The 57,257-nt window shown below is 67.7% G+C and carries 50 protein-coding genes (1 of these 50 running past the window's edge); 32 read left to right on the forward strand and 18 right to left on the reverse strand.

Annotated elements, in window-relative coordinates:
* Positions 1–332: 332 nt before the first annotated feature.
* Positions 333–2,099 carry a sodium:solute symporter family protein gene (locus DN824_RS02190; protein ID WP_138406763.1) on the reverse strand — a complete coding sequence of 589 codons (1,767 nt, stop codon included), beginning with the start codon at positions 2,097–2,099 and terminating at the stop codon, positions 333–335.
* Positions 2,100–2,109: 10 nt separating this feature from the next.
* Positions 2,110–2,376, reverse strand: a complete 267-nt coding sequence (locus DN824_RS02195; protein WP_138406764.1) for a DUF4212 domain-containing protein — start codon at positions 2,374–2,376, stop codon at positions 2,110–2,112.
* A gap of 309 nt (positions 2,377–2,685) precedes the next feature.
* On the opposite strand from DN824_RS02195, the gene pulA reads away from it, so the two are divergent.
* Positions 2,686–5,802 (forward strand): pullulanase-type alpha-1,6-glucosidase, encoded by a 3,117-nt coding sequence (gene pulA / locus DN824_RS02200; protein WP_138406765.1) that lies wholly within the window; start codon positions 2,686–2,688, stop codon positions 5,800–5,802.
* Positions 5,803–5,817: 15 nt separating this feature from the next.
* Here pulA and rloA2 read toward each other — a convergent pair whose 3' ends face one another.
* Positions 5,818–6,345, reverse strand: a complete 528-nt coding sequence (rloA2, locus tag DN824_RS02205; protein WP_241663888.1) for a retropepsin-like aspartic peptidase RloA2 — start codon at positions 6,343–6,345, stop codon at positions 5,818–5,820.
* 367 nt (positions 6,346–6,712) lie between these two features.
* On the opposite strand from rloA2, the gene DN824_RS02210 reads away from it, so the two are divergent.
* The 3 genes from DN824_RS02210 to yccS all read left to right on the forward strand — a co-directional run bounded on the left by DN824_RS02210 (position 6,713) and on the right by yccS (position 11,446).
* The gene (locus DN824_RS02210) at positions 6,713–7,609 is read left to right on the forward strand and encodes an acyltransferase (RefSeq protein ID WP_138406766.1); all 897 of its coding nucleotides are present in this window, start codon (positions 6,713–6,715) and stop codon (positions 7,607–7,609) included.
* Positions 7,610–7,689: 80 nt separating this feature from the next.
* Positions 7,690–9,069, forward strand: a complete 1,380-nt coding sequence (gene dbpA / locus DN824_RS02215; RefSeq protein WP_138406767.1) for an ATP-dependent RNA helicase DbpA — start codon at positions 7,690–7,692, stop codon at positions 9,067–9,069.
* Positions 9,070–9,256: 187 nt separating this feature from the next.
* Complete coding sequence (gene yccS / locus DN824_RS02220; RefSeq protein WP_138406768.1) at positions 9,257–11,446, forward strand: YccS family putative transporter; 2,190 nt, start codon at positions 9,257–9,259, stop codon at positions 11,444–11,446.
* On the opposite strand, the gene DN824_RS02225 is transcribed toward yccS, so the two are convergent.
* Entirely contained in the window at positions 11,447–12,184 is a 738-nt protein-coding gene (locus tag DN824_RS02225) for a substrate-binding periplasmic protein (RefSeq protein WP_138406769.1), read from the reverse strand.
* A 169-nt stretch (positions 12,185–12,353) separates the two neighbouring features.
* Here DN824_RS02225 and DN824_RS02230 point away from each other — a divergent pair, with 169 nt between their 5' ends.
* Positions 12,354–13,538 (forward strand): BaiN/RdsA family NAD(P)/FAD-dependent oxidoreductase, encoded by a 1,185-nt coding sequence (locus tag DN824_RS02230; protein ID WP_138406770.1) that lies wholly within the window; start codon positions 12,354–12,356, stop codon positions 13,536–13,538.
* A gap of 28 nt (positions 13,539–13,566) precedes the next feature.
* Here DN824_RS02230 and DN824_RS02235 read toward each other — a convergent pair whose 3' ends face one another.
* The 5 genes from DN824_RS02235 to DN824_RS02255 all read right to left on the reverse strand — a co-directional run bounded on the left by DN824_RS02235 (position 13,567) and on the right by DN824_RS02255 (position 16,201).
* Positions 13,567–13,752, reverse strand: coding sequence for a hypothetical protein (locus DN824_RS02235; protein WP_138406771.1), 186 nt, complete (start codon positions 13,750–13,752; stop codon positions 13,567–13,569).
* A gap of 60 nt (positions 13,753–13,812) precedes the next feature.
* Complete coding sequence (locus DN824_RS02240) at positions 13,813–14,136, reverse strand: hypothetical protein (RefSeq protein ID WP_138406772.1); 324 nt, start codon at positions 14,134–14,136, stop codon at positions 13,813–13,815.
* A gap of 341 nt (positions 14,137–14,477) precedes the next feature.
* Positions 14,478–14,951 (reverse strand): hemerythrin domain-containing protein, encoded by a 474-nt coding sequence (locus DN824_RS02245; RefSeq protein ID WP_138406773.1) that lies wholly within the window; start codon positions 14,949–14,951, stop codon positions 14,478–14,480.
* Between the two features lie 139 nt (positions 14,952–15,090).
* Positions 15,091–15,369, reverse strand: a complete 279-nt coding sequence (locus DN824_RS02250; protein ID WP_138406774.1) for a DUF3509 domain-containing protein — start codon at positions 15,367–15,369, stop codon at positions 15,091–15,093.
* Between the two features lie 211 nt (positions 15,370–15,580).
* Complete coding sequence (locus DN824_RS02255; protein WP_138406775.1) at positions 15,581–16,201, reverse strand: class I SAM-dependent methyltransferase; 621 nt, start codon at positions 16,199–16,201, stop codon at positions 15,581–15,583.
* Positions 16,202–16,419: 218 nt separating this feature from the next.
* On the opposite strand from DN824_RS02255, the gene DN824_RS02260 reads away from it, so the two are divergent.
* Entirely contained in the window at positions 16,420–16,797 is a 378-nt protein-coding gene (locus tag DN824_RS02260) for a response regulator (RefSeq protein WP_138406776.1), read from the forward strand.
* A 27-nt stretch (positions 16,798–16,824) separates the two neighbouring features.
* Complete coding sequence (locus DN824_RS02265) at positions 16,825–17,493, forward strand: HAD family hydrolase (RefSeq protein ID WP_138406777.1); 669 nt, start codon at positions 16,825–16,827, stop codon at positions 17,491–17,493.
* A gap of 30 nt (positions 17,494–17,523) precedes the next feature.
* Here DN824_RS02265 and gbcA read toward each other — a convergent pair whose 3' ends face one another.
* Positions 17,524–18,813, reverse strand: a complete 1,290-nt coding sequence (gbcA, locus tag DN824_RS02270) for a glycine-betaine demethylase subunit GbcA (RefSeq protein ID WP_138406778.1) — start codon at positions 18,811–18,813, stop codon at positions 17,524–17,526.
* A gap of 386 nt (positions 18,814–19,199) precedes the next feature.
* Between gbcA and gbcB the strand changes: the two genes are divergently transcribed.
* The 9 genes from gbcB (at position 19,200) to fdhA (ending at position 30,134) form a co-directional block, all read left to right on the forward strand.
* A complete protein-coding gene (gbcB, locus tag DN824_RS02275) occupies positions 19,200–20,300 on the forward strand; it encodes a glycine-betaine demethylase subunit GbcB (protein ID WP_138406779.1) in 1,101 nt (366 codons plus the stop codon).
* Positions 20,301–20,399: 99 nt separating this feature from the next.
* Positions 20,400–20,663 (forward strand): hypothetical protein, encoded by a 264-nt coding sequence (locus tag DN824_RS02280; RefSeq protein WP_138406780.1) that lies wholly within the window; start codon positions 20,400–20,402, stop codon positions 20,661–20,663.
* 415 nt (positions 20,664–21,078) lie between these two features.
* Positions 21,079–22,332, forward strand: a complete 1,254-nt coding sequence (gene glyA, locus DN824_RS02285; RefSeq protein ID WP_138406781.1) for a serine hydroxymethyltransferase — start codon at positions 21,079–21,081, stop codon at positions 22,330–22,332.
* A 146-nt stretch (positions 22,333–22,478) separates the two neighbouring features.
* Positions 22,479–23,729, forward strand: coding sequence for a sarcosine oxidase subunit beta family protein (locus DN824_RS02290; protein ID WP_138406782.1), 1,251 nt, complete (start codon positions 22,479–22,481; stop codon positions 23,727–23,729).
* 49 nt (positions 23,730–23,778) lie between these two features.
* Positions 23,779–24,108 carry a sarcosine oxidase subunit delta gene (locus DN824_RS02295; protein WP_138406783.1) on the forward strand — a complete coding sequence of 110 codons (330 nt, stop codon included), beginning with the start codon at positions 23,779–23,781 and terminating at the stop codon, positions 24,106–24,108.
* Complete coding sequence (locus tag DN824_RS02300) at positions 24,105–27,137, forward strand: sarcosine oxidase subunit alpha (RefSeq protein ID WP_138406784.1); 3,033 nt, start codon at positions 24,105–24,107, stop codon at positions 27,135–27,137. The genes DN824_RS02295 and DN824_RS02300 overlap by 4 nt, the downstream gene beginning before the upstream one ends.
* A 113-nt stretch (positions 27,138–27,250) precedes the next feature.
* Positions 27,251–27,883 (forward strand): sarcosine oxidase subunit gamma, encoded by a 633-nt coding sequence (locus DN824_RS02305; RefSeq protein WP_138406785.1) that lies wholly within the window; start codon positions 27,251–27,253, stop codon positions 27,881–27,883.
* Positions 27,884–27,913: 30 nt separating this feature from the next.
* Positions 27,914–28,771: a formyltetrahydrofolate deformylase gene (purU, locus tag DN824_RS02310; RefSeq protein ID WP_138406786.1), complete on the forward strand. Its 858-nt coding sequence runs from the start codon at positions 27,914–27,916 to the stop codon at positions 28,769–28,771.
* Positions 28,772–28,934: 163 nt separating this feature from the next.
* The gene (gene fdhA, locus DN824_RS02315; RefSeq protein ID WP_138406787.1) at positions 28,935–30,134 is read left to right on the forward strand and encodes a formaldehyde dehydrogenase, glutathione-independent; all 1,200 of its coding nucleotides are present in this window, start codon (positions 28,935–28,937) and stop codon (positions 30,132–30,134) included.
* Positions 30,135–30,188: 54 nt separating this feature from the next.
* Here the strand turns inward: fdhA and DN824_RS02320 are convergent, their stop codons facing one another.
* The 4 genes from DN824_RS02320 to choX (DN824_RS02335) all read right to left on the reverse strand — a co-directional run bounded on the left by DN824_RS02320 (position 30,189) and on the right by choX (DN824_RS02335) (position 33,649).
* Positions 30,189–30,659 carry a thioesterase family protein gene (locus DN824_RS02320; RefSeq protein WP_138406788.1) on the reverse strand — a complete coding sequence of 157 codons (471 nt, stop codon included), beginning with the start codon at positions 30,657–30,659 and terminating at the stop codon, positions 30,189–30,191.
* Between the two features lie 27 nt (positions 30,660–30,686).
* Positions 30,687–31,652: an L-carnitine dehydrogenase gene (locus tag DN824_RS02325; RefSeq protein WP_138406789.1), complete on the reverse strand. Its 966-nt coding sequence runs from the start codon at positions 31,650–31,652 to the stop codon at positions 30,687–30,689.
* A gap of 100 nt (positions 31,653–31,752) precedes the next feature.
* Positions 31,753–32,640 (reverse strand): 3-dehydrocarnitine:acetyl-CoA trimethylamine transferase CdhC, encoded by an 888-nt coding sequence (gene cdhC, locus DN824_RS02330; protein WP_138406790.1) that lies wholly within the window; start codon positions 32,638–32,640, stop codon positions 31,753–31,755.
* Between the two features lie 70 nt (positions 32,641–32,710).
* Positions 32,711–33,649, reverse strand: coding sequence for a choline ABC transporter substrate-binding protein (gene choX, locus DN824_RS02335; RefSeq protein WP_138406791.1), 939 nt, complete (start codon positions 33,647–33,649; stop codon positions 32,711–32,713).
* Between the two features lie 192 nt (positions 33,650–33,841).
* On the opposite strand from choX (DN824_RS02335), the gene DN824_RS02340 reads away from it, so the two are divergent.
* The 8 genes from DN824_RS02340 to DN824_RS02375 all read left to right on the forward strand — a co-directional run bounded on the left by DN824_RS02340 (position 33,842) and on the right by DN824_RS02375 (position 43,345).
* Positions 33,842–34,789, forward strand: a complete 948-nt coding sequence (locus DN824_RS02340; RefSeq protein WP_138406792.1) for a GlxA family transcriptional regulator — start codon at positions 33,842–33,844, stop codon at positions 34,787–34,789.
* Positions 34,790–34,936: 147 nt separating this feature from the next.
* Positions 34,937–35,914 (forward strand): dipeptidase, encoded by a 978-nt coding sequence (locus DN824_RS02345; protein ID WP_138406793.1) that lies wholly within the window; start codon positions 34,937–34,939, stop codon positions 35,912–35,914.
* A 136-nt stretch (positions 35,915–36,050) separates the two neighbouring features.
* The gene (locus DN824_RS02350) at positions 36,051–36,581 is read left to right on the forward strand and encodes a DUF5943 domain-containing protein (RefSeq protein ID WP_138406794.1); all 531 of its coding nucleotides are present in this window, start codon (positions 36,051–36,053) and stop codon (positions 36,579–36,581) included.
* Positions 36,582–36,730: 149 nt separating this feature from the next.
* Positions 36,731–38,803 (forward strand): dimethylglycine demethylation protein DgcA, encoded by a 2,073-nt coding sequence (gene dgcA / locus DN824_RS02355; RefSeq protein WP_138406795.1) that lies wholly within the window; start codon positions 36,731–36,733, stop codon positions 38,801–38,803.
* 100 nt (positions 38,804–38,903) lie between these two features.
* The gene (gene dgcB, locus DN824_RS02360) at positions 38,904–40,883 is read left to right on the forward strand and encodes a dimethylglycine demethylation protein DgcB (RefSeq protein WP_138406796.1); all 1,980 of its coding nucleotides are present in this window, start codon (positions 38,904–38,906) and stop codon (positions 40,881–40,883) included.
* 109 nt (positions 40,884–40,992) lie between these two features.
* The gene (gene etfA / locus DN824_RS02365; protein ID WP_138406797.1) at positions 40,993–42,222 is read left to right on the forward strand and encodes an electron transfer flavoprotein subunit alpha; all 1,230 of its coding nucleotides are present in this window, start codon (positions 40,993–40,995) and stop codon (positions 42,220–42,222) included.
* A gap of 81 nt (positions 42,223–42,303) precedes the next feature.
* On the forward strand, positions 42,304–43,077 hold the full coding sequence (gene etfB, locus DN824_RS02370) for an electron transfer flavoprotein subunit beta (protein WP_138406798.1): 774 nt from the start codon (positions 42,304–42,306) through the stop codon (positions 43,075–43,077).
* 22 nt (positions 43,078–43,099) lie between these two features.
* Positions 43,100–43,345 (forward strand): hypothetical protein, encoded by a 246-nt coding sequence (locus DN824_RS02375; protein ID WP_138406799.1) that lies wholly within the window; start codon positions 43,100–43,102, stop codon positions 43,343–43,345.
* A gap of 339 nt (positions 43,346–43,684) precedes the next feature.
* On the opposite strand, the gene choX (DN824_RS02380) is transcribed toward DN824_RS02375, so the two are convergent.
* A complete protein-coding gene (choX, locus tag DN824_RS02380) occupies positions 43,685–44,611 on the reverse strand; it encodes a choline ABC transporter substrate-binding protein (protein WP_138406800.1) in 927 nt (308 codons plus the stop codon).
* Positions 44,612–44,651: 40 nt separating this feature from the next.
* Positions 44,652–46,160, reverse strand: coding sequence for a choline-sulfatase (betC, locus tag DN824_RS02385; protein ID WP_138406801.1), 1,509 nt, complete (start codon positions 46,158–46,160; stop codon positions 44,652–44,654).
* A gap of 112 nt (positions 46,161–46,272) precedes the next feature.
* On the opposite strand from betC, the gene DN824_RS02390 reads away from it, so the two are divergent.
* Positions 46,273–47,196: a choline sulfate utilization transcriptional regulator gene (locus DN824_RS02390; RefSeq protein ID WP_138406802.1), complete on the forward strand. Its 924-nt coding sequence runs from the start codon at positions 46,273–46,275 to the stop codon at positions 47,194–47,196.
* A 2-nt stretch (positions 47,197–47,198) separates the two neighbouring features.
* Here DN824_RS02390 and gbdR read toward each other — a convergent pair whose 3' ends face one another.
* Together gbdR and DN824_RS02400 are read right to left on the reverse strand one after the other, a co-directional pair.
* Positions 47,199–48,299 carry a choline metabolism transcriptional regulator GbdR gene (gbdR, locus tag DN824_RS02395; protein ID WP_138406803.1) on the reverse strand — a complete coding sequence of 367 codons (1,101 nt, stop codon included), beginning with the start codon at positions 48,297–48,299 and terminating at the stop codon, positions 47,199–47,201.
* A gap of 343 nt (positions 48,300–48,642) precedes the next feature.
* Positions 48,643–50,019: an L-serine ammonia-lyase gene (locus DN824_RS02400; protein ID WP_138406804.1), complete on the reverse strand. Its 1,377-nt coding sequence runs from the start codon at positions 50,017–50,019 to the stop codon at positions 48,643–48,645.
* Positions 50,020–50,947: 928 nt separating this feature from the next.
* Here DN824_RS02400 and DN824_RS02405 point away from each other — a divergent pair.
* The 7 genes from DN824_RS02405 to betA form a co-directional block, all read left to right on the forward strand.
* Positions 50,948–52,144 carry a quaternary amine ABC transporter ATP-binding protein gene (locus DN824_RS02405; protein ID WP_138406805.1) on the forward strand — a complete coding sequence of 399 codons (1,197 nt, stop codon included), beginning with the start codon at positions 50,948–50,950 and terminating at the stop codon, positions 52,142–52,144.
* A 2-nt stretch (positions 52,145–52,146) separates the two neighbouring features.
* Positions 52,147–53,037: an ABC transporter permease gene (locus DN824_RS02410; protein ID WP_138406806.1), complete on the forward strand. Its 891-nt coding sequence runs from the start codon at positions 52,147–52,149 to the stop codon at positions 53,035–53,037.
* Between the two features lie 33 nt (positions 53,038–53,070).
* Positions 53,071–54,015 (forward strand): choline ABC transporter substrate-binding protein, encoded by a 945-nt coding sequence (locus tag DN824_RS02415; RefSeq protein WP_138406807.1) that lies wholly within the window; start codon positions 53,071–53,073, stop codon positions 54,013–54,015.
* A gap of 79 nt (positions 54,016–54,094) precedes the next feature.
* On the forward strand, positions 54,095–54,949 hold the full coding sequence (locus DN824_RS02420) for a glycine betaine ABC transporter substrate-binding protein (protein WP_138406808.1): 855 nt from the start codon (positions 54,095–54,097) through the stop codon (positions 54,947–54,949).
* Positions 54,950–55,093: 144 nt separating this feature from the next.
* Positions 55,094–55,687 carry a transcriptional regulator BetI gene (gene betI / locus DN824_RS02425; protein WP_138406809.1) on the forward strand — a complete coding sequence of 198 codons (594 nt, stop codon included), beginning with the start codon at positions 55,094–55,096 and terminating at the stop codon, positions 55,685–55,687.
* A gap of 63 nt (positions 55,688–55,750) precedes the next feature.
* Positions 55,751–57,223 (forward strand): betaine-aldehyde dehydrogenase, encoded by a 1,473-nt coding sequence (gene betB, locus DN824_RS02430; RefSeq protein ID WP_138406810.1) that lies wholly within the window; start codon positions 55,751–55,753, stop codon positions 57,221–57,223.
* A 30-nt stretch (positions 57,224–57,253) separates the two neighbouring features.
* Positions 57,254–57,257 carry the beginning of a choline dehydrogenase gene (gene betA, locus DN824_RS02435; RefSeq protein WP_138406938.1) on the forward strand. It continues 1,712 nt past the right edge of the window, so only the first 4 of its 1,716 coding nucleotides appear in the window; it begins with the start codon at positions 57,254–57,256; its stop codon lies beyond the right edge, outside the window.

Consider the following 57,257-nt stretch of genomic DNA (forward strand, 5'->3'; position numbering starts at 1 on the left):
CCTGCACCAGCATCTGGTCGAGCAGCGTGAGCCGTAGCCGGCCTGGAAACGCTGATCGTACCGAGGGCGGTGGGCGCCGCCGCCCTGTCCGGTGATCGCCATGCCGGCACCATCCGAACCACGGGCGCTCTCAGCTGTACCTGATGCGCCGAGCCTGGCTCGCCGGCGCCGGCGCTCATCGCCCGCTTGTCTTAACCGCCAAGCCTAAAGGCACAGGCTGCGGTGGCAGCACGAGGCGATGCCTCGACGGGCGGGATATCGAGGACGCGCCCGGCAGCACAAAAAAAGGCGCCGGATTTCTCCGGCGCCTTTTTCATTTCACGGGGGCTCGATCAATGATCGATGGCCGCCCCGGCTCCACGCGGTACGCGGATGTCTTCGATCAGCGTCTGGATTTCAGCTGGCGGCGGCGCGGTGAACTTGGCGACGACCACGGCAGCGACGAAGTTGAAGATCATGCCCAGGGTACCGATACCTTCCGGCGAAATGCCGAACCACCACTCGTTCGGGCCCGCGGTCGGGTTGATGAACTTGTAGTAGACGATGTAGCAGAAGGTGAACGACAGCCCGACGATCATGCCGGCGATGGCGCCTTCCTTGTTCATCTTCTTGGAGAAGATCCCCATGACGATGACCGGGAAGAACGAGGCCGCCGCAAGACCGAAGGCGAACGCCACCACCTGCGCCACGAAGGCGGGCGGGTAGATGCCGAACAGGCCGGCGATGACCACCGCGACACCTGCCGCGATACGTGCGGCCAGCAGTTCTCCCTTCTCGCTGATGTCCGGCTTGATGTTGCTCTTGAGCAGGTCGTGGGAGATCGACGTCGAGATCACCAGCAGCAGACCGGCCGCCGTCGACAGTGCAGCCGCCAGGCCGCCCGCGGCGATCAGCGCGATCACCCAGCCCGGCAGGCCGGCGATTTCAGGGTTGGCCAGAACCATGATGTCGTTGTCGACGTAGAGCTCGGACGCAGCCGGCGTAGGCGCGTTGGTCAGCAGGCGCTCGCCCGACGCCCCGCGATCGGCGGCGTAGGTCGGCTTGCCGGCGAAGGCAGCGCCCGGGCCGTACTGGATGACGCCGTCGTTGTTCTTGTCCATCCAGGCGATCAGGCCCGCGTTTTCCCAGGTCTTGAACCAGTCCGGCACTTCGGCGTAGCTGGTGTTGGGGACCGAGGTCAGCAGGTTGGTCCGCGCGAAGGCGGCGACTGCCGGAGCGGTGGTGTAGAGGATGGCGATGAACAGCAGGGCGTAACCGGCCGACTTGCGCGCGTCACGCACGGTCGGGGTGGTGAAGAAGCGAACGATCACGTGGGGCAGGCCCGCGGTACCGACCATCAGCGCCATGGTGATGAAGAAGATGTCGGTGGTGGACTTGCTGCCATCGGTATACGGCGTGAAGCCCAGTTCCGCGCCCAGGCCGTTGAGGCGGTCCAGCACGGACTCGCCGGTGCCGGTGACTTCGCTGCCGAAGCCCAGCTGCGGGATCGGGTTGCCGGTGACCATCATCGAGATGAAGATCGCCGGCACCATGTAGGCGAAGATCATCACGCAGTACTGCGCCACCTGGGTGTAGGTGATGCCCTTCATGCCGCCGAGCACGGAGTAGAAGAACACGATCGCCATGCCGATCATCACGCCGGTGTTGATGTCGACTTCCAGGTAACGCGAGAAGACGATACCGACGCCGCGCATCTGCCCGGCCACGTAGGTGAAGGAGATGAAGATCACGCAGATCACGGCCACGACGCGCGCGGTTTGCGAGTAGTAGCGCGTACCGACGAACTCGGGGACGGTGAACTTGCCGAACTTGCGCAGGTAGGGCGCCAGGCACATGGCCAGGAGCACGTAGCCGCCGGTCCAGCCCATCAGGTACACCGAGCCGTCGTAGCCGGCGAAGGCGATGATGCCCGCCATGGAGATGAACGAGGCCGCCGACATCCAGTCAGCGCCGGTCGCCATGCCGTTGAGTACCGGGTGCACGCCCTTGCTCGCGACGTAGTACTCGCTGGTCGAACCCGCGCGGGTCCAGATGGCGATGCCGATATAAAGCGCGAAGGTCGCGCCGACGAAGAGGTAAATCAGGGTTTGGGTATCCATGCTCAGCGCCTCACTCTTCGTGCAAATCGTATTTGCGATCGAGTTTGTTCATCATCAGCACGTAGACGAAGATCTCGATGACGAACACATAGATCGATCCCTGCTGAGCGAACCAGAAGCCCAGGGGGAAACCGAAGAATTGAATGGCGTTGAGTTGGTCGACCAGGAGAATCCCGAAGCCGAATGACACGATGAACCAGATCGCAAGGAGCCAGAGCATCAACCGCAAGTTCTCTTTCCAATAAGCCGTTGCGGCCTCTTGTTTGGTACTGGACATAAGCCCTCCAGATTTTGTTGTTGTTATGCAGGGGTCAAGTTAACAGGCATTGCCGACCACGCCGCTAAGACTTTCGTCGCAATCGCCCGTCCTTGAGCGCAACAGAGGGCCAAGCCCCCGTGCCACGCGGCTTCGCACGAAGCCTGAACCTGGCCAAAGGCTATCGCTTCCCCGACCTACGCCCCCTTTTCTCGCGCGCCGGAGGATGTTGCGCAGCCGCGCATTGCCGATCATCGCGCAGCGGTGACAACAACAAAGGGGGCTCCGGCGCACGCGCGGTCGGCAGCCCGCACCAATCCGGTGAATGCCATGTCCAGACCCTCCCTGCTCCATGCCTGCCTTCCCGTTCTGCTCTCCGGCCTGCTGGCCTCCCAGGTGGCGCTCGCCGCCCCCCTCGATCCGGCACCGGACGAAGCCCTGCTCTACTACCAGCGAGGCGATGGCGATTACGCCGGCTGGGGCCTGCACCTGTGGAACACGCCCCAGTGCAGCGGCGTGCGCGAGGAAACCGGCTGGGACCGTCCCCTGGCCGCCTCGGGCATCGACCCGCAGCTCGGCGCCTACTACCGCATCCCGCTGACGGCGCAGGCGAGCTGCCTGAACCTGATCGTGCACAAGGGCGACACCAAGGACCTCGGCGGACTGGACCACACCTGGCGCCTGGACGAACTCGGCCGCCGGGTGTTCAGCCGCAGCGGTGATCCCCGGCTGTCCGCCACCCCGCTTTCCGCACCGGGCGTCGCCATCGACGGCGCCCGCGCCCATTGGCTCGATGCCTACACACTGGTGATCCATGAAGGCGAACAGACCGCGTCACGGTTCGAGTTGCGCTACTCGCCGACGGCTGATATCCGCATCGACGGCGAGCAGCGCAGCGTCCAGGGTGGCCAGGCCCTTGCCCTGCGCCCGGCTACGCTGCGCAAGGCGCTCAAGGAACAATTCCCGCATCTGGCCGAACAGCCGGCCTATGCCTTCCAGGCCAGAGCCTCACAACTGCGTGAAGCGTTCAAGAGCCAGCTGGTGGTGGTCGGCTATGACGGCCAGGGCCGGGTCAGCAGCGCAACCCAGGTACAGATGCCGGCCGCGCTGGACCTCTTGTTCAGCCACGAAGGCGAGCTGGGCGCGCGAATAGACGCCGCGGGCGTCGAGTTCGCGCTCTGGGCGCCGACCGCGCAGCGCGTCAGGCTGCACGTGTTCGACGAGGCCAGGCGCCTGCTGCCCGGCTTCCCCAGGCCAATGCAGGAACGCCGCGGCGTCTGGCGCTATCACGGCGACCGGCGGCTGGACCGGCACTACTACCAGTACGAGGTCACGGCCTACCACCCGGCGACCGGGCGGATCGAGACCAGCCTGGTGTCCGACCCCTACGCCCTGAGCCTGTCGGCCAATGGCCAATACGCCCAGGTGGTGAACCTGGACGACCCCGATCTCAAGCCCGCCGGCTGGGATTCGCTCGAGCGCCCCGGCGTCTCCCACCCCGAAGCGGCCGTCATCTACGAGACCCATGTGCGCGACTTCAGCGCCAGCGACCGCGAGCTACCGCCCGCGCTGCGCGGCAAGTACCTCGCCTTCGCCCAGCCGCAGAGCCGTGGCGTGCGCCACCTGCAGACACTGCGCGAGGCGGGCCTGACCCACGTGCAGCTGCTGCCGGTGTTCGACATCGCCACGGTCGACGAGGATCCCGCGCAGCGGGTGGACATCGACGACCCCTTCGCCAGGCTCTGCGAGCGCTCGGCCAGCGCGCGGGAAACCTGGGCCGGGTATTGCGGCGGGCAGAGCATCCGCTCGGTGCTCGAAGGCTTCGATCCGGCCAGCGGCCAGGCGCAGGCGCTCCACGACGCGCTACGCGGGCTGGACAGCTTCAACTGGGGCTACGACCCGTTCCACTTCAGCGTGCCGGAAGGCAGCTACGCCAGCGAGGCGGAAGGTCCCCGGCGCATCCTCGAGTTCCGCCAGATGGTGCAGGCGCTGGCCCAGCGCGACCTCGCGGCGGTGATGGACGTGGTCTACAACCACACCCACGCCTCGGGCCTGGGCGAACAATCGGTGCTCGACCGGATCGTTCCGGGCTACTACCACCGCCGCGACCCGGTCAGCGGCGCGGTGGAGCAGTCGAGCTGCTGCGAGAACACCGCCAGCGAACACCGCATGATGGAAAAGCTGATGGTCGACTCGCTGCGGGTCTGGGCGCGCGACTACAAGATCGCCGGCTTTCGCTTCGACCTGATGGGCCACCACATGCGCAGCAACCTGCAGGCCGCCTACCGCGCCGTGCGGCAGATCGATCCGGACACCTACTTCTACGGCGAAGGCTGGGATTTCGGCGAAGTGGCCGGCAACGCACGGGGCATCAACGCGACCCAGCTCAACATGGCCGGCACCGGCATCGGCACCTTCAACGATCGCCAGCGCGACGCCGTACGCGGCGGCAGCCCGTTCGACGGCGGGCTGGACATCCGCCGCAACCAGGGCTTCGCCAACGGCCTGTTCGTGATGCCCAACGAGCTGAACGCGGGCAGCGCCGAAGAGCGGGCGAGGCTGCTGCACCTGACCGACCTGATCCGCGTGGGGGTGGCCGGCGGTCTGCGTGACTACCGCTTCGTCAGTGCCGACGGAAGCCTGCGGCGCGGCGCGGAGATCGACTACAACGGCCAGCCGGCCGGCTATACCCTCGACCCGCAGGAGACCATCAACTACGTCTCCAAGCACGACAACCAGACGCTCTGGGACAACAACCAGTACAAGCTGCCCGCCTCGCTCCCCACCGCCGAGCGGGTGCGCGCGCAGCTGGTCGCCCTGGCGGTGCCGCTGCTCAGCCAGGGCATCCCGTTCATTCACATGGGCTCGGACATCCTGCGCTCCAAGTCGATGGAACGTGACAGCTACGATTCGGGCGACTGGTTCAATGCGGTGGACTTCAGCTATGCCGACAACAACTGGAACAAGGGCCTGCCGCGGCAGGACAAGGATGGCGACAACTGGCCGCTGATCCGCCAGATCATCGCCGACCCGAACGCGGCCCCGGCGCCGACCCATATCGAAGCCGCGCGCCAGGGCTTTCTCGAACTGCTGAAGATCCGCAGCGGCAGCCGCCTGTTCCAGCTCGACAGCGCGCGGGAGGTGCAGCGCCGGTTGCAGTTCCACAACACAGGTCCGCAGCAGTTGCCGGGCGTGCTGGCGTTCAGCCTGGACGACGGCCCGGGCATGGGCCGTGACCTGGACCCCAACCACCTGGCGCTGATGGTGGTGGTCAACGCCAGCACCCGCACCGCACGCCTGCCCGGCGCGGCGGGCTACCAGCTGCATCCGGTACTGCGCACCGCGCATGACCACCGCAGCCGCGAGTCGGCCACGGTCAATGGCGAATTCAGCGTGCCGCCATTGACCACGGCGGTCTTCGTCAAACCCCAGCAGCGCCTGCGCTGAGGGGATACCCCCCGCTCAGCAGTTGGGCTGGCCGGCGGTGTACTTGCGTGACGGGTCGATGGCGGCGTCGAGTTCGCGAATCGCGGAGGTGCCGATCAGCAGCGGGTAGGTGAAGCGCGAACGGTCGGTGAGGTTGACCTCGATGGTGCGACGCTCGTTGCCCAGGCAGATTTCCATCTCGGCCACCGGACGTTCGGCGACGTTGGGCGTGGCTTCCTCATCGCCGTCGTCATCGGGGTCGCGGCGTTCCTCGCTGCGCACCTTGATCTCGCTGATACGCACCAGGCGATGCTCGTAGAGGGTGTCGTCGGCGCCCTCGATGGCCAGGCGAAAGCGCACCCACTCTTCGTCGTCGCGCTCGAAACGCTCGATGTCCTTGGCCGACAGCGAGGCGGTCATGGCACCGGTGTCCATCTTCGCCTTGAGCGTCTTGCCGATGTCGTCGACGCGGATGTATTCGTAGCGGCCATAGAGCACCGGGTCGTCGGCGAGAGCCGGGCCAGCCAGCGCGCAGGCCAGCAACAGGGGTAGGCAACGGCGCAAAAGCGTTCTCCTTCGAAGCAAATGTCAGGGTGAGACAGGGCCCATTGTGCATTCGTTCGCCCCTCGGTGCAGGCCGGGCCGGCGCCTGGCCGGACGCATTGCCGTCTCGCGCCACCCGGCGCTCAGCCGGTCGGTGCCGTAATGATGGGGCCTGGGGACGGGTCGGGCGGAACCGATCCCGCCCCCGAAAAAATCTTTACTTCGGGTGTCGGCGCCCCCTCGGATGCGCAACGCTGGCCGATCATCGGGCCATGCCAGGGCGGTGCCCAGGCGCACCGACGACGCCGGCATTAGACGAACGGCGGTCGAATGTGGCTAATTCACCCGTCTGCAATGCTTGCCAACCTGTTCTGCCATGAGGAATCGCATGGGTCGTGTGTTCACCGGCGTGCTCGTCATCGCCCTTCTGTTGCTCAATACCCTGGTGCTGATCGGACCGATGATGGTGCTGGCCGTCATCCGGCTGGTGCCTGTCCAGGCCGTCCGCGACGCCTGCTCCAGGGGCGTGATGTGGATCGCCGAAAGCTGGGCCGAGATCGACAAGCTGATCTTCGCCTGGCTCACTCCGACCGTGTGGGACATTCGCGGCGGCGAAGGGCTGCGCCGCGACACTTCGTACCTGGTGATCAGCAACCACCAGTCGTGGGTCGACATCCCGGCGCTGGTGCAGGTGTTCAACCGCAAGGCGCCCTACTTCAAGTTCTTCCTGAAAAAGGAACTGATCTGGATCCCCTTCCTCGGCGCGGCCTTCTGGGCGCTCGACTATCCGTTCATGAAACGCTACTCCAAGGCCTATCTCGCGCGGCACCCGGAGATGAAGGGCAAGGACCTGGAGATCACCCGGCGCGCCTGCGAGAAGTTCAAGCGCCTGCCGGTGACCATCGTCAACTACCTGGAAGGGACGCGCTTCACCTCCGTCAAGCAGGCGCAGCAGGCCTCGCCCTACCAGTACCTGCTCAAGCCCAAGGCCGGCGGCGTGGCTTTCGTGCTGGCGAGCCTGGGCGAGCAGCTCGACGCGATCCTCGATGTCACGGTGATCTACCCGGGCACCCGCATCCCCGGCTTCTGGGAGCTGATCAGCGGGCAGGTGCCGCGGGTGATCGTCGACATCCGCACCCTGCCGCTGGAGCCGGCGCTGTGGCAGGGCGACTACGAGAACGACCCGGTGTTTCGCCAGTTCCTGCAGGGCTGGGTCAGCGACCTGTGGGCCGAGAAGGACGCCCGTATCGCCGAACTGCGCCAGGAGCGGCACCTCGACCGTTGACCCGGCGCGGCACGGGCGGCCCGGTTTATCGCCGGGCGCCCTGCTAAACTGCCTGCCGTTTCCCTTCTGAAGATACCGCCGTGTCCAGCTCCGCCTTTTCCAGCCTCCCCCTGTCGGCCGCCATGCTGGCCAACCTCGAATCCCTCGGCTACGCGCAGATGACACCGATCCAGGCGCAAAGCCTGCCGGTGATGCTCAAGGGCAAGGACCTCATCGCCCAGGCAAAGACCGGCAGCGGCAAGACCGCGGCCTTCGGCATCGCCCTGCTCGACCCGCTCAACCCGCGCTACTTCGGCTGCCAGGCGCTGGTGCTCTGCCCGACCCGCGAACTGGCCGACCAGGTGGCCAAGGAGATTCGCCGGCTGGCGCGCAGCGCCGACAACATCAAGGTGCTCACCCTCTGCGGCGGCGTGCCGTTCGGCCCGCAGATCGGCTCGCTGGAGCACGGCGCGCACGTCATCGTCGGCACCCCGGGACGCATCCAGGAGCACCTGAAGAAAGGCACGCTCGTGCTCGACGGGCTCAACACCCTGGTGCTCGACGAAGCCGACCGCATGCTCGACATGGGCTTCTACGACGCCATCGCCGAGATCATCGGCCAGACCCCGGCCAAGCGGCAGACGCTGCTGTTCTCGGCCACCTACCCGGCCGGCATCAAGCAGCTGTCGGCGACCTTCATGCGCGACCCGCAGCAGGTCAAGGTCGAGGCCTTGCACGACGACCAGCAGATCGAGCAGCGCTTCTACGAGATCGACCCGCAGCAGCGGATGGACGCGGTGGTGCGGCTGCTCGACAGCTTCCGCCCCGAATCCTGCGTGGCGTTCTGCTTCACCAAGCAGCAGTGCCAGGACCTGGTCGAGCACCTCACCGCCGAGGGCATTTCGGCGGCGGCGCTGCACGGCGACCTGGAGCAGCGCGACCGCGACCAGGTGCTGGCGATGTTCGCCAACCGCAGCCTCTCGGTGCTGGTGGCCACCGACGTCGCCGCGCGCGGGCTGGATATCGAGACGCTGGACATGGTCATCAACGTCGAGCTCGCGCGCGATGCCGAGATCCACGTCCACCGGGTCGGCCGTACCGGTCGCGCCGGGCACAAGGGCCTGGCCGTGAGCCTGGTGGCGCCGGCCGAAGCACAGCGCGCCCGGGCGATCGAGGAACTGCAGCGCGCGCCGCTGAACTGGCACCCGCTCTCGAGCCTCAAGCCCAGGGCCGGCGAGCCGCTGCAACCGCCGATGAAAACCCTCTGCATCGCTGCCGGACGCAAGGAAAAGCTGCGCCCCGGCGACATCCTCGGCGCCCTGACCGGCGAGGCCGGCATCGCCGGCGCGCAGGTCGGCAAGATCGCGCTGTTCGACTACCAGGCCTTCGTCGCGGTGGAGCGCAGCGTCGCCCGCCAGGCGCTCAAGCGGCTCAACGAGGGCAAGATCAAGGGCCGCTCGCTGAAGGTGCGCGTCCTCTGAGCGCTGCCCGATAACGCGGCGTCTGCCCTTCGCCCGCCGTCGCCCGATCACCGGGTGACGGACGGACGCCGCCGCGGCCGTTTCGGTACAGGCCTTGCTTTGCTGAAGATTCTTCCGCCCTTCCTGTGACAGGCTGTCATGAACAGCGTCCAAGATCGGCATTCGCTTCGAGACAGGGCCGTTCTGCATGGTTTCACCCTCCCTTCGCCATTCCTTGCGCCGCCTCTGGGCGCTGGAGAAATTCGGCTACAGCCTGCGCGTGTTCATCGCCCTGGCGAGCACCATGGGCCTGGCCTGGTACCTGGATCACCCGGCACTGGTGATCCCGCTGTTCCTCGGCATCATCGCCAGCGCCCTGGCCGAGACCGACGACAGCTGGCTCGGCCGGCTCACCGCCCTGCTGGTCACCCTGTTCTGCTTCAGCATCGCCGCCATCGCGGTGGAGCTGCTATTCCCCTATCCGCTGCTGTTCGCCGCGGGGCTCGCGGCCTCGGCCTTCGCCCTGGTCATGCTCGGCGCCCTCGGCGAGCGCTACGCGACCATCGCCTCGGCCACGCTGATCCTCTCGATCTACAGCATGATCTCGGCCGACCAGCGCGGCGGGGAGAGTCCGGATTTCTGGCGCGACCCGCTGCTGCTGGTCGGCGGCGCGGCCTGGTACGGGCTGCTTTCGGTGCTGTGGAACGCGCTGTTCGCCCACCAGCCCGTGCAACAGAGCCTGGCGCGGGTGTACCGGGAGCTGGCGCACTACATCAAGCTCAAGGCCGCACTGCTCGAGCCGGTGCGGCAGATGGACGTCGAGGCCGGCCGCCTGGAGCTGGCCCGGCAGAACGGCCGGGTGGTCGCCGCGCTCAACACCGCCAAGGAAACCCTGCTCAACCGCCTCGGCCACGGTCGTCCCGGCGCCACCATCAGCCGTTACCTGCGCCTGTACTTCCTCGCCCAGGACCTGCACGAGCGGGTCAGCTCGTCCCACTATCCCTATCAGGAGCTGGCCGAAGCCTTCTTCCACAGCGACGTGCTGTTTCGCTGCCAGCGCCTGCTGCGCCTGCAGGCCAGCGCCTGCCTGGAGCTGGGCGAAGCCATCCGCCTGCGCCAGCCGTTCCAGTACAGCGAGGTCAACGCCCAGGCGATGGCCGACCTCGACGCCTCCCTCGAACACCTGCGCCAGCAGAACAACCCCGCCTGGCGCGGGCTGCTGCGCTCGCTGCGGGCGCTCTCGGGCAACCTCGGCACGATGCAGCGCCAGCTCGCCGGGGCCAGCAACCCGGACACCGTGGAAGGCCAGCAGGACAGCAGCCTGCTCAACCGCCACCCGCAATCGCTGCGCGACGCCTTCGCCCGCATCCGCCTGCAGCTGACGCCCACTTCGCTGCTGTTCCGCCATGCGTTGCGCATGTCGGTGGCGCTGGTGTGCGGCTACGCGGTGCTCCACGCGATCCACCCCGAGCAGGGCTATTGGGTGCTGCTGACCACCGTATTCGTCTGCCAGCCCAACTACGGCGCGACCCGGGTCAAGCTGGTCCAGCGGGTGACCGGCACGGTGCTCGGCCTGCTGGTCGGCTGGGCGCTGTTCGACCTGTTCCCCAACCAGCAGGTGCAGGCGCTGTTCGCCGTGGTGGCCGGGGTGGTGTTCTTCGTCACCCGCACCTCGCGCTACACCCTGGCCACGGCCGCCATCACGCTGCTGGTGCTGTTCTGCTTCAACCAGGTGGGCGACGGCTACGGGCTGATCTGGCCGCGACTGTTCGATACCCTGCTCGGCAGCCTGATCGCCGCCGCGGCGGTGTTCCTGATCCTGCCGGACTGGCAGGGGCGCCGGCTGAATCAGGTGCTCGCCAACACGCTCAGCTGCAACAGTGACTACCTGCGCCAGATCATGTCGCAGTACGACACCGGCAAGCGCGACGACCTGGCCTACCGGCTGGCGCGGCGCAACGCCCACAACGCCGACGCCGCGCTCTCCACCACGCTGTCGAACATGCTTCTGGAGCCCGGCCGCTTTCGCAAGGAAGCCGAGACCGGTTTTCGCTTCCTGATCGTCTCCCACACCCTGCTCAACTACATCTCGGGCCTGGGCGCGCACCGCGAAAGCCTGCCGGACGATGCCAGCGACGAGTTGCTCGACAGCGCCGCCGAGCGCCTGGCCGCGACCCTCGACGAGCTGGCGCTGGCGCTGCGGGAAAACCGCCCCGTGGAGATCTACAGCGAAGAGGAACAGGCGCTGGCGCAGCGCCTGGAACAGGCGCCCGAGGACATGGACGACGCCCACCGCCTGGTGCAGACCCAGCTCGGGCTGATCTGCCGCCAGCTGGCGCCGCTGCGCAGCATGGCCGTGCACGTCATGAAGCACAGCGCCAGGCCCGAGGCCGGCTGATCAGGGCACCGGCACGCCGAACTGGTTGAAGATCGCCCGGTAGCTGCCGTCGGCCTGCATCCGGGCGATTTCCCGGTCGAACGCCTGGACGATCTCGTCGCAGCGCGGATGCCCACGACGTACCAGCAGCGACAGCCCGTTCTCGCTGTACGGGGTGGGCAGCATCTCGTACGCCTCGCGCACCAGGCGCAACTCGTTGCGCAGGTGATGGCGCACCACCTGTTCGTCTTCCAGGGTCAGGTCGATGCGCCCGGCGCTGAGCATGCGCGCGGCGCTGACGAAATCGGCGACCTCTACCCGTTCCAGCGCGGCGTCCTGCTCGAGTTCCGGCGAATAGGCGTAGCCACGCGACAACCCGATCCGATAGGGATGCAGGCTGTGCAGCCCGTCGTAATCGATGGCGCTGCCACGGCGCACCACCCAGCGCAGGCGGTTGTTCAGGTAGGGCCGCGAAAAGGCGGCGAAGCCCAGCCGTTTGGGGCTGTACCAGGCGCTGGTCAGGTCGTAGTCGCCGCGCACCAGGCCATGCATCACCCGGCTCCAGGGCACCTCGACGTACTCGACCTCGTAGCCGGCGCGCCGCAGCGCGGTGGTCACCAGCTCCACGGCCAGCCCGTTGCCGGGCAGGCGCTGGTCGGTATACGGAGGCCAGGGACTGGCCGCCAGCCGCAGGGGCTGCGCGGACGCGGGGCCTGCCACGAGCAGTATGAGAAGCAGCAACCAGGACGACGCGCGCATCGACTCCCCACCGGTGCATGACGTTGAGTTCCTTTGACAGCCTAGCGGTCCGCTTCGTCGATGCCAGACGTCGCGCCAGCGGGCCGATCTCCGGCGAGCCGCCCGGCGGCGAGGTCACAGCGGGCGAACGATCCATTACCATGCGCGCCTTCGATGCGAGGGCGAACGGGTGCAGACAAGCGATGTGGTGATCATTGGTGCGGGCGCGGCAGGCCTGATGTGTGCGTTCGTCGCCGCCGGGCGCGGCCGCCGCGTGCTGCTGCTGGACCATGCCAACAAGGCGGGCAAGAAGATCCTGATGTCGGGCGGTGGCCGCTGCAACTTCACCAACCTGTACACCGAGCCGGCCAATTTTCTGTCCGGCAACCCGCATTTCTGCAAGTCGGCGCTGGCGCGCTACACCCAGTGGGACTTCATCGCGCTGGTCGCCAAGCACGGCGTGCCCTATCACGAGAAGAAGCTCGGCCAGCTGTTCTGCGACAACAAGTCCAGCGACATCCTCGGGATGTTGCTCGACGAATGCCGCGAAGCGGGCGTGGAGCTGCGCCTGGAGACCCGTATCGAGCAGATCGAGCGGAGCGAATCGGGCTACCGGCTGCACACCAGCGCCGGCGCGGTCGCCTGCCAGTCACTGGTGATCGCCACCGGCGGTCTGTCGATCCCCACGCTGGGCGCCACCGGCTTCGGCTACCAGATCGCGCGCCAGTTCGGCCACAGCGTGCTGCCGACCCGCGCGGGCCTGGTGCCCTTCACCCTCACCGATCCGCAGCTCAAGGCCCTGTGCGGCGAGCTGTCCGGAACCTCGGTGGAAGACTGCCTGGTGAGCTGCAATGGCCAGCGCTTCCGGGAGAACATCCTGTTCACCCACCGCGGCCTTTCAGGCCCGGCGATCCTGCAGATTTCCTCGTTCTGGCAACCGGGCGATACGGTCGAGATCAACCTGCTGCCGCACCTGGACCTGCTCGAATGGCTGACCGCCCAGCAGCGCGAACGCCCCAACAGCGAGCTCAAGACCCTGCTCGCCGAGCTGTTCACTAAGAAGATGGCCGGCCTGCTGGCCGAGCACTGGTTCGTCTCCAAGCCGCTCAAGCAGTACGTGCCCGCCGAGCTGGAGGCCATCGCCGAGCGGCTTTCGTGCTGGTCGCTGGTGCCGTCGGGCACCGAGGGCTATCGCACGGCTGAGGTCACCCTGGGCGGGGTGGACACCCAGGAGGTCTCGTCCAAGACGATGGAGTCGCGCAAATCGCCGGGGCTGTATTTCATTGGTGAGGTGCTGGACGTGACCGGGCACCTGGGGGGCTTCAACTTCCAGTGGGCCTGGGCTTCGGGCTTCGCCGCCGCCCAGTACGTCTAGCCGGCCGGCAAGGCGGCCAGCCGGAGGGTCATTCGTTGGGCATGTCCGATGGCGGGGAGATTTCCCGTGGGCCGGCCGGATCGGTGGCGGTGTTCTGGAATTCCTGCTGGTTGTTGTCGTGGTTGTCCATCGACGACTGTTCCTGCTCGTCCGGCGAGCAGCCGACCAACAGCAGTCCCAGCGATGCACAGAGCGCAAGGTTGCTCAACTTCATGGCGGTATCCTCAGCGAGAAGAATCGGGAAGGCCGCAGGCCAGGCCTGCGGCCGTCGGCCTTACTGACCGGTGCCGGTGCCCGTGCCAGTCCCCGTCTGCGGGGCTACGCTGTCGGTGCCGCCGGTGCCACCGGTATCACCCATTCCCGTACCGCTGCCGGAGCTGGTCCCCAGCCCGCTGCCGTTGTCCGCCGGTGCGGTGCCAGGCGCCGGGTCCATGGTGCCCGTACCGGTGCCGGTTCCAGTCCCCGTGCCGGTGGCCGGAGTGGCCGGCTGCTCGGTGGTGGCAGGCGGCGGAGTCACCTCACGCTCGCGGTCTTCGTCCGGGCCGCAGCCAACGAGCAGCAAGCCGAGCACGGGGGGCAGTAGATAGGTCAAGCGCATGATCAAACCTCCTTACAGGAATGCCGGCTTTGGGCCAGCTTATTCTCGAGTCGAAACTCACCCTTAAGTTGACCCTGACAAAACCCGAGAGTGCCCCGGCATAGAGCAGCGAAGGCCCCGCTGGTCCGAAGCCTCGGCAACCGGCGCGCGCGGCAGCCGCCGGTGGCGGCAGGAGACGGAGAGTTCGCGAGGCAGGTCAACGCCCCTCTCATGACGGAAAAGGCACGGTCGGCGTGAGTACAGGGAGAACGGGCTGGCCGGGTGGATGGCCGGGCGACGCGGCGGGCTTTCGAGCGCTGCCCCCTCGGCAACTGCAGGAGGGGGAGCGGCAGGGCTTCGGGCTAGGCCGCCTTGACGGCGGTCAGCTCCTTTTTCATCCGGGCCTTGAGCTGGGTCATCTGCTCGCCCATCTCGACCAGGCGCGCCTCGTCGAACAGCTCGCGCGCCCGGGGGAACATCTCTTCTTCTTCTTCCTCGATATGGTGCTCGAGCATCTCCTTGCAGACCTTGGCGCGGCCGGAGAATTCGAGGGTCGAGGGGTCGGTGGCCTTGAGGTCGGGGAACACCAGCGAATCCACCGCGCGGTGCTCTTCCTTGGCCTCGTAGTACATCTTCACGTCGTCCTTCTCGCCCGCTTCCTTGTAGGCCGGATAGAGGATCTGCTCCTCGATCTGGGTGTGCATGGTCAGCTCCATCTCGAGCTTCTGCAGCAATTCGGTACGGGTCTTGACTGCTCGCTCGGTCGACTCGGTCAGGCGGGTCAACAGATCCTTGAGGCGTTCATGGTCCTGGATCAACAGATCGATGGCATTCATCTCGGCATCCTCATCGCTGCGTGACGCCACGCCCGGTGGGGTGGCGTCGAACAGGGCAGCTTCACGGTGGAATCGGCGGCCGGGTCGTGGCCCGGCATGGGGCTGCGGTGGCCTGGGCCCCGCAGCCTCCGGATCGTGGTCAGGCGTATTCGTAGGTCGGCAGGCCGGTGCGGCTCTGGCTCTGCAGGTGGGCGATGGCGGGCGACATGCCGGCTTCCAGCGCGAGGTCACGACGGATCGAACTGATCACCCATTCCAGCTGCTCTTGGGTCTGCGTCTGGCCCTTGGACAAGGCGCGCTTGATGATGCTGCGATCGCCGCTCTGCAGGGTGAGCAGCAGGCCGCCATCCGGGCGCGGGGTGGTGATGACTTCGAACTCGGGGAATGCGGCAGTCAGGGTACGTTGTGCAGGGGTCATTTCTTATTACTCCGATTAGGTGCAGCTCCCTCCTCTAGAGCATCGACCGTGCCAACCGCAACACCATAAATTAATCTTTAAAAATCAATGAGTTATAAAAACGAATCGTTTCGACGACCGTGCAAGATGCATGACGCCCTGAAAATCCGGCTTGCATTCTGCGATGTACATCACAAAAAGCCCGGCGCCACGCCCTTTCCGCGGGCCCGCATCAGGCACGCCAGACGCTGGCCAGCCAGGGCTGCTGGGCACGCGGCAGGCCGGACGGGCGGTAGTAATGTTCGATCTCCTCGAAGCCAGCCGCCAGCATGCGTTCGCGCCAGGCCGGCCAGTCGTACCAGGCGCCGTAGCGCTCGCCGCTCCAGCCTTCCTGGTTGTCGCCACGCGGGTTCGAGCAGAACAGCACGCCTTGCGGCTTGAGGGTACGGTGCAGGCAGCCCAGCACCTGCGCCAGCGCCGCACTCGGCACGTGGAAGAGCACCGCGTTGGCGAAGACGCCGTCGAAGCGAGCGTCCGGCAGATCCAGCTGCAGCAGGTTCTGGTGCCAGACCTCGCAACCGCTCTCGGCACGCGCCATCTCCACGAAGGGCTCGGCGCCGTCGACGCCGACCGCCACATGGCCGAGGGCGGTGAAGGTCTTCAGGTCACGCCCCGGGCCGCAACCCAGATCGAGGATCTGCAGAGGCGATGGGGCCCGGATATGCCGCAGCAGCGCCGCGATGTTCTGGCTGACGTCATGGTCGCGGGTGTTCTCGCGAAACGACTCGGCGCTGCCACGGTAGTGGTCCAGGGTCCGCTCGCTGATGGTTTCGAGCTCTTTCGGGTCGCGCATCGGCGTTCTCCAGGGGGCGAAGTGGGCAGCTTAACGCAGCCGGGGCGCCCGTATCGGCGGCCCTCGCTCGCGCCAGGCAAGCCTTGGACTCCGCGATATCACCGCTTTCATGAACTTGCCGCCCGGCGGCTGTCCAACCCTGGACAGACATGCCACGTGCATGCGCCCTCCCGCCGTGCAAACATCGAAGCGTTCGTAGAAGCGTCGAGAAGAGCCCCATGAATCAACCGTCGACCAAGATCGTTCTGCTCGTCGAGGACGAGCCCCCCATTCTCGCCCTGCTTTCCGACTACCTGGCCGGCGAGGGTTACGAAGTGCTGGAAGCCGCCGACGCGGCCCGCGCCTTCGAGATCCTCGCCACCAAGCCCAAGCTGGACCTGCTGATTAGCGACTATCGCCTGCCCGGTGGCGTGTCCGGGGTGATGATCGCCGAGCCCGCGCTCAAGCTGCGCCCGGACCTGAAGGTGATCTTCATCAGCGGCTATCCCATCGAGATCGTCGAGTCCGGCAGCTCCGTCGCGCGCTCGGCGCCGATACTGGCCAAGCCCTTCTCCCTCGACTCGCTGCGCAGCCAGATCGCCCAGTTGCTCGCCTGAGCTGCCCACCGAACCAAGGGAACCCGAATGTCCGCCTTCGACCTGCTGATCAGCGATTGCGACGGCGTCATCGTCGACAGTGAAATCCTCAGCAAGCGCGTGCTGTTCGAGGCCCTGTGCGCCTACGCTCCGGCGGCCAGGCTCGGCCCGCTGCTCGAAGACACCTTCGGCCTGACCGTGCCGACCATCGTCAGGCTGGTGGAGCAGACCTTCGACCTGAGCATTCCCGAGACCTTCGACGAGGATGTCAGGCGCCAGAGCGAGGCCTACGTGGCCGAGGCCGTCGAACCCGTGGCCGGCGCCCGCGAGGCGCTGCTGGGCATCGACATGCCGCTGGCCGTGGCTTCCAACAGCCGGCGCCATAACGTCGAAGCCTCGCTGGCGCGGGCCGGCCTGACCGAGCGGGTGGCGGGCAACATCTTCAGCGCCGACATGGTCGTCTCGCCCAAGCCGGCGCCCGACGTCTACCTGCTGGCGGCCGAGCGCATGGGCGTGGCACCCGCGCGCTGCCTGGTCGTCGAGGACAGCCCCACCGGTGTCCGCGCCGCCCTCGGCGCCGGCATGCGGGTGATCGGTTTCACCGGCGCCAGCCACATCCCGCCGGGGCACGCCAAGACGCTGCTCGACCTCGGCGTCGTCGCTGTGATCGAGCACATGGACAGGCTCCAGGAAACCGTCACGCGCCTGCGTGGCTAGCGCGCGCGGCCATCCCGGCCACGCACCGCCTCACTCGTTGACCTGGCGCAGGTAGGGCGCCGGCGCCGCTCCGAGGTTGTGCAGCATCCGCTCGCTGTACCAGTCGATGAAATTGACCACGCCGAACTCGTAGGTCTGGGAATAAGGCCCCGGCTGGTAGGCGCTCGAGTTGATCCCGCGCTGGTTCTCCTCGGCCAGCCGGCGGTCCTGGTCGTTGGTCGCGTCCCACACCTTGCGCAGGTGCTCCGGATCGTAGTCCACGCCCTCCACCGCATCCTTGTGCACCAGCCACTTGGTGGTCACCAGGGTCTGCTGCGCGCTGAGCGGCCACACCGTAAAGACGATGATGTGGTCGCCCATGCAGTGGTTCCACGAATGCGGCAGGTGGAGGATGCGCATCGAGCCGAGGTCCGGGTCCTTGATGCGCCCCATGAGTTTGCGGCAGCCCTGCTTGCCGTCCAGGGTCATCGACACGGTGCCCTTGAGCAGGGGCATGCGCACGATGCGGTTGCGCAGGCCGAAGCTGGCGTGGGCGAAGGGAATCCGCTCGGCCTCCCACCTGGCGGCGGACTCGGCCACGTGGTCCTTGAAGGCCTGGGTCGCCCGAGGATCGTTGACGTCGTCCCATTCGAGCAGCGTGTTGAGCAGCTCCGGGTGCGAGCCGTTGCAGTGGTAGCACTCGCGGTTGTTCTCGATCACCAGCTTCCAGTTGGCCTTTTCCAGCAAGGTGGTCTGCACCGCCACCTTGGTGTTCTCCATGTCGTAGGGCTCCATGTAATGGGCCAGGGTGGCGAGGAAGTCGTCGATCGCCGGCGGCTGCTCGGCCAGCGAGACGAAGATGTAGCCGCCGGCGGTCTTGCAATGCACCGGCTTGAGCGCGTACTGGCTCATGTCGAAGTCGGCGCCCATCTCGGTGCCGGCGAACAGCAGCCGGCCGTCGAGCTCGTAGGTCCACTGGTGATAGGGGCAGACCAGCTTGGCCACCTTGCCCTTCTCGCTGGTGCACAGGCGCGAACCCCGATGCCGGCAGACGTTGTGGAAGGCATGCACCACGCCCTCGGCGCCGCGCACGACCATGATCGGGTTGTCGCCCACCTGCAGGGTGAGGAAGTTGCCCTTGTTCGGTATCTCGCAGGTCATCCCGGCGATCAGCCATTCCTTGTGGAATATCTCCTGCATGTCGAGCTGGAACAGGCGCTCGTCGCTGTAGAACGGCTGCTCCAGCGAAAAGGTGCGTTCGCGGGTCTGCAGCATCTGCGCGGTGGCCTTGCGCACGGGCTCCAGCGGATCGCCCAGGCTCAGGGTGTAGGTGGCATCCATCGTTGACTCCTCTGGCCGGGCGCGGCGGCGGCCGGCGATGACAGTGGCGGTTGTGCGACGCAAGGTGAGCCGTGCCCGCCTGCCGGCGCGAACGCCGCCCGCGCCACCGATGCGCGGGTCCGGGAGGGCTGCCGGACCATGGAATCTGCTTTGTTCGGCTGCCGCGAGTGTGTGTCGCCACCGCGTGCCGTCCTTGTCCATGGGCGACATGGCCGCGCTCGTTTCCGACGCCCGCAGGCCCGGTGCCAGAGGCCGGTCGCGATAAGCATGCCGATGTCGCAAAGAGGCAAATGCGGGCCAAGGTCGTTACGCACAATCCGCCGCATCCGGGGCCATGTGACGGGCGGGGCCGGGTCCGACGAGCCAGACGCGAGCACGAGGTGAGCATGTCCAGCAACTTCCTCAATCCGGTCAACACCCAGACCTGGACCAACGGCCGGCACGTCGTGCGCTGCGTCAAGGTGATCCAGGAAACCTGGGACGTGCGCACCTTCTGCTTCATGGCCGACCAGCCGATCCTGTTCTTCTTCAAGCCCGGCCAGTTCGTCACCCTGGAGCTGGAGATCGACGGCGAGCCGGTGATGCGCTCCTACACCATCTCCAGCGCGCCCTCGGTGCCGTACAGCTTTTCGCTGACCATCAAGCGCGTGCCCGGCGGGCGGGTGTCCAACTGGCTGCACGACAACCTGTCCGAAGGCGACCAGGTGCCGGTGCACGGCCCGGTCGGGCTGTTCAACGCCATCGACTACCCCGCCGACAAGGTGCTGTTCCTCTCCGGGGGCGTCGGCATCACCCCGGTGATGTCCATGACGCGCTGGTTCTTCGACACCAATGCCAACGTGGACATGGTGTTCATCCACAGCGCGCGCTCGCCCAGGGACGTCATCTACCACCGCGAGCTGGAATTCATGGCCTCGCGGATCGTCAACTTCAGCCTTCACCTGATCTGCGAAAAGCAGAACCTGGGCGAGGCCTGGGCCGGCTATCGCGGCTACCTGAACCAGAAGATGCTGGAACTGATGGCACCCGATTACCTGGAGCGGGAAATCTTCTGCTGCGGCCCGACGCCCTACATGGTGGCGGTCAAGCAGCTGCTGCAGGCCAACGGCTTCGACATGCGCCGCTACCACGAGGAGTCCTTCGGCGCGACGCCGCCAGAGGTGCGCGAAGAGGTCAAGGAGCTCGCCGAGCAGGCCGCCGACGCGCCGCAGGTTCCCGCCGCCGAACTCAACCAGGTTGAATTTCTCGCCACCGGCAAGAGCATCCGCATCGGCCCGAACGAAACCGTGCACGCCGCCGCCGCCCAGCTCGGCCTGCACATTCCCAAGGCCTGCGGGATGGGGATCTGCGGCACCTGCAAGGTGATGAAACGCTCGGGCGAGGTGGAGATGGAGCACAACGGCGGGATCACCGACGAGGACATCGCCGAGGGTTACATCCTCTCCTGCTGCAGCGTGCCCAAGGGCGACGTCACCATCGACTTCTGAAACGACCGGCCACGAAACATAAAGAAAAGCGCGGGGATGAAACGATGTCTGCCACGGGGGCTCGAATTCAATGAGTCAACCAATCGATGGAGACTGCACATGAATACCAAGACCCTTACCGCTTTGACCCTTGCCGGCCTGTTCGGCCTGTTCTCCAGCGCCCATGCCGCAGGCACCAGCGACAACCCGTCCGGCGCAGGCCCGACCAGCTCGGCCACCGAACAGGAAGGCGGCAACACCACCGGCCTGGGCACCCCTGATGCGTCCACTTCCGGCCGTGGCGCCGGCGTCGACACCGGCTCGGACCTGGGCCCGGACGATGCCGACCAGGCTGGCAGCAGCAGCGGCACCAACCAGAACTGATCCCGCGCTGATCGGTTCCGGAGGGACGGCCAAGGCCGTCCCTTTTTCATGTCCGGGATCGGCCTGGACGATCTGCAGTGGCCGAGAGCCGCGCATCGCCCTGCCAGCGACTGTCCCGTGGCAGCGTCGGGGACGCCCAGCCCTGAGCGCGATGCTTTTATGGTCGCACCGACGGCGCACCGCCGGGCGTATCAGGCGAGACGCCGGGTCTTGACCACGAATGGCCCCACCACCGCCCCTCCTTCGTCCCTCTGAGCGTCACCCTGCCCGAGCCTGCCTCTGCGCGACACCGGCATGTCGCAAACGCGTTATGCCGTGGCGTAGACAGGCATCCGGAGCGCCCGACCCGGCCCTACCATCGCAGACAAAGCGGGGCCCTGCCCCGTATCGGATGGCGCGCCACGGGAGACCCGCGATGTTCAGCAGACAGGACCAGATCAGCGGCTACGACGACGAGCTGCTCGCCGCGATGGAAGCCGAAGAGGCGCGCCAGGAACACCACATCGAGCTGATCGCCTCGGAGAACTACACCAGCAAGCGGGTGATGCAGGCCCAGGGCAGCGGGCTGACCAACAAGTACGCCGAGGGCTACCCCGGCAAGCGCTACTACGGCGGCTGCGAGCATGTCGACGTGGTCGAGCAGCTGGCCATCGACCGCGCCAGACAACTGTTCGGCGCCGACTACGCCAACGTCCAGCCCCACTCCGGCTCGTCCGCCAACAGCGCCGTCTACCTCGCGCTGCTGCAGCCCGGCGACACCCTCCTCGGCATGAGCCTGGCCCACGGCGGCCACCTGACCCACGGCGCCAAGGTGTCGTCCTCGGGCAAGCTCTACAACGCCGTGCAGTACGGGATCGACACCGGCACCGGCCTGATCGACTACGACGAGGTGGAGCGTCTGGCGGTCGAACACCAGCCGAAGATGATCGTCGCCGGCTTCTCGGCCTACTCCAAGACCCTGGATTTCCCGCGTTTTCGCGCCATCGCCGACAAGGTCGGGGCGCTGTTGTTCGTCGACATGGCCCACGTGGCCGGGCTGGTCGCGGCCGGGCTGTACCCGAACCCGCTCCCCTTCGCCGACGTGGTCACCACCACCACCCACAAGACCCTGCGCGGCCCGCGTGGCGGCCTGATCCTGGCCCGCGCCAACCCGGACATCGAGAAGAAGCTCAACGCCGCGGTGTTCCCCGGCGCCCAGGGCGGCCCGCTGATGCACGTCATCGCGGCCAAGGCGGTGTGCTTCAAGGAAGCCATGGAACCGGGCTTCAAGACCTACCAGCAGCAGGTCATCGACAACGCCCGGGCGATGGCCAGGGTGTTCGTCGAGCGCGGCTTCGACGTGGTCTCCGGCGGCACCGACAACCACCTGTTCCTGGTCAGCCTGATCAGGCAGGGCATCACCGGCAAGGACGCCGACGCGGCACTCGGCCGGGTCGGCATCACCGTGAACAAGAATGCCGTGCCCAACGACCCGCAGTCGCCCTTCGTCACCTCGGGCCTGCGCATCGGCACCCCGGCGGTGACCACGCGCGGCTTCAAGCAGGCGCAGTGCAGCGAACTGGCCGGCTGGATCTGCGATGTGCTCGACCACCTGGGCGATGCCGACGTCGAGGCCCAGGTGGCCAGGCAGGTCGCCGGGCTGTGCGCGGATTACCCGGTGTACCGGTAGGGTGGAAGGCGCTGTTTCCTTCCACCTTGCTTCGGTGAATCGATGACGCGTGATCCACCCTACGAACCTATGTCCTTTTCGCCGCGCAATCGGTGAAGCGCGATCCACCCTCCGGCTGCGCGACCGCGATTTCAGGAGCCCCCCTTATGCAACGTTATTCCGGCTTCGGCCTGTTCAAGCACTCGCTCAGCCACCACGAGAACTGGCAGCGCATGTGGCGCAACCCGACGCCCAAGGCGGTGTACGACGTGGTCATCGTCGGCGGCGGCGGGCACGGGCTGGCCACCGCCTACTACCTGGCCAAGGAATTCGGCGTGAAGAACGTCGCCGTGGTGGAAAAGGGCTGGCTCGGCGGCGGCAACACCGCGCGCAACACCACCATCGTGCGCTCCAACTACCTCTGGGACGAATCGGCGCACCTCTACGAGCACGCCATGAAGCTCTGGGAAGGCCTGTCCCAGGACCTCAACTACAACGTCATGTACTCGCCGCGCGGGGTCTACAACCTCTGCCACACGCTGCAGGACATGCGCGACGCCGAGCGCCGGGTCAGCGCCAACCGCCTCAACGGCATCGACGGCGAGCTGCTCGATGCCGCGCAGGTCGCCGCCGAGATTCCCTACCTCGACTGCAGCAAAGGCACCCGCTATCCGGTGATGGGCGCGACCATCCAGCGTCGCGGCGGCGTCGCCCGGCACGACGCGGTGGCCTGGGGTTACGCCCGCGCGGCCGACGCGGCCGGGGTCGATCTGCTGCAGCAGACCGAGGTCACCGGCTTTCGCAAGGAGAACGGTGCGGTGATCGGCGTGGAGACCAGCCGCGGCTTCATCGGCGCCCGCCGCGTCGGGGTGGTCACCGCCGGCAACTCGGGGCACATGGCGCGCCTGGCCGGCTTCCGCCTGCCGCTCGAATCCCATCCCCTGCAGGCGCTGGTGTCCGAACCGCTCAAGCCCATCATCGACAGCGTGATCATGTCCAACGCCGTGCATGGCTACATCAGCCAGTCGGACAAGGGCGACCTGGTGATCGGCGCCGGCATCGACGGTTACGTCGGCTACGGCCAGCGCGGCTCCTACCCCACCATCGAACACACCCTGCAGGCCATCGTGGAGATGTTCCCGATCCTCTCGCGGGTCCGCATGAACCGCCAGTGGGGCGGCATCGTCGACACCACGCCCGACGCCTGCCCGATCATCTCCCGGACCCCGGTGCAGAACCTGTTCTTCAACTGCGGCTGGGGAACCGGTGGCTTCAAGGCCACGCCCGGTTCGGGCCACGTCTTCGCGGCGAGCCTGGCCACCGGCCAGATGCACGCCCTCGCGGCGCCCTTCTCCATCGACCGCTTCTACAGCGGCGCGCTGATCGACGAACACGGCGCGGCGGCGGTCGCGCATTGAACTGAAGTGTCGTGCCCTCTCCAGAGCGAGGGGTATAGGAGGCTCCACCATGCTGCATATCTTCTGCCCCCACTGCGGGGAGCTGCGCTGCGAAGAGGAATTCGCACCCGTCGGCCAGGCCCATATCCCGCGCCCGCTGGACCCCGGCGCCTGCACCGACGAGGAGTGGGGCGACTACCTGTTCTTCCGCGACAACCCGCGCGGGCTGCACCAAGAGCTGTGGCTGCACGCGGCGGGCTGCCGCAAGTACTTCAACGCCACCCGCCACACCATCAGCTACGAGATTGTCGAGACCTACAAGATCGGCGAGAAGCCGGAGATGACCGCCGAGGCCCAGTCCGGCGAGAAGAAACCGCTGGCCCAAGGAGCGACCGCATGAGCCAGAAGAACCGCCTGCCCCGGGGTGGCCGCATCGACCGCACCCGCCCGCTGGACTTCACCTTCAACGGCCAGCGCTTCCAGGGCTGCGCGGGCGACAGCCTGGCGTCCGCGCTGCTGGCCAACGGCGTCGACATCGTCGGGCGCAGCTTCAAGTACTCGCGTCCGCGCGGCATCGTCGCCGCCGGCGCCGAAGAGCCCAACGCGGTGCTGCAGATCGGCGCCAGCGAAGCGACCCAGATCCCCAACGTGCGCGCCACCCAGCAGGCCCTCTACGATGGCCTGGTGGCCAGCAGCACCAACGGCTGGCCGAGCGTCGACACCGACCTGATGGGCATTCTCGGCAAGGTCGGCGGCAAGCTGATGCCGCCCGGTTTCTACTACAAGACCTTCATGTACCCCTCCTCCCTGTGGATGACCTACGAGAAGTACATCCGCAAGGCCGCCGGGCTCGGCCGCGCGCCGCTGGAGAACGATCCGGACATCTACGATCACATGAACCGGCATTGCGACGTGCTGGTGGTCGGCGCCGGGCCTGCCGGGCTCGCCGCCGCGCTGGCGGCCGGGCGCAGCGGCGCGCGGGTGATCCTCGCCGACGAGGGCGAAGCCTTCGGCGGCAGCCTGCTCGACACCCGCGAAACCCTCGACGGCAAGCCCGCCGCCGACTGGGTCGAACAGGTCCTGGCCGAGCTGTCGAGCCTGCCCGAAGTGACCCTGCTGCCGCGCGCCACGGTCAACGGCTACCACGACCACAACTTCCTCACCATTCACCAGCGCCTGGCCGACCACCTGGGCGAAACCGCGCCGCGCGGCGCCCTCGCCCAGCAGCTCCCGCGCCAGCGCATCCACCGCGTGCGCGCCGGCCGCGTGGTGCTGGCCACCGGCGCCCACGAACGCCCGCTGGTGTATGGCAACAACGACGTGCCCGGCAACATGCTGGCCGGCGCCGTGACCACCTACCTGCGGCGCTACGCGGTCGCACCGGGCAAGAAGCTGGTGCTGGCCACCAACAACGACTACGCCTACCGCACCGCGCTCGACTGGCTCGACGCCGGCCTGCAGGTGGTCGCGGTCGCCGACGTGCGCCACAACCCGCGCGGCAGCTGGGTGGAGGATGCGCGCGCGCGGGGCGTGCGGGTGCTCACCGGCTGCTCGGTGATCGACGTGCGCGGCAGCAAGCGGGTCGAGGCCGCCCGGGTCGCCGCCATCGACGCGGTGGCGATGAAGGTCACCAGCCCCGGCGAATGGCTCGAATGCGACCTGGTGGCCAGCTCCGGCGGCTACAGCCCGGTGGTGCACCTGGCGTCCCACCTGGGCGGCCGGCCGACCTGGCGCGAGGACCTGCTCGCCTTCGTGCCCGGCGAGGGTTTCCAGAAACGCCTCTGCGCCGGCGCGGTGAACGGCGTGTTCAGCCTCGGCGACGCCCTGGCCGACGGCTTCGAGGCCGGCGCCACGGCCGCCGCGCAGATCGGCTACAAACCCGGCGCCGGCGAACTGCCGCGCACCGAGAAGCGGGTCGAGGAGCCGTCCTTCCCGCTGTTCCAGGTGCCGCACGAAAAACCCACCGCGCGGGCGCCCAAGCAGTTCGTCGACCTGCAGAACGACGTCACCGCCGCCGGCATCGAGCAGGCGACGCGCGAGGGCTTCGAATCGGTCGAGCACGTCAAGCGCTACACCGCCCTCGGCTTCGGCACCGACCAGGGCAAGCTGGGCAACATCAACGGCCTGGCCATCGCCGCCCGCTCGCTGGGCATCGGCATCGCCGAGATGGGCACCACCATGTTCCGCCCCAACTACACGCCGGTGACCTTCGGCGCGGTGGCCGGCCGTCATTGCGGCGCCCTGTTCGAGCCGGTGCGCTACACCGCGATGCAGGCCTGGCACCTGCGCAACGGCGCCGAGTTCGAGGACGTCGGCCAGTGGAAACGGCCCTGGTACTTCCCGCGCTCCGGCGAGGACATCCATGCCGCCGTCGCCCGCGAATGCCGCGCGGTGAGAAGCGGCGTCGGCATCCTCGACGCCTCGACCCTCGGCAAGATCGACATCCAGGGCCCCGACGCGCGGGAATTCCTCAACCGCGTCTACACCAACGCCTGGACCAAGCTGGACGTGGGCAAGGCGCGCTACGGCCTGATGTGCAAGGAAGACGGTATGGTCTTCGACGATGGCGTGACCGCGTGCCTGGCCGACGACCACTTCCTGATGACCACCACCACCGGCGGCGCCGCCCGCGTGCTGCAGTGGCTGGAGCTGTACCACCAGACCGAATGGCCGGAGCTCAAGGTCTACTTCACCTCCGTCACCGACCACTGGGCGACCATGACCCTCTCCGGCCCGAAGAGCCGCGAGCTGCTGTCGAAGGTGACCGACATCGACCTGGACCGGGACGCCTTCCCCTTCATGAGCTGGAAGGAAGGCCGGGTCGGCGGCGTGCCGGCGCGGGTGTTCCGCATCTCCTTCACCGGCGAGCTTTCCTACGAGGTGAACGTGCAGGCCGACTACGCCCTGGGCGTCTGGGAGCGGCTCATCGAGGCCGGAAAGCCCTACGACCTGACGCCCTACGGCACCGAGACCATGCACGTGCTGCGCGCCGAGAAGGGTTTCATCATCGTCGGCCAGGACACCGATGCCTCGGTCACGCCCGATGACCTCAACATGGGCTGGGCGGTCGGGCGCAACAAGCCGTTCTCCTGGATCGGCTGGCGCGGCATGAACCGCGCCGACACCCTGCGCGAAGACCGCAAGCAGCTGGTCGGCCTCAAGCCGGTCGACCCGCAGAAGGTACTGCCCGAAGGCGCCCAGCTGGTGTTCGACCCCAAGCAGAGCATCCCGATGACCATGGTCGGCCACGTCACGTCCAGCTACATGAGCGCGACGCTCGGCCACAGCTTCGCCATGGGCGTGGTCAAGGGCGGATTGAAGCGCATGGGCGAGCGGGTCTTCGCCCCGCTGGTCGACGGCAGCGTGATCGAGGCGGAGATCGTCTCCTCGGTGTTCTACGACCCGAAGGGAGAGCGGCAGAACGTGTGAGGTGCCGAACCCGGCATCCCGGCCTTATCGCGTGCGCCTCGCCCCTTGTGAATACGGGGGCGACGCCGGACCAGACATTCCAACGGCGCCCTGCGGGGTGCAACAGGTGAACCATGAGCGCAGTCAACCTCTACGAACAACGCCCGAGCGACCTCGAAGGACAATCGCCGCTGCACCACGCCGGCCTCGCCGGGCTGGTCGGCAAGGGCAGCGCCAGCGCGGGTATCCGCCTGCGGGAAAGGCAGCTGCTCGGCCACCTGGTGCTGCGCGGCGACGCCCGCGACCCGACCTTCGCCGGCGGCGTGCACAGGGCGTGCGGCGTCGAGCTGCCGGTCGCGCTGACCCTCGCCGCCAACGGCGACACCTCGCTGCAATGGCTGGGCCCGGACGAGTGGCTGCTGATCGTCCCGCAAGGCGAAGAATTCGCCGCCGAACGGCGCCTGCGCGACACCCTGGGCAGCGAGCTGCACTACGCGGTGGTGAACGTCAGCGGCGGACAGACCCTGCTGGAGCTTTCCGGCGAGCGGGTTCGCGAGCTGCTGATGAAGTCCACCTCCTATGACGTCCACCCGAGCCAGTTCCCGGTGGGCAAGGCGGTGGGCACCCATTTCGCCAAGACCCAGCTGGTGATCCGCCACACCGGCGAAGACACCTGGCAACTGGTGGTGCGCCGCAGCTTCGCCGACTACATCTGGGCCTGGCTGCAGGACGCGGCCGCCGAGTACGGGCTGGCCGTCGACGCCTGAGCCACACGGACGACGCACACAGGAGCCATCATGAGCCGCACCCCCGACACCTGGATTCTCACCGCCCACAGCCCGAGCGTGCTGGGGACCGTGGATGTGGTGACCCGCTACCTGTTCGAGCAGGGTTGCTACGTCACCGAGCACCACAGCTTCGACGACCGCCTGGCCAGCCGCTTCTTCATCCGGGTCGAGTTCCGGGCGCCGGCCACCTTCGACGAGGCCGGCTTTCGCGCGGGGCTCGACGAACGGGTCGCGCCGTTCGAGATGCACGCCGAGCTGACCCCGCCGGGCTACCGCGCCAAGGTCGTGATCATGGTGTCGAAGGCCGACCACTGCCTCAACGACCTGCTCTATCGCCAGCGCATCGGCCAGCTGCCGATGGACATCACCGCGGTCGTGTCCAACCACCCGGACCTCGAACCCCTGGCGCGCTGGCACGAGATCCCCTACCACCATTTCCCCCTCGACCCGCAGGACAAGCCGGCGCAGGAACGGCAGGTGCTGGAGGTGATCGAGCGGACCGGCGCGGAGCTGGTGATTCTCGCGCGCTACATGCAGGTGCTCTCGCCGCAGCTGTGCCAGACCCTCGACGGCCGCGCGATCAACATCCACCACTCGCTGCTGCCCGGCTTCAAGGGCGCCAAGCCCTACCACCAGGCCTACCAGAAGGGCGTCAAGCTGGTCGGCGCCACGGCCCACTTCATCAACAACGACCTCGACGAAGGGCCGATCATCGCCCAGGGCGTCGAGCCGGTGGACCACGCCCACTACCCCGAAGACCTCGTCGCCAAGGGCCGCGACATCGAATGCCTGACCCTGGCCCGCGCGGTGGGCTACTTTCTGGAACGGCGGGTGTTCCTGCTCGCCAACCGTACCGTCGTGCTCTGAGCGCGACGGCGAACCGCCTTGCGCGGGGGCGGCCGAGCCGATCCCGCCAACCCCCACAACGGGTCGCCGACTGCCCTTCGTTCGGTACCTGTCGTGCAAGCGATGCAAGTGCTCCACCACAACGGCGCGGCCCCGGTCGCGCCCCAACAAGAGGAGAACTCCCATGACGGGTAATCGTGGCGTCGTCTATCTCGGCGCGGGCAAGGTCGAAGTACAGAGCATCGACTATCCCAGGATGCAGGATCCGCGCGGTCGCAAGATCGAGCACGGCGTGATCCTGCGGGTGGTGTCGACCAACATCTGCGGCTCCGACCAGCACATGGTGCGCGGCCGCACCACGGCCCAGACGGGCCTGGTCCTGGGTCACGAAATCACCGGCGAGGTCATCGAGAAGGGTTCGGACGTCGAGAACCTGCAGATCGGCGACCTGGTCTCGGTGCCGTTCAACGTCGCCTGCGGGCGCTGCCGGTCGTGCAAGGAGCAGCACACCGGCGTCTGCCTCACCGTCAACCCGGCCCGCGCCGGCGGCGCCTACGGCTACGTCGACATGGGCGACTGGACCGGTGGCCAGGCCGAATACGTGCTGGTGCCCTACGCCGATTTCAACCTGCTCAAGCTGCCCGACCGCGACAAGGCGATGGCCAAGATCCGCGACCTCACCTGCCTGTCCGACATCCTGCCCACCGGCTATCACGGCGCGGTCACCGCCGGGGTCGGCCCCGGCAGCACGGTGTACATCGCCGGCGCCGGCCCGGTCGGGCTGGCGGCCGCCGCCTCGGCACGGCTGCTCGGCGCCGCGGTGGTGATCGTCGGCGACGTCAACCCGACACGCCTTGCCCATGCCCGGTCGGTCGGCTTCGAAGTCGCCGACCTGTCGCAGGACACCCCGCTGCACGAGCAGATCGCCAACCTGCTGGGCGAGCCGGAGGTCGACTGCGCCGTCGATGCGGTCGGCTTCGAGGCGCGCGGACATGGCCACGAAGGAGCCAAGAGCGAGGCGCCGGCGACCGTCCTCAATTCGCTGATGGGCATCACCCGGGTGGCGGGGAAGATCGGCATTCCCGGGCTCTACGTCACCGAGGACCCCGGCGCGGTCGACGCGGCGGCGAAGATGGGCAGCCTGAGCATCCGCTTCGGCCTCGGCTGGGCCAAGTCCCATAGCTTCCACACCGGCCAGACCCCGGTGATGAAGTACAACCGCCAGCTGATGCAGGCGATCATGTGGGACCGCATCAACATCGCCGACGTGGTGGGCGTGCAGGTCATCAGCCTGGATGACGCGCCCAAGGGCTACAGCGACTTCGATGCCGGCGTACCGAAGAAATTCGTCATCGACCCGCATCGACTGTTCAGCGCCGCCTGAGCCCCGGGCGGAGCCTTCGGGCTCCGCCACCGGTGGCCTGCCTGGGCGCCGGACTCAAACCTGCGGCAGACCCATCACCCGCCCGACATGGGCCGATCGCGGCAGGCCGCGCTGCAGGCTGCCGAGCTGCTCGACCCGCCCGGCCACCTGCACATCGAAGGCGGCGGAACGGCCGCTGCCGGTATCGATGTTCATCAGCATCTGTTCGCTCTCGGCCAGCAGGCGCGTGCCCTCCGTCGTTTCCAGGAAGTGATGGATGTGCAGCCGCTTGTGGTCGTGCGCCAGCAGTTGGGTGCGCACCTGCACCTCGACGCCGAGCTTGACCTCGGCCAGAAAATTCAGGTGGCACTCCAGGGTGTAGAGGGTATGGCCGCTGCGCGCCCTGCCCGCCTCGTCCAGGCCGATGCGGTCCATCAGCCCGTCGGTGGCGAAACTGCAGATCAACAGGTAGAAGGCATCACGCAGGTGGCCGTTGTAGTCGACCCAGTCGGGTTGCACGGCGGTGCGGTAGGTGACGGGCAGCATGGCGTATCTCCTTGGGGTCGACCGGGTTCAGTCCTCGAAGGCGAACCCGTGGCGCGCCTTGGTTTCCCTGATCGCGCCGAGCACCGCCAGCAGACAATCATCGCGGTAACGCTCGAGTTCGGCGAGGCTGCGCCGGCCCTGCTGCTCGGCGGTGCCGGCGACCACATCGTCGATCAGCCGGTCGCTGAGTTCGGGGGCCTGCAGGTAGGTCCAGGGCAGCTGCAGGGCCGGGCCGAACTGCGCCATGAAATGCCGCATGCCGGCCTCGCCCCCGGCCAGGGTGTAGGTCAGGAAGGAGCCCATGAACGACCAGCGCAGCCCGGCGCCGAAGCGGATCGCATCGTCGATCTCGCCGGTGGTCGCCACGCCGTCGTTGACCAGGTGCAGGGCCTCGCGCCAGAGCGCTTCGAGCAGGCGATCGGCGATGAAACCGGGCACCTCCTTGCGCACGTGCAGCGGCCGCATGCCGAGAGCGGCATAGATGGCCTTGGCGGCCTCGATGGCCTGCGGTGCGGTTCGCTCGCCACCGACCACCTCCACCAGCGGCAGCAGATAGACCGGATTGAACGGATGCCCGACCAGGCAACGCTGCGGTTGCACGGCGTCGGCGAAGAACTCGCTGGGCAACAGGCCCGAGGTGCTGGAGGCAATCAGCACCTCCGGATGCGCAGCGGCGCTGATCCGGGCGTGCAGGTCGAGCTTGAGCCCCAGGCGCTCCGGCGCGCTTTCCTGGATGAAGTCGGCGTCCCGCACGCATTCCTCGATGCTCGCGGCGAAGCACAGGCGCTGCGACGAGGCGCCGGGCGCCAGCCCCTGCTTTTCCAGCGCCGGCCAGGCGTTGGCCAACCGCGTGCGCAACGCCGCCTCGGCACCCGGCGCCGGGTCCCAGGCGACCACGTCCAGGCCGTGGGCCAGCGCGCGGGCGATCCAGCCGGCGCCGATCACGCCGGTGCCGATGGCGGCGAAGGTCTTGATATCGGTGATGAAGGGCATGACGGACTCCGCTGGCCCGGCGATCCGGGCGGTTGCTGGGAAGGAGCGGCAGCGGACGGGTCCGTTCACGGACGTCCGCTCCCGGGAAGGAAGGAGGCGACTAGCCTCGGGGCTTGAGCTTCATCCTTTCGCGCCCCTCGGCCGGGGTCAGGGCGCGGCCTCCGAGGCGCTCGATGATCTCGATCACCCGGGCCACCAGCTGGCCGTTGCTCGCCGGCACCCCACGCTCCAGCCAGAGGTTGTCCTCCAGGCCGACCCGCACGTGGCCGCCGAGCAGCACGGCCTGGGCCGCCATCGGCATCTGCAGCCGGCCGATGCCGAAGCCGGCCCAGGTGGCGCCCGGCGGCAGGTTGTCGACCATCGCCTTCATGGTGGTGGTGTCGGCCGGCGCGCCCCAGGGGATGCCCAGGCACAGCTGGAACAGCGGGTCCTCGAGCAGCCCTTCCTTGAGCATCTGCCGGGCGAACCAGAGGTGGCCGGTATCGAAGATCTCCAGCTCGGCCTTGACCCCAAGTTCGGTGATCCGCCGCGCCCCGGCGCGCAGCTGCGCCGGGGTGGAGACGTAGATGGAATCGCCGTCGCCGAAGTTGAGCGTGCCGCAGTCCAGGGTGCAGATTTCCGGCAGCAGCGCCTCGACATGGGCCAGGCGCTCCAGCGGCCCGACCAGGTCGGTGCCGGGGCCGAACGCCAGCGGCTGCTCGCCAGGGCCGATCTCCAGGTCACCGCCCATGCCGGCCGTGAGGTTGATGATCACGTCGGTGTCGCTTTCGCGGATGCGCTCGACCACCTCGCGGTACAGCGCCACGTCGCGGCTCGGCTTGCCGGTCTGCGGGTCGCGCACATGGCAATGGGCGACGGTCGCGCCGGCCCTGGCCGCCTCGATCGCCGCGGCGGCGATCTCCTTCGGGGTGACGGGGATGGCGGGATGCTTGCCGACGGTATCGCCGGCGCCGGTCACCGCACAGGTGACGATCACGTCGTAGTTCACGGTCGTTTTCCTTTATCGGGGGCGAGCGCCCGCGCTGCGCGCCAATCGCACAGTCACGGACGAAGGGGGGTCAGCGGGTGGCGGCCAGGGCGCTCTGCGCGCTCTCGTTGCCGTCGAAGGCGGTGACGCCGGCGAGCCAGCTGCGCACCACGTCCGGATTGGCCTTGAGCCAGTCGCGGGCGACCTGGGCCGGCGACCCGCGCGCCATGATCGGCTCCATCAGCTCGGCCTCCTGGGCGCTGGTGAAGCGCAACCCGGTGAGCAGCCGATCGGCGTTCGGACAGCGCTTGTCGAAGTCCGGCGCCGTCACGGTGGAGACGGTGGCCGCGCCATCGTTGGGACCGAAGACGTCCTCGCTGCCGGTCAGGTAGGTGATGGGCATCTGGATGTTCATCGGATGCGGCTTCCAGCCGAAGAACAGCACCGGCTTCTCGCTGCGCACCGCGCGCCCGACTTCGGCCAGCATGGCCGCCTCGCTGGACTCGACCAGGGTGAAGTCGCCGAGGCCGAACTGGTCGTTGTCGATCATCTTCTGGATCGCCGTGTTGGCGCCGGAGCCGGACTCGATGCCATAGATCCTGCCACCCAGCTGCTCCTTGAATCGGGCGATGTCGGCGAAGGTCCTGAGCCCCGCTTCGGCGGTGTAGGTCGGCACGGCCAGCACGGCGATCGCGTCGTCGAGCGACGGCTCGGCGGCGACGCGGACCGACCCGTTGGCCAGGAACGGGGCGATGTTGTCGTCCATGATCGGCTTCCAGTAGCCGAGGAAGACGTCGATCTGCTTGCGCTGGATGCCGGCGAAGATGATCTGCTGCGACGCCTGGGTCTGGGTGGTGGCATATCCCAGCCCCTCCAGCAGTTCGGCCGCCACCGCGGAGGTCGCGACCACGTCGGTCCAGCCGACCACCCCCATGCGGATCGTCTGGCAACTGGCGTCATCCGCCGCCCACAGCGGACCGTTGAGCAAACCTGCCAAACAGCAGCCAGCCAGCATCTTGAGACCTTTCATGAATGCGCTCCTGCAAACCTGTGGGAGGGGTCACCGTCATCGGCCGTCACTGCGCCGAACGATTCCAGACTACGCGCCAATACCGGCCGCCAAGCGAAGAAATCCGACCTTTCGTAGCACTCAGGCGACCTCGTCGCCGGTATCCTCGGTGCGACCGGCCCATGTCGGGGCTTGCTCCTGCGGAAAAGCGCCATGCCACACGACCTGCATTTCCTTCTTCTCCCGGGGTTCTCGATGATGGGGCTGATGGCCGCCATCGAGCCGCTGCGGGTGGTCAACCGCTTTCGCGGCGAGAGCTATCGCTGGCGGCTGCTGAGTGTCGACGGCGCCTCGGTCCAGGCCAGCAACGGCATGTCGCTGAACGTCGACGCCGGGCTCGACGCGATCCTGGGCGGGAGCCTGTTCGTGGTCGCCGGCTTCGAACCTCTGGCCGCCTACGGCCCGGGCCTGGCGCGCTGGCTGCACCAGGCCGACCATGCCGGCGCGACCCTCGGCGCGATCGATACCGGCAGCTTCGTGCTCGCCGAGGCGGGCCTGTTCGCCGGGCAGCGCCTGACCCTGCACTGGGAAGCCGTCGATGCGTTTCGCGAACGCTATCCGCAGCTGACCGTCACCCAGGAGCTGTTCGAACTGGACGGCCGGCGCATGACCAGCGCGGGCGGCACCGCCAGCCTGGACATGATGCTCACGCTGATCGGCCGGGACCATGGCGAAGCGCTGGCGGTCTCGGTGTCCGAGCAGTTCGTGCTCGGCCGCATCCGCTCGCGCAGCGACCATCAGCGCATGCAGATCGCCAGCCGCTACGGGGTCCACAACAAGAAGCTGGTGCAGGTGATCGGCGAGATGGAGCGCTGCACCGAACAGCCGCTCGCCTGCCACGCCCTGGCGGCCCAGGCCGGGATAACCCCGCGCCAGCTCGAACGCCTGTTTCGCCAGCACCTGGGCCAGACCCCGTCGGGCTTCTACCTCGCGCTGCGCCTGGACAAGGCCCGCCAGCTGCTGCGCCAGAGCGACCTGAGCGTCCTGGAGGTGAGCCTGGCCTGCGGCTTCGAGACGCCCTCCTACTTCGCGCGCTGCTACCGGGCGCGCTTCGCCACCCGCCCGAGCCTCGACCGCACCCTGCTACCGGCCAGGGCCTGAGTGCCACCGGCGGCCGAGACGATCGCCCGGGTGACGCTTTCGGCAATTCGCCGGTCGTTTTTGCACCGGGTCGCTCCAGGCTCCGGGGGATAAGCTGCCCCCAACGCGTCGGCAACCGATCCGGCGCCAGAGCCAAGGGACAGCCTGATGACCCCAGCCGAACTGCACGCCGACAGCATCGTCATCGACGGCCTGATCATCGCCAAATGGAACCGCGAACTCTTCGAGGACATGCGCCGCGGCGGCCTCAGCGCGGCCAACTGCACGGTGTCGGTCTGGGAGGGTTTCAAGGCCACGGTGAACAACATCGTCGCCAGCCAGAACCTGATCCGCGACAACGCCGACCTGGTGCTGCAGGTCCGCTCGACCGCCGACATCCGCAAGGCCAAGGAGCTGGGCAAGACCGGCATCCTGTTCGGCTTCCAGAACGCCCACGCGTTCGAGGACCAGCTGGGCTACGTGGAGGTGTTCAAGCAGCTCGGCGTGGGCATCGTGCAGCTGTGCTACAACACCCAGAACCTGGTCGGCACCGGCTGCTACGAGCGCGACGGCGGGCTGTCCGGCTTCGGCCACGAGGTGGTCGCCGAGATGAACCGCGTCGGCATCATGTGCGACCTCTCCCACGTCGGCAGCAAGACCAGCGAGGAAGTCATCCTCGCCTCGAAGAAGCCGGTCTGCTACTCCCACTGCCTGCCCTCGGGCCTCAAGGAACACCCGCGCAACAAGTCCGACGAGGAACTGAAGTTCATCGCCGACCATGGCGGCTTCGTCGGCGTGACCATGTTCGCGCCCTTCCTCGCCAAGGGCATCGACTCGACCATCGACGACTACGCCGAAGCCATCGAGTACGTGATGAACATCGTCGGCGAGGACGCCATCGGCATCGGCACCGACTTCACCCAGGGCCACGGCCAGGACTTCTTCGAGTGGCTGACCCACGACAAGGGCTACGCCCGGCGCCTGACCAGCTTCGGCAAGATCGTCAACCCGCTGGGCATCCGCACCGTGGGCGAATTCCCCAACCTCACCGAGACGCTGCTCAGGCGCGGCATGTCCGAACGCACCGTGCGCAAGGTGATGGGCGAGAACTGGGTCAGGGTGCTCGCCGACGTCTGGCATGAATAGCCCGCAGGTGGATGACGGCCAAGCTTCATCCACCGTCCGGTCCGGGGACCGCCCAGGTCCTTTGCGGCACGACCACCTTCGCGGTGGATGGCTTCGGCCATCCACCCTACGCCTGACTTGATCCGGAGTGTTTCCCATGCCCACCCACGCCCCCGAAATGCCCATCCAGGTCGACGACGAAACCGGCGTCTGGACCACCGATGCGCTGCCGATGCTCTATGTGCCGCGCCACTTCTTCGTCAACAACCACAGGGGCATCGAGGAAGCGCTCGGCGCCGAGAAATACGCCGAGATCCTCTACAAGGCCGGCTACACGTCCGCCTGGCACTGGTGCGAGAAGGAAGCCGAATGCCACGGGCTCTCGGGCGCGGCGGTGTTCGAACACTACATGAAGCGCATCTCCCAGCGCGGCTGGGGGCTGTTCGATATCCAGGAACTGGACCTCGCCAAGGGCACCGCCCAGGTACGCCTGCGCCACTCCGCCTTCGTGTACGTGTACGGCAAGGTCAATCGCAAGGTGGATTACATGTTCACCGGCTGGTTCTCCGGCGCGCTGGACCAGATTCTCGCCGCCGTCGGCAGCCCGATCCGCACGGTGACCGTGCAGGAATACAGCGGTGCCGAAGACGGCCACGACGACGGGCTGTTCGTCACCCGGCCCCTGTAACCGAACGACCTGCAGAGTCCGCGGAGTGGATGAAGGCGCAGCCTTGTCCGCCGCAACGGACGCCGATCCGGTGGATGGCTTCGGCCATCCGCCCTACGCAGATATGCACAGCGCACCGTGAGCGCGGTAGCCGAATCGAGGAGAAGGTCATGGCCTTCGAAGCAATGTTCCAGCCGATCCAGATCGGCAAGCTCACCATCCGCAACCGGGTGCTCTCGACCGCCCACGCCGAGGTCTACGCCACCGACGGCGGGATGACCACCGAGCGCTACGTGAAGTACTACGAGGAAAAGGCCAAGGGCGGCATCGGCCTGGCCATCTGCGGCGGCTCCTCGGTGGTCGCGATCGACAGCCCGCAGCACTGGTGGTCCTCGGTGAACCTCGCCACCGACCGGATCATCCCGCACTTCCAGAACCTTGCCGACGCGATGCACAAGCATGGCGCCAGGATCATGATCCAGATTACCCACATGGGCCGTCGCTCGCGCTGGGACGGCGGCCACTGGCCGACCCTGATGTCGCCCTCCGGCATCCGCGAGCCGGTCCACCGCGCCACCTGCAAGACCATCGAGCCGGAAGAGATCCAGCGGGTGATCGGCAACTTCGCCCAGGCCGCCCGGCGTGCCAAGGAAGGCGGCCTGGACGGCGTCGAGCTGTCGGCCGTGCACCAGCACCTGATCGACCAGTTCTGGTCGCCGCGGGTGAACAAGCGCACCGACGAATGGGGCGGCAGCTTCGAGAACCGCATGCGCTTCGGCCTGGAAGTGCTCAAGGCCGTGCGCGCCGAGGTGGGCGACGACTTCTGCGTGGGCATGCGCATCTGCGGCGACGAATTCCATCCGGACGGCCTCTCCCACGAGGACATGAAACAGATCGCCGCCTATTACGACGCCACCGGCATGCTCGATTTCATCGGCGTGGTGGGGTCGGGCTGCGACACCCACAACACCCTGGCCAACGTCATCCCCAACATGAGCTTTCCGCCCGAGCCCTTCCTGCACCTGGCGGCCGGCATCAAGGAAGTGGTCAAGGTGCCGGTGCTGCACGCGCAGAACATCAAGGACCCGAACCAGGCCACGCGCATCCTCGAAGGCGGCTACGTGGACATGGTCGGCATGACCCGCGCGCACATCGCCGACCCGCACCTGATCGCCAAGATCAGGATGGGCCAGGTCGACCAGATCCGGCAGTGCGTCGGCGCCAACTACTGCATCGACCGCCAGTACCAGGGGCTGGACGTGCTGTGCATCCAGAACGCCGCGACCAGCCGCGAGCACCTGGGCGTGCCGCACATCATCGAAAAATCGACAGGACCGAAGCGAAAGGTGGTGGTCGTCGGCGGCGGCCCGGCGGGCATGGAGGCCGCGCGGGTCTGTGCCGAACGCGGCCATGAGGTGACGCTTTTCGAGAAACAGGAACAACTGGGCGGGCAGATCACCCTCGCCGCGCGGGCGCCGCAGCGCGACCAGATCGCCGGCATCACCCGCTGGTACCAGCTGGAGCTGGCGCGCCTGGGGATCGACCTGCGCCTGGGCACCCCGGCGGACGTGGACACCGTCCATGACCTGCGCGCCGACATCGTCATCCTCGCCAACGGCGGCCATCCGTTCCTCGAACAGGTCGAGCACTGGGGCGCGGCCGAAGGGCTGGTGGTCAGCAGCTGGGACATTCTCGCCGGCACGGTGGCCCCGGGCAGGAACGTGCTGGTCTACGACACCATCTGCGAATTCACCGGGATGTCGGTCGCCGACTTCCTCGCCGACAAGGGCAGCCAGGTCGAGATCGTCACCGACGACATCAAGCCGGGCGTGGCGGTCGGCGGCACCAGCTTCCCCACCTACTACCGCAGCCTCTACCCCAAGGACGTGATCATGACCGGCGACCTGATGCTGGAGAAGGTCTACGCCGAGGGCGACAAGAAGGTCGCGGTGCTGGAGAACGAATACTCCGGCGCCAGGGAGGAGCGCGTCGTGGACCAGATCGTGGTCGAAAACGGCGTGCGACCGGACGAGTCGCTGTACTACGCGCTCAAGGAGGGCTCGCTCAACAAGGGCCAGATCGACATCGACGCGCTGTTCGCCATCGCGCCGCAGCCCTGCCTGGCCAGCCTCGACGAAAGGGCGGCCGGCGGCTACCTGCTGTTTCGCATCGGCGACTGCGTGGCCCAGCGCAACACTCACGCGGCGATCTACGACGCGCTGCGGCTGTGCAAGGACTTCTAAGAAGCTTGAAGCTGGAAGTGAAAAGCTGGAAGTGAAAAGCGACCGAACCGCTTCCAGCTTCCGGCTTCGGCTTCCGGCTCTCCAGATCAGGTGAGCTGCAATGCTTGATACGATACTTCCGCTTCTGCTCTTCGCCGCCCTGGCTCTGGCCGTGCTCGGTGCGATGAGGCGCTTCGCCCTGTGGCGCCGCGGCCGGCCGGCACCGGTCGACTGGCTCGGCGGGCTGATGAAGATGCCGCGCCGCTACCTGGTGGACCTGCACCACGTGGTCGAGCGCGACCGGTACATGTCCCGCACCCATGTGGCCACCGCCGGCGGTTTCGTGCTCGCGGCGCTGCTCGCCGTGCTGGTCCACGGCCTCGGCCTGCACCACCGCCTCCTCGGGTTCGCCCTGCTGGCCGCCACGGCGCTGATGTTCGTCGGCGCCCTGTTCGTCGCCAAGCGCCGCCTCGACCCGCCCTCGCGCCTGTCCAAAGGGCCCTGGATGCGCCTGCCGAAAAGCCTGCTGATGTTCGCGGCGAGCTTCTTCCTCGTCACGCTGCCGGTGGCAGGCATTCTTCCCGAGCACTTCGGGGGCTGGATTCTGGCTGTCATCCTCGCCGTCGGGGTGGCCTGGGGCGTGTCCGAACTCTTCTTCGGCATGACCTGGGGCGGGCCGATGAAGCACGCCTTCGCCGGCGCCCTGCACCTGGCCTGGCACCGCCGCCCGGAACGTTTTCGCACGCCGCACGACGCCAGCGCGGCGCGCTCCAGCGGGCTCAAGGCACTGGACCTGGAAGACACCACGGCACCGCTCGGGGTCGGCAAACCCCGCGACTTCACCTGGAATCAGCTGCTCGGCTTCGACGCCTGCGTGCAGTGCGGGCGTTGCGAGGCGATGTGCCCGGCGTTCGCCGCAGGCCAGCCGCTGAACCCGAAGAAACTCATCCAGGACATGGTCGTGGGCCTCGCCGGCGGCAGCGACAAGGCCTATTTCGGCAGCCCCTACCCCGGGCTTGCGGTCGGCCTGCACAGCGGCGCGCCGGACCGACCGATCGTCGCCGACGGGGCCGGGGGCCTGCTCGAGGCCGACACCCTGTGGTCGTGCACCACCTGCCGCGCCTGCGTGGAGGAATGCCCGATGATGATCGAGCACGTCGATGCCATCGTCGACATGCGCCGGCACCTGACGCTGGAAAAAGGCGCTACGCCGGGCAAGGGCGCCGACGTGCTGGAAAACCTCATCGCCACTGACAACCCCGGCGGCTTCGCGCCCGGCGGGCGGCTCAACTGGGCGGCCGACCTCGACCTGCCGCTGATGAGCGAAAAGGGCTCGGCCGAGGTGCTGTTCTGGGTCGGCGACGGCGCCTTCGACATGCGCAACCAGCGCACCCTGCGCGCCTTCGTGAAGATCCTGCGCGCGGCCCACGTCGACTTCGCCGTGCTCGGCCTGGAAGAACGCGACAGCGGCGACCTCGCCCGCCGCCTCGGCGACGAGGCCACCTTCCAGACGCTGGCCAGGCGCAACATCGCCACCCTGTCCGGCTACCGTTTCGCACGGATCGTCACCTGCGATCCGCACAGTTTCCACGTCCTGAAGAACGAATACGGCGCCCTCGGCGGCCGCTACGAGGTGATGCACCACAGCACCTTCATCGACGAGCTGGTGCGGCGCGGCGCGCTCAGGCTCGGCCAGAGCAAGGCGGGCCGGGTGACCTACCACGACCCCTGCTACCTCGGCCGCTACAACGGCGAATACGAGGCGCCGCGCGCCGTGCTCGGGGCCATCGGCATCCAGGTCAGCGAGATGCAGCGCTCGGGCTTTCGCTCGCGCTGCTGCGGAGGCGGCGGCGGCGCGCCGATCACCGACATCCCCGGCACCCAGCGGATACCCGACATGCGCATGGCCGACATCCGCGAGACCGGTGCCGAGCTGGTGGCCGTGGGCTGCCCGCAATGCACCGCCATGCTCGAGGGCGTGGTCGGCCCGCGCCCGGAGGTCAAGGACATCGCCGAGCTGGTGGCCGACGCGCTGATCGAGCCGGACGCCGCGGTGAAGCGGCCGGCGCCGGCGGCGCGTGAAGTGGCGCAGGTGCCGTGATGATGGCTCGCGCGTTCCCCTCGCGCCCAGGCCGGGCGCCCCTGGCCCCGCCCTTACGTCCCCGCAAAACAGGACAACGGGCGCCCCGCCCAGCCCCGGAGATTCCGTCATGAGCGACATCGTCCGCCGCGACCCGCGTGCCGAGTGGATCGCCCGCAACCGCCTGCATCCCCTGCACGCGGCGATGCAGAAAAGCGAAGCCCGCTGGATCGGCCCCAACGGGCTGATCCGCAAGAACCCCCATGCGCTCGCGGCAGGGTTCGTCGGCCCCAGCGGCCTCAAGCGCATCGACCGCTCCGGCGCCCAGCAAGGCGGCGCACCGAAGCGCAGCGCGCCACGAGCCGCGGTGCGCCTGCCGCTGCACCTCGTCGAGCAGCCGAGCCATCTGGTGGCCGTGGTGCCGGACATGGTCGGTGGCCGCCTCGGCAGCCATGACCACGACGTGCTCGGCCTCGCCCGGCAGCTGGCCGGCGCCACCGGCGCGGTGCTGACAGTGGTCTTCGGCCAGCCCAGGGAAGACGCCTTCGACACCGCCGGCGTCGATCGGCTGCTGGTCCTGGACGGCGACGCCTATGGCGGCTATTGCCCGGAGCAGCGCCTGCTGGCCCTGCGTGCGGTGGAGAGCGGCTTCGCGCCGCGCCACTGGCTGCTGCCCGACAGCCGCAGCGGTGGCGGCGAGCTCGGCCGGCGGCTGGCGGCGAGCCTGGGCGAACGTCCGGCCACGCGGGTCTGGCAGGTGCGCGACGGGCTCTGCAGCGGTCGCGCCGGCGCCGGCCGCGAGGACCTCGTGCAGCCCACGCCGCGCCTGATCCTGGCCGCCGCCGAATGCGCCGAGCCGGTCAGCGAAACCCGTCATGAGGCCCGCCGGGTCGAACTGCCCGCGCCCGCGATCGGCCATCTGCCACGCATGGAAGACCTCGGCGCGGTCGCCGTCGACCCGGCCCAGATCCCGCTGGCCGAGGCCGAATTCATCCTCTCCGGCGGCAACGGCGTCACCGACTGGGACCTGTTCCACTGTGCCGCGGCCACCCTCGGCGCCACCGAGGGCGCGTCGCGGGTGGCGGTGGACGACGGCCACATGCCGCGCGCGCGGCAGGTCGGCGCCACCGGCACCTGGGTCACCGCGCGGGTCTACCTGGCGGTCGGCATCTCCGGGGCGATCCAGCACCTGCAGGGCATCGGCGGCTGCGACAAGGTCATCGCGGTCAACCTCGACCCCGGCTGCGACATGATCAAGCGCGCCGACCTCGCCGTCGTCGGCGATTCGGCCGCCATCCTCCAGGCACTGATCGAGCGCGTCGCCGCCCATCGAGAGGGAGGGCGACGTGATGCGGCCTGACCTAGGAGCCCTTATCCGGTACGCGCCCATCGACCGCCCCGGTGGATCGGTGAAGCGTGATCCACCCTACGGAGCCCGGCCATGACTGATCTGCATGTCGTCGCCCTGGTTTCGGTCGGGGCGCATCCCACCTCCGGCCGGCCTCGCCGCGCCGAGCAGGATGCCCGCGCCGTCGAACTCGGCCTGCGGCTGTCCGGCGAGCGGTTGCAGGTGGTGCACGCCGGCGATGCTTCCGACGAAACCTTGCGCGCCTACCTCGGCATGGGCCTGCCCGGACTGACGGTGCTCCAGCAGCCGCCACGGGCCGATGCCCTGCCCGCGCTGGTCGAACACCTGGCGAACTCGCCGGCGCAACTGGTCCTGACCGGGAGCCAGGCGGAAACCGGCGAAGGCTCCGGCATGCTGCCGTACCTGCTGGCCGAACGGCTCGGCTGGCCACTGGTGGTGGGCCTGGCGGACATCGAATCGGTCGAGAACGGCCAGGCGCTGGTGTTGCAGGCCCTGCCCCGTGGCCAGCGCAGGCGGCTGCGGGTGCGCCTGCCGTTTCTGGCCAGCGTAGACAACGGCGCACCGGCGGCGCGCCAGAGCGCCTTCGGCCCGGCACGCCGGGGCCAGTTGCAGGTTCAGGAGGCCGCGCCAGCCGACGATCCGCTGCTCGCCGTCGCCACCCTGCAACCGGCCCGCCCGCGCCCCAAGCGGCTGAAGGTGGTCAGCGCCGGCAACGCCGCCGAGCGCATGCGCGCCGCCACCCGCAAGGCTACCGGCGGAGGGGGCCAGACGCTCGAAGGGGTTTCGCCGCAGGCCGCGGCAGAGGCTATCTTCAATGTGCTGCTGGACGAAGGGGTGCTGCGTTAGCACTGACCGTGGAGGAAGAACCATGATGCATGCCGACCTGATCGACGCCGAAGATTTTCGCGAGCGCCTGGTGGCGCTTGGCCTGGCGATCCCACCGGGCTCGAGCCCGGAGCGCGCCTGCGAGCTGGCCGTGACCGGCCTCGACGGCGAACGGGCGCTGGCCTTGCGCCGGCTGGTGGAGGAACTGCTCGGCAGCCACGCCACGCTGCTGCCGGCCGTACGCGAGGCGATCTCCCGCAACCTGCTGCCGGCACTGGTGCCACGCTGATAGACGAAGCTTCGTGTGGGATTCACCCCCTCGTGAACAACAGGCGCAACGCGGCGGGCACCGTGGCGGCGGTCTTTCCGCCTCTTGCGGTGGAAGCGGTCGCGACCGAATGATTCGGCGCTCCGTTCGCGGTGAAGACCAGGCGTCCCCACAGGTCGAGTGCCGCTCGGCCTGACCGCCTGGCCGTTGCACAGCCCTGCGAGGAAAGTGCCCCGGCCCCCCGAGTGGAGGGCGCAAAACGCCGGGCGCAGCGGCGGGTGGCCTTTCCGCTTGCATGGGAGCGGTCTTGACCGCGAATGGCGTCGCCCCCCTCGCGGGCCCGGCCACTCCCTCAGCCCATCACAACCTGGCCTTCACCGCATCCAGCCCGCTCTCGCCCTCGCGGGTCCGGACGCCATCGAGCCAGCCGTCGAGCACTTGCGGGTTGGCCTGCAGCCAGGCTTTCACGGCGCCCTCGGTGCTCGCCTGCTTGCTGTCGACCTGCTGCATGATGGTGTTCTCCATGTCCTGGGTGAACGTCAGGTTCTTCAGCAGTGCGCCGACGTTGGGGCACTGCGCCACGTAGTCCTTGCGCGTCAGGGTGTTCACGCTGCCGCTCTCGCCGAAGTATTTCTCGCCGCCCTTGAGGTAGCGCATGTCGAACTGCACGTTCATCGGATGCGGGGTCCAGCCGAGGAAGACCACGAACTGGTCGCGCCTGACCGCCCGGCCGACCTGCACCAGCATCGCCTGCTCGCTGGACTCCACCAGCTTCCAGTCGCCGAGGCCGAACTCGTCGGCGGCGATCATTTCCTTGATCGACTCGTTGGCCGGCGAGCCCGCGCCGATGCCGTAGATCGTGTGGTTGAAGCGGTCCGCGTGGGCGTCCAGGTCGGCGAAGGTCGTGACTCCCGCCTCGTAGGCATAGGCCGGCACGGCCAGGGTGTACTCGGTGCCGCTGAGATTCTCCGCGACCTCGTCGATCTCGCCGCCGGCGACCAGCTTGTCGTAATGGCTCTGCTGCGCGGGCATCCAGTTGCCGAGGAAGACGTCCACCTGCCCCTTCTGCAGCCCGGCGAAGATGATCGGCACCGCCAGGGTCGAACTCTGCACCTTGTAACCGAGCCCTTCGAGCACGAAACGGGCGATGCCGTTGGTGACCGCGATGTCGCTCCAGCCCGGATCGCCCAGGGTCACGGTGGCGCATGACGCCTCCTCGGCATGCGCCGACAGGCTGCCCGCGGTCAATGCCAGCCCGAGGGCCCATGCTGCTCGTGTCGTCTTCATCAGTCTCTCCTTGCTTGGTTGTTCTGCGCCGTGAAGCCCCTCAGAGCCTCGGGAAACGGGCGCGGCGCTCCAGATCGTCGAGGTCGATATGGTTGCGCATGTACTGCTGGCTGGCGTCGACCATGGGCTGGTGATCCCAGCTGGTGAGCCTGCCGCTTCGCAGCGCCTCGCCGACCAGCCGGCGGCGACGCTGGCTGTCCAGGGTAGCCTGATGGATGGCGCCCATGTTCCAGCGCTGGCGCGCCTGCTCGATGAACCCCTCGAGGACGGGCCGGTGCTCGGCTGACCCGGCGAGGTTTTCCAGCTCCTGCGGGTCGCTGCGCAGGTCGAACAGCATCAGCGGGTCGCGCTCGCTGTAGACGAACTTCCAGTCGCCGCGACGGATCATCATCAGCGGCGCGACGGTGCCCTCGCCCATGTATTCGCCGAACACCTCGTCATGCCCGCCATCGCCCTGCAAATGCGGGACCAGCGATCGTCCGTCGAGCGGCAGGCGCTCGTCGACACGGCCACCGGCCAGCTCGACCAGGGTGGGCAGCAGGTCGACGGTCGAGACCGCCTGGCCGACGCGCGCGGGGGCGAAGCGCGACGGGGCGTGCACCAGGAGCGGCACCCGCGCGGCCATCTCGAACCAGTGCATCTTGTACCAGAGGCCCCGCTCGCCAAGCATGTCGCCATGGTCGCCGGAGAACACCACGACGGTGTCTTCGGCCAGGCCGCAGGCCTCCAGGGTCTCCAGCAGCTTGCCGACGTTGGCGTCGATGTAGCTGCAGGCGCCGAAGTAGGCGCGGCGGGCGTCGCGAATCTTCTGCTCCGGCAGCTCCCGGTCCCAGAGGTCGATGACCTTGAGCAGGCGCTGCGAATGCGGGTCCTGCTGGTGCTGGGCGAGCGTATGGCGGGGCAGCGGAATCTCGTCGTCGCGGTGGAGGCTCCAGAACGGCTCGGGGATGGTGTACGGATCGTGCGGATGGGTCATCGAGACGGTGAGGCAGAACGGCCGGTCGCCATCGCCACGCACGTGGTCGTACAGGTACTGCCGGGCCTTGAACACCACCTCTTCGTCGAAGTCCAGCTGGTTGGTGCGCACGCAGGGCCCGGCCTGCAGCACCGATGACATGTTGTGGTACCAGCTCGGACGCACCTCGGGCTCGTCCCAGTTGACCACCCAGCCGTAGTCGGCCGGGTAGATGTCGCTGGTCAGGCGCTCCTCGTAGCCGTGCAGCTGGTCCGGGCCGCAGAAATGCATCTTCCCCGACAGCGCCGTGCGATAACCGAGGCGACGCAGGTAATGGGCATAGGTGGGCACGTCCGCGGGCAGATCGGCGGCGTTGTCGTAGGCACCGATCTTCGACGGCAGCTGGCCGCTGACCAGGGAGAAACGCGAGGGCGCGCACAGCGGGCTGTTGCAATAGGCGGCGTCGAACACCACCCCCTCGCGGGCCAGGCGCATCAGGTTGGGCAGGCGCATGGGCGAGGCGGCATCGTGCAGGGGCAGCAGTGGAGCGGCCATCTGGTCCGCCATGATGAAGAGAAGATTCGGGCGTTTCATGGGCCTCCACGCTGCATATGAAAAGTTTATGCGACAGTGCGTGTGCCATGATGTTAGCCAGATAACGTTGCGTAAACCGGTCCAAGGCGGATCATCTGGATAATATTTTCTTATGTATACCCAACTGCATGGAATATCCCTCGACAGCCTGCTGGTGTTCGAATCCGCCGCGCGCCACCTGAGCTTCACCGCCGCGGCCAGCGAGCTGGGCAGCAGCCAGCCGGCGGTGAGCCAGCAGATCAAGCGCCTCGAACGCCAGCTCGACAGCCGTCTGTTCGATCGCGTGCACCGCGGCATCGTCCTCACCGACGCCGGTGAGGCGCTGCTGCGCCAGGTGCAGGAAGGCCTGCAGGTCCTCGACGACGGCATCGCCTCGGTCACCGCCCAGGCGCAACGCGAAGTGCTGCAGGTGGGCACCGACTTCGCCTTCGCCGCCTACTGGCTGATGCCGCGGCTGCATCGCTTCCACCAGGCGCACCCGGACGTCGACGTCAGCCTGGTCACCTCCGAGCGCGGCCTGCGCGCCCTGCCGATGGAGATCGACCTGGCCATCAGCTTCGGCGACGGCCGCTTCAAGCACGGCGAGGCGCGGCTTCTGTTCGCCGAGGAGGTCTTTGCGGTCTGCAGCCCCCAGCTCGTCGCCGGGCAGGCCCTGCCGCTGCCGATCGACGCGCTGCGGCGACTGCCGCTGCTGCACCTGCGCCCGGAGACGCGCTCGCGCTGGTTCGACTGGAGCGGGCTGTTCCGCGCGCTTGGCATCGCGGCCTCGCCGACGCCGGGCAGCCTGCGCTTCGACAACTACACCCTGCTGATCCAGGCCGCCATCGCCGGCCGGGGCGTGGCCATCGGCTGGCGTCACCTGGTCGACGACCTGGTACGCCAGGGCCTGCTGTGCCGCGTCTGCGACGGCGTGGCGCGCTCACCCTTCGGGTACTACCTGATCCTGCCCGAACGCAAGCGCCGTCAGCGGCTGACGGCGCGCTTCGTCGACTGGCTCGAGGCCGAACTGCAGCGCGAGCAGGCCGCCGAGGCGTAGGCTCAGAGGCGCACGCTGGCGAAGGTCGACTCGCTGCGCGCCCGGGTGAGCGCCGCCAGGGCCGAGGAGGTCGACGGCTGCGCCAGCTCCTCGCCGACCGGCACCAGCGCCACCACGTTGCTGCGCACCTGGCCGGAACGCTCGTCGCGCGGCGGAATGCCGAAATACTCCCGGTAGCACTTGGAAAAATGCGGCGTGGAGACGAACCCGCAGACCGAGGCGACTTCGATGATCGACATCGGCGTCTGCTTGAGCAACTGGCGCGCGCGGATCAGGCGCAGCTTGAGGTAGTAGCGCGACGGCGAGCAGTGCAGGTACTTCTGGAACAACCGTTCGAGCTGGCGACGCGAGACGTCCACGTAGCAGGCCAGCTCGTCCAGATCGATCGGCTCCTCGAGGTTGGCCTCCATCAGCGCGACGATCTCCTGCAGCTTCGGCTGGTTGGTGCCGAGCATGTGCTTGAGCGGTACCCGCTGGTGGTCCTGCTCGTTGCGGATGCGCTCGTAGATGAACATCTCGGAGATGGCCGCCGCCAGCTCGCGCCCGTGCTGCTGGCCGATCAGGTGCAGCATCAGGTCCATCGGCGCGGTGCCGCCGGAGCAGGTGAAGCGGTCGCGGTCGATGACGAACAGCCGCGTGGTCAGCGCCACCCGCGGGAAGGCCTCCTGCATCGCCGCCAGGCATTCCCAGTGAACGCTGCACTCGTAGCCGTCGAGCAACCCGGCACGCGCCAGGGCCCAGCTGCCGGTGCACACCGCCGCCAGGCGACGGCCCTTGCGCGCCTGCGTCTGCAGCCAGCCCATGTGCTCGCGGCTGACCGCATGCTGGATGTCGACGCCGCCGCAGACGATGACCATGTCCAGGTCCGGCACGTCGGCGAAGGAGACGTCGGGGGTGATCTGCAAGCCGTCGCTGGCGCGCACCGGGCTGCCGTCCGGGCTCAGGGTGAGCCAGCGGTAGAGTTCGCGACCGGAAAGCTGGTTGGCCATGCGCAGCGGTTCGACCGCCGAGGCCAGGGAGATCAGGGTGAAGTTGTCGAGCAACAAAAAGCCAATGGACTGGGGCTGCGCAGCAGTGGGCTGGATCTGGTTCGCTTGGGCCATCATCGTCTCCTCACGCACAGGCGGCACCTCCTGCGGGAGGTGGGCGGTCCGTCTGGCTCTGTGGCCAGTGGGCCAGGTGACGAAGCAATAGCTATGCCGTGATTGATCGGCCGTTCAATAAAAACACGGCACGCATCGAAGCCCCGTGACAGAGCCCCGCGCACTGGCCATGCCCGCGCCCCCTCGGCGCGCCTCGGCAGAGCGGCTGGGAGTCTCGGTAGCAGCGCAGGAGCGGGCTGGGTAGCCGGAGCGGCACAACGGTAACGCCCGGCCAAAGGCCATCATGGCGCGGCGCGCAACCGCACCAAAATCACGCGAGCCGCAGGCCGGCGAGCACGCTTTTTCAGCACTCGATGGCGTTCACCGCCAGGCCGCCCCGGGAGGTTTCCTTGTACTTGTCATGCATGTCGGCGCCGGTGTCGCGCATGGTGCGAATCACCCGGTCGAGCGAGATGAAGTGCTGGCCATCGCCGCGCAGGGCCATCTGCGCGGCGTTGATCGCCTTCACCGCGGCGATCGCGTTGCGCTCGATGCAGGGCACCTGGACCAGTCCGCCGACCGGGTCGCAGGTCAGCCCGAGGTTGTGCTCCAGGCCGATCTCGGCGGCGTTCTCCACCTGCTCGGGGGTGGCGCCCAGGACTTCGGCAAGCCCCGCCGCCGCCATCGCGCAGGCCGAGCCGACCTCGCCCTGACAACCGACCTCGGCCCCCGAAATGGAGGCGTTCTTCTTGCACAGCACGCCGATCGCCGCCGCGGCGAGGAAGAAGCGGACGATGTCGTCGTCGCAAGCATCGGGGTTGAACTTGACGTAGTAGTGCAGCACCGCCGGGATGATGCCCGCCGCGCCGTTGGTGGGGGCGGTCACCATGCGCCCGCCGGCGGCGTTCTCCTCGTTGACCGCCAGGGCGAACAGGTTCACCCACTCCATTGCGCTCATGGTCGAGCCGATCACGTTGGGTTTGCCGAGCTCCTGCAGGCTGCGATGCAGCCGCGCGGCTCGGCGCCGTACGTTGAGCCCGCCCGGCAGCAGGCCTTCGTGGTGCAGGCCCTGGTTCACGCAGTCGCGCATCGCTTGCCAGAGGGTGAGCAGGCCGGCGCGAATCTCGTCCTCGCTGCGCCAGGCCTTTTCGTTTTCCAGCATCAGCTGCGAGATGCTCAGGCCGTGGGCACGGCACAGCTCGAGGAGCTCGGCGGCGCTGGCGAAATCGTAGGGAAGCCGGGTGTCGTCGCTGTCCAGCACGCCGGTGGAGGCCTGCTCGGCATCAACCACGAAGCCGCCGCCGACCGAGTAGTAGGTGTCCCGGTGCAACTCGCCGCCCTCGCCTTCGGCCACCAGGGTCATGCCGTTGGGGTGGTACGGCAGGCTTTCGTCGAGCAGCAGCAGGTCGCGCTGCCAGTCGAAGGGGACCGGATGCTCGCAGTCCAGCAGCAGACGGCCCTCGCGCTTGAGCGTCTCGATGCGCGGACCGATGCAGGCCGGGTCGATGCGATCCGGCCACTCGCCCATCAGACCCATGACCACGGCGTTGTCGCTGCCATGCCCGACGCCGGTGGCCGACAGCGACCCGTACAGCCGCACCTCGAGCCGCGTCACGCGCTCGAGCAGGCGCCGCTCGCGCAACGCGCCGACGAACAGCGCCGCGGCGCGCATGGGCCCGACCGTATGGGAACTCGAAGGCCCGATGCCGATCTTGAACAGGTCGAAAACGCTGATAGCCATGCTCTGCTCCGCTCGCGCATCAAAGGTTGATTCGGACACTCATCATCGTGGTTTTCAGGCGGCGGCGACGTCCAGCACCGACGTCTCCGTGCCCAAAACCGCCGACCGCTCCAGGGGCGGCAATACGCACGCTCGCGCTTGAAAAAAGGCGTCGCCAGGGTGGCCCTCTTTCGGCACCAAGATGGGGGTCATCCCGATCGTTTCAAGCACCGAACGGGGTCGCCCGAATCACCCCGATCCGCCCTCATCCATCAAGGCTTTTGATCATTCGATCGCAATTAATTTCAGTTTTTTCGATTCCGCCGCAGCCCCCGCCAGACGGCGGCCAGAGGCCATTAGGAAGGCTGCAAACCACGCCCGGCGCGGCTTCCAGCTTCCCCACGGGGCAAAAACATCTGTTATGGTTTTTATAGGCAGGGCATGTCGTCGCCCAACACGTCAGGGTCGTAAACCGACAATTGCCGCGCCCCCAAGGCTATATCGTTTGAGACAGCCGATTTCGTTTCTGTCGCACCGCGCGACGGGCCAAGGCCCACCACCTCGGCCCGAACACCATAAGGGGCGCACCTCCAGCAGCGGAGGCCTGCCTGACAACAATATTCGAAACTTCGCGCACCTCGGACGAGGTGTCCAGCGCCCAGGGATCGGGATTCGCAGCACTGCCAGAGGATACGGAAAGCGTTTTGAAGGGATGTGGTAAGAGCCGTCGCCCACTTTGTCCACCCACACGCAGTCCGGCGCATGCACCGCCGGCCGACGCGCCGTGGGTCACGGAGCAGGCCGAGCGGACGCTCCCCTTCACGCCCACCCGCCTCGCCCATGCGGACCCGCAAGGCAACAGCAGTCGGCATCAACCAGGTGCTGCGCCTGACCGGCGCCATCGGACTTGCGCAACCGAACTGGATGTCTACTGAAGGGGAAACACTCCATGCAACCTGGAAAGATCGTGGTGCAAAACCTTTACAAGGTTTTCGGAGAGCACCCACAAGAGGCCATCGACCTGCTCAAGCAGGGGATGAGCAAGGAACAGATTCTCGCCGAGAAAGGCGCGGTGATCGGCGTCAGCGACGTCTCGTTCAGCGTCGAGGAAGGCGAGATCTTCGTCCTGATGGGGCTCTCCGGCTCCGGCAAATCCACCCTTATCCGGCTGATCAACCGACTCATCGAACCCTCGGCCGGTGATGTCTTCATCGACGGCCAGAACGTCGCCAAGCTCCCCAAGGACCAGCTCATCGACCTGCGCCGCCGCGACATGAGCATGGTCTTCCAGTCCTTCGCCCTGATGCCCTCACGCACCGTGCTGGACAACGCCGCCTTCGGCCTCGAAGTGGCCGGCAAGGGCCGCCGCGAACGTGAAGAGCGCGCCATGGCGGTGCTGCGCCAGGTCGGCCTGGACACCTTCGCCGACAAGTTTCCCCACGAACTCTCCGGTGGCATGCAGCAACGCGTCGGCCTGGCCCGCGCACTGGCGGTCGACCCTTCAATGATCATCATGGACGAGGCCTTCTCGGCCCTCGACCCGCTCAAGCGCCGCGAGATGCAGGACATCCTGCTGGAGCTGCAGCGGACCCACCGCCGCACCATCATCTTCGTCTCCCACGACATCGAAGAAGCCATGCGCATCGGCAACCGCATCGGGATCATGGAAGGCGGCCGGCTGGTGCAGGTCGGCACGCCCCAGGAGCTGATCGACAACCCCGCCAACGACTACGTGCGCAACTTCTTCGATACCGTCGACACCAGCCGCTACCTCACCGCCGGGCAGCTCAAGGCCGACAGCGTCCCGCTCTACGTGCACAACGGCAAGGCGCCGGATGCCCAGCAGGTCTGCCAGGACCTGCAGGCGCAGGACAAGCACTACGCCTTCGTGGTCGACGAGGACAACAACTTCCGCGGCTCCATCAGCCTGGAGAAGCTCGCCCTGATGGTCGACGGCGGGCAGACCTGCAGCCTCGACGAGGAGGTGCTCAAGCAGATCGACCCGGCACCCGAAGACCTGCCGCTGAACCAGGTGATCGAACGCCTGGTGGACAACGAGGGGCCGATTCCGGTGATCGATGGCGACGGGCGCTACAGCGGCGCCATCAGCAAGGGCCGCCTGTTGAGCCGGCTGCAGGGAGACTGAGCATGAACGAGAAGAAGCTCGACCTGGGCAGCTGGGTCAACGATGCGGTGGAGCACCTGCTGGAGAACTACGGCGGCGCCTTCGAAACCCTCGGCAGCGGCGTGGCGGCCTTTTCCGAAGCCATCGAGCGGGTCCTGATGCTGCCGCCGGCCTGGCTGCTGATCGCGATCTTCGTCGGCCTCGGCCTGTGGCGCATCGGTATCCGCTTCGCGATCTTCACCGCCGTGGCGATGGTGCTGATCGTGCTCACCGGTTTCTGGCAGCAGACGGTGGTGACCCTCGGCCTGACCTTCTCGGCCACCCTGATCAGCCTGCTGCTGGGCATTCCGCTCGGCATCTGGGCCGCGCGCAGCGAACGGGTCGCCTTCGTCATCCGACCGATCCTCGACTTCATGCAGACCATGCCGGCCTTCGTCTACCTGATTCCGGCCGCCATGCTCTTCGGCCTCGGCCGGGTGCCGGGCATCTTCGCCACGGTGATCTTCGCCATGCCACCGGCGGTGCGCCTGACCAGCCTGGGCATCCGCCAGGTGAACAAGGAAATCGTCGAAGCCGGCCAGTCGTTCGGCTGCAACAGCCGTCAGCTGCTGTTCAAGGTGCAGCTGCCCAACGCCATGCCCTCGATCATGGCCGGGGTCAACCAGACCATCATGATGGCCCTGTCGATGGTGATCATCGCCTCGATGGTCGGCGCCGGTGGGCTGGGCAACGACGTGCTCGCCAGCATCCAGCGCCTGGACATTGGCCTGGGCTTCGAAAGCGGCATGGCCGTGGTGCTGCTGGCGATCATCCTCGACCGCATCACCGAAAGCTTCGGCACCCCGCGCACCGATACGCGCCGGGCGCGCTTCTACGGCTGGGTCAGCAGCCGGCTGCGCATGCAGCGCCAGTAGCCCATTCCGCCAAGCCCTCGCCAAGGAGTTTTCATGAACGCATCGAAGCACGTCGCCGCCCTCGGCCTGGCCTGCATGGCCCTGGCCGGCGGCGCCTGGGCCCAGGAGCCACAGAGTTGCCAGAAGGTCCGCTTCGCCGAGATCGGCTGGGCCGACATCGCCGCCACCACCGGCGTGGCGATGACCCTGACCGAAGCGCTGGGCTACCAGCCGAGCAAGATCATGGCCTCGGTGCCGATCGCCTTCACCGGGGTGAAGAACAAGCAGATCGACGCCTTCCTCGGCTACTGGGCGCCCTCGATGGACTCGATCATCGAGCCCTTCATCCGGGACGGTTCGGTCAAGGTGCTCGAGACGCCCAACCTGACCGGCGCCAAGTACACCCTCGCCGTGCCCACCTATGCCGCCGAGGCGGGCCTCACGAGCTTCGAGGACATCGCCCGGTTCAAGGACCCGCTCGACGGCAAGATCTACGGCATCGAGCCGGGCAACGACGGCAACCTGCTGATCGAGCAGATGATCAAGGCCGACCAGTTCGGCCTCGGCGACTTCAAGCTGGTCGAGTCCAGCGAGGCCGGCATGCTGGTGCAGGTGTCGCGGGCGATCAAACGCAAGCAGCCGGTGGTCTTTCTCGGCTGGGCGCCGCACCCGATGAACACCCAGTACGACCTGACCTACCTCGACGGCGGTGACGACGTGTTCGGCCCCGACTTCGGCGCGGCCCAGGTCTACACCGTGGTGCCGCCGGACTATCAGACGCGCTGCGCCAACGTCGGCAAGCTGCTCGACAACCTGCGGTTCAGCGTCGAGATGGAAAGCCAGCTGATGGAAAAGGTCCTCGACAAGCAGGACCCCGCCCGTGTCGCCCGGGACTGGATCAAGGCCAACCCGCAGGTCCTGGACCAGTGGCTCGAGGGCGTCACCACCTTCGACGGCCAGGACGGCGCCAGCGCCGTGAAACGGTACGTCGGCCTCTGATCGATCGCCAAGGTCCCTGGCGCGCCTTTGCACGCCAGGGACGGCTACGCCTTTCGAACATCCCACAAGGAGCAACACCATGAGCATGATCAAGAACGCCGTCCGGGGCCTGGGCGTCGCCTGCCTGGCACTGGGCATGAACGCGGCCATGGCGGCGGACAAGCCGGCCCTGAAGATCGGCTACGTCAATGGCTGGGACGACAGCGTCGCCGCCACCCACGTCGCCGGGGAAATCCTGCAGAGCAGGCTCGGCTATCCCGTCACCCTGCAGGCGGTCGAACCCGCGATCATGTGGCAGGGCATCGCCCGCGGCGACCTCGATGTCACCCTGTCGGCCTGGCTGCCCGCCACCCACGGCGAGTACTTCGAAAAGCTCAAGGACCGCGTGACGGTGCTCGGTAGCAACTACGAAGGCGCCAAGATCGGCCTGGTGGTACCGGAAAGCTTCGCTGCCAGGAGCATCGAGGACCTCAACGACTATGCCGACCAGCTGGACGGCAAGATCACCGGCATCGACGCCGGCGCCGGCGTGATGCGCCGCACCGAGGATGCGATCAAGGAATACGGCCTGAACCTGCGCCTGATGCCCAGCTCCGGCCCGGGCATGGCCACCGCCCTGTCGCGTGCGATGAAGGCCGACAAGCCGATCGTGGTCACCAGCTGGATTCCGCACTGGATGTTCGCGCAATGGAAACTGCGCTTCCTGGAAGACCCGAAGAACGTCTTCGGCGAGGCCGAGCACGTCGACACCGTGGCCAATCCCGGCCTGGCGGCCAAGGCACCGGAAGCCGAAGCCTTCCTGAAGAAATTCAGCTGGTCGGCCGAGGAAGTCGGCGCGGTGATGCTCGCCATCCGTGACGGCGCCAGCCCCGAGGCCGCCGCCAAGCAGTGGATCGAGGCCAATCCCGAGCGCGTCGACGGCTGGCTTGAGTAACACCCCGGCGGATGAGGCGCCCCGTGCGCTTCATCCGCGACCGACGACCGCAAGCGCCTAGCGCCCTGCCCGCCGTCTTTTATTGATTGGTCGTTCAATAAAGAATGCTAGACTGCCGGGCGCCCCCAAAGCACCGGAGCCCCAATGCCCAAGCTCGGAATGCAGCCCATCCGACGCAAGCAGTTGATCCACGCCACCCTCGAAGCGGTGGACCAGGTCGGCATGAGCGACGCCAGCATCGCCATGATCGCCCGCCTCGCCGGCGTCTCGAACGGCATCATCAGCCACTACTTCCAGGACAAGAACGGCCTGCTCGAAGCCACCATGCGCCACCTGATGAAGGCGCTGAACCAGGCCGTGCGCGACCGCCGGGCACAGCTGCCCGACGACGATCCGCGCGCTCATCTCAAGGCCATCATCGACGGCAACTTCGACGACAGCCAGGTGAACGGCCCGGCCATGAAAACCTGGCTGGCCTTCTGGGCGACCAGCATGCACCAGCCGTCCCTGCGCCGCCTGCAGCGCATCAACGACCACCGTCTCTATTCCAACCTGTGCGGCCAGTTCCACCGCTGCCTGCCGCCGGACCAGGCACGCGCGGCCGCCCGCGGGCTCGCTGCCCTGATCGACGGGCTGTGGTTGCGCGGCGCCTTGTCGGGAGATGACTTCGACATCGACCAGGCGCTGAGCCTGGCCTACGAATACCTCGACCAGCAGCTGGCCAAGCAGCCCGGCTGACCACTGCGGCGCCGCGGCGGGCCGGTACCGTCCGCCGCGGCCGCACCTTGCGGAGAGAACGACATGCCTCGATTGCCCCAGCAACGCCTCTACATCGGCGGCCAGTACGTCGACGCCACCGGCACCGCCACCTTCCAGAGCATCAACCCGGCCAACGGCGACGTGCTCGCCGAGCTGCAGCAGGCGAGCCGCGCCGATGTCGACCGCGCCGTCGCCAGCGCCGCCGAAGGACAGAAGGTCTGGGCGGCGATGACCGCCGTCGAGCGCTCGCGCATCCTGCGCCGTGCGGTGGATATCCTGCGCGAGCGCAACGACGAGCTGGCCGAACTGGAAACCCTGGACACCGGCAAACCGCTCTCGGAAACCCGCGCGGTGGATATCGTCACCGGCGCCGACGTGCTCGAGTACTACGCCGGGCTGGTTCCGGCGATCGAGGGCGAGCAGATCCCGCTGCGCGACAGTTCGTTCGTCTACACCCGCCGCGAGCCGCTGGGCGTGGTCGCCGGGATCGGCGCCTGGAACTACCCGATCCAGATCGCGCTGTGGAAATCGGCGCCGGCCCTGGCCGCCGGCAACGCGATGATCTTCAAGCCCAGCGAAGTGACCTCCCTGACCACCCTCAGGCTCGCCGAGATCTACAGCGAGGCGGGCCTGCCCGACGGCGTGTTCAACGTGCTGACCGGCAGCGGCGCCGAAGTGGGCCAGTGGCTGACCGAGCATCCGGGTATCGAGAAGATCTCCTTCACCGGCGGCACCGTCACCGGCAAGCAGGTCATGGCCAGCGCATCCGCCTCGACGCTCAAGGAAGTCACCCTGGAGCTGGGCGGCAAGTCACCGCTGATCGTCTTCGAGGACGCCGATCTCAACCGCGCCGCCGACATCGCGATGATGGCCAACTTCTACAGTACCGGCCAGGTCTGCACCAACGGCACCCGGGTGTTCGTCCCCCGCGCGCTGCTGTCGCGCTTCGAGGGCAAGCTGCTGGAGCGCATCAGGCGCATCCGTCTGGGTGACCCGCTGGACGAGCGGACCAACTTCGGCCCCCTGACCAGCTTCGCCCACCTGAAGAAAGTGCTCGGCTATATCGCAACCGGCCGCCAGCAGGGCGCACGCCTGCTCTGTGGCGGCCATCGGGTCGAGGACGGCGAGCTCGCCAGGGGTGCCTACGTGGCGCCCACGGTATTCAGCGACTGCACGGACGAGATGACCATCGCCCGCGAGGAGATCTTCGGCCCGGTGATGAGCCTGCTGGTCTACGACGACGAGGAGGAGGTCATTCGCCGCGCCAACGACACCGAATACGGCCTGGCCGCCGGCATCGTGACCCGCGACCTGGCCCGTGCGCACCGGGTGATCCATCGCCTGCAAGCCGGAATCTGCTGGATCAACACCTGGGGCGAATCCCCCGCGCAGATGCCCGTGGGCGGCTACAAGCAGTCCGGTGTCGGTCGCGAGAACGGGCTGACCACCCTGGCCCAATACACTCGAATCAAATCGGTGCAGGTGGAGCTCGGCGACTTCGCCTCGGTCTTCTGAACAGCCACACGCTGCAAGCTTCCGAAGGTGCTGC

It is taken from the genome of Stutzerimonas nosocomialis (assembly GCF_005876855.1).
Taxonomy (GTDB): Bacteria; Pseudomonadota; Gammaproteobacteria; order Pseudomonadales; family Pseudomonadaceae; genus Stutzerimonas; species Stutzerimonas nosocomialis.

Excerpts from the sequence above, each read along its gene's own strand:
- DN824_RS02190 (WP_138406763.1), bottom strand. The coding sequence starts at position 2,099 with ATGGATACCCAAACCCTGATTTACCTCTTCGTCGGCGCGACCTTCGCG.
- DN824_RS02195 (WP_138406764.1), bottom strand. The coding sequence starts at position 2,376 with ATGTCCAGTACCAAACAAGAGGCCGCAACGGCTTATTGGAAAGAGAAC.
- pulA (WP_138406765.1), top strand. The coding sequence starts at position 2,686 with ATGTCCAGACCCTCCCTGCTCCATGCCTGCCTTCCCGTTCTGCTCTCC.
- DN824_RS02210 (WP_138406766.1), top strand. The coding sequence starts at position 6,713 with ATGGGTCGTGTGTTCACCGGCGTGCTCGTCATCGCCCTTCTGTTGCTC.
- yccS (WP_138406768.1), top strand. The coding sequence starts at position 9,257 with ATGGTTTCACCCTCCCTTCGCCATTCCTTGCGCCGCCTCTGGGCGCTG.
- DN824_RS02225 (WP_138406769.1), bottom strand. The coding sequence starts at position 12,184 with ATGCGCGCGTCGTCCTGGTTGCTGCTTCTCATACTGCTCGTGGCAGGC.
- DN824_RS02235 (WP_138406771.1), bottom strand. The coding sequence starts at position 13,752 with ATGAAGTTGAGCAACCTTGCGCTCTGTGCATCGCTGGGACTGCTGTTG.
- DN824_RS02240 (WP_138406772.1), bottom strand. The coding sequence starts at position 14,136 with ATGCGCTTGACCTATCTACTGCCCCCCGTGCTCGGCTTGCTGCTCGTT.
- DN824_RS02245 (WP_138406773.1), bottom strand. The coding sequence starts at position 14,951 with ATGAATGCCATCGATCTGTTGATCCAGGACCATGAACGCCTCAAGGAT.
- DN824_RS02250 (WP_138406774.1), bottom strand. The coding sequence starts at position 15,369 with ATGACCCCTGCACAACGTACCCTGACTGCCGCATTCCCCGAGTTCGAA.
- DN824_RS02255 (WP_138406775.1), bottom strand. The coding sequence starts at position 16,201 with ATGCGCGACCCGAAAGAGCTCGAAACCATCAGCGAGCGGACCCTGGAC.
- DN824_RS02260 (WP_138406776.1), top strand. The coding sequence starts at position 16,420 with ATGAATCAACCGTCGACCAAGATCGTTCTGCTCGTCGAGGACGAGCCC.
- DN824_RS02265 (WP_138406777.1), top strand. The coding sequence starts at position 16,825 with ATGTCCGCCTTCGACCTGCTGATCAGCGATTGCGACGGCGTCATCGTC.
- gbcA (WP_138406778.1), bottom strand. The coding sequence starts at position 18,813 with ATGGATGCCACCTACACCCTGAGCCTGGGCGATCCGCTGGAGCCCGTG.
- gbcB (WP_138406779.1), top strand. The coding sequence starts at position 19,200 with ATGTCCAGCAACTTCCTCAATCCGGTCAACACCCAGACCTGGACCAAC.
- DN824_RS02280 (WP_138406780.1), top strand. The coding sequence starts at position 20,400 with ATGAATACCAAGACCCTTACCGCTTTGACCCTTGCCGGCCTGTTCGGC.
- glyA (WP_138406781.1), top strand. The coding sequence starts at position 21,079 with ATGTTCAGCAGACAGGACCAGATCAGCGGCTACGACGACGAGCTGCTC.
- DN824_RS02290 (WP_138406782.1), top strand. The coding sequence starts at position 22,479 with ATGCAACGTTATTCCGGCTTCGGCCTGTTCAAGCACTCGCTCAGCCAC.
- DN824_RS02295 (WP_138406783.1), top strand. The coding sequence starts at position 23,779 with ATGCTGCATATCTTCTGCCCCCACTGCGGGGAGCTGCGCTGCGAAGAG.
- DN824_RS02300 (WP_138406784.1), top strand. The coding sequence starts at position 24,105 with ATGAGCCAGAAGAACCGCCTGCCCCGGGGTGGCCGCATCGACCGCACC.
- DN824_RS02305 (WP_138406785.1), top strand. The coding sequence starts at position 27,251 with ATGAGCGCAGTCAACCTCTACGAACAACGCCCGAGCGACCTCGAAGGA.
- purU (WP_138406786.1), top strand. The coding sequence starts at position 27,914 with ATGAGCCGCACCCCCGACACCTGGATTCTCACCGCCCACAGCCCGAGC.
- fdhA (WP_138406787.1), top strand. The coding sequence starts at position 28,935 with ATGACGGGTAATCGTGGCGTCGTCTATCTCGGCGCGGGCAAGGTCGAA.
- DN824_RS02320 (WP_138406788.1), bottom strand. The coding sequence starts at position 30,659 with ATGCTGCCCGTCACCTACCGCACCGCCGTGCAACCCGACTGGGTCGAC.
- DN824_RS02325 (WP_138406789.1), bottom strand. The coding sequence starts at position 31,652 with ATGCCCTTCATCACCGATATCAAGACCTTCGCCGCCATCGGCACCGGC.
- choX (WP_138406791.1), bottom strand. The coding sequence starts at position 33,649 with ATGAAAGGTCTCAAGATGCTGGCTGGCTGCTGTTTGGCAGGTTTGCTC.
- DN824_RS02340 (WP_138406792.1), top strand. The coding sequence starts at position 33,842 with ATGCCACACGACCTGCATTTCCTTCTTCTCCCGGGGTTCTCGATGATG.
- DN824_RS02345 (WP_138406793.1), top strand. The coding sequence starts at position 34,937 with ATGACCCCAGCCGAACTGCACGCCGACAGCATCGTCATCGACGGCCTG.
- DN824_RS02350 (WP_138406794.1), top strand. The coding sequence starts at position 36,051 with ATGCCCACCCACGCCCCCGAAATGCCCATCCAGGTCGACGACGAAACC.
- dgcA (WP_138406795.1), top strand. The coding sequence starts at position 36,731 with ATGGCCTTCGAAGCAATGTTCCAGCCGATCCAGATCGGCAAGCTCACC.
- dgcB (WP_138406796.1), top strand. The coding sequence starts at position 38,904 with ATGCTTGATACGATACTTCCGCTTCTGCTCTTCGCCGCCCTGGCTCTG.
- etfA (WP_138406797.1), top strand. The coding sequence starts at position 40,993 with ATGAGCGACATCGTCCGCCGCGACCCGCGTGCCGAGTGGATCGCCCGC.
- etfB (WP_138406798.1), top strand. The coding sequence starts at position 42,304 with ATGACTGATCTGCATGTCGTCGCCCTGGTTTCGGTCGGGGCGCATCCC.
- DN824_RS02375 (WP_138406799.1), top strand. The coding sequence starts at position 43,100 with ATGATGCATGCCGACCTGATCGACGCCGAAGATTTTCGCGAGCGCCTG.
- choX (WP_138406800.1), bottom strand. The coding sequence starts at position 44,611 with ATGAAGACGACACGAGCAGCATGGGCCCTCGGGCTGGCATTGACCGCG.
- betC (WP_138406801.1), bottom strand. The coding sequence starts at position 46,160 with ATGAAACGCCCGAATCTTCTCTTCATCATGGCGGACCAGATGGCCGCT.
- DN824_RS02390 (WP_138406802.1), top strand. The coding sequence starts at position 46,273 with ATGTATACCCAACTGCATGGAATATCCCTCGACAGCCTGCTGGTGTTC.
- gbdR (WP_138406803.1), bottom strand. The coding sequence starts at position 48,299 with ATGGCCCAAGCGAACCAGATCCAGCCCACTGCTGCGCAGCCCCAGTCC.
- DN824_RS02400 (WP_138406804.1), bottom strand. The coding sequence starts at position 50,019 with ATGGCTATCAGCGTTTTCGACCTGTTCAAGATCGGCATCGGGCCTTCG.
- DN824_RS02405 (WP_138406805.1), top strand. The coding sequence starts at position 50,948 with ATGCAACCTGGAAAGATCGTGGTGCAAAACCTTTACAAGGTTTTCGGA.
- DN824_RS02410 (WP_138406806.1), top strand. The coding sequence starts at position 52,147 with ATGAACGAGAAGAAGCTCGACCTGGGCAGCTGGGTCAACGATGCGGTG.
- DN824_RS02415 (WP_138406807.1), top strand. The coding sequence starts at position 53,071 with ATGAACGCATCGAAGCACGTCGCCGCCCTCGGCCTGGCCTGCATGGCC.
- DN824_RS02420 (WP_138406808.1), top strand. The coding sequence starts at position 54,095 with ATGAGCATGATCAAGAACGCCGTCCGGGGCCTGGGCGTCGCCTGCCTG.
- betI (WP_138406809.1), top strand. The coding sequence starts at position 55,094 with ATGCCCAAGCTCGGAATGCAGCCCATCCGACGCAAGCAGTTGATCCAC.
- betB (WP_138406810.1), top strand. The coding sequence starts at position 55,751 with ATGCCTCGATTGCCCCAGCAACGCCTCTACATCGGCGGCCAGTACGTC.